This window comes from Oceanobacillus indicireducens (assembly GCF_014647195.1).
GTDB lineage: Bacteria > Bacillota > Bacilli > Bacillales > Amphibacillaceae > Oceanobacillus > Oceanobacillus indicireducens.
Genome location: NZ_BMOS01000002.1, coordinates 1 through 57,671, shown reverse-complemented (window position 1 = coordinate 57,671; position 57,671 = coordinate 1). Strand labels below are relative to the sequence as shown.

Below are 57,671 nucleotides of genomic sequence, written 5' to 3'. Positions count from 1 at the left end.
AGCAGACGAACAAATCACACAAACACCTAAGAAACGGAAAAAGAAAAAAGCAGACGAATTTGATGAAGAGGAAGAACTGGAATACGAAGGAGACCTTGTTGAGCTTGGCGAAGAAGAGGTTGACGAGGACGGAGAGATAGTGGGAATTGATGAATTCGATGAAGACTTTGACGAAGATCTAGACGAAGAAGACGAGGAAGAACTCGATGTAGAAATCGACCTTGACGACGAGGAAGAAGAATAAAAAATGAGGAAGCCCACTTGACTTTTTTTCATAGGATAAGTAGAATTTTATTTGGGCTCCTTAATCGACAAACAGGCGTTTTCCCAGAAAAAAATGGGAAGGCGCTTTTATTATTTTAGAGGGTGCTGCCAAATAAGTTATAAATGTTTGTCTTCGGGCAACATATAAATAGAATCTTAGGAAAGAAAGAGGGAAAGAGCAGTGACTAAATATATTTTTGTTACAGGTGGAGTTGTCTCTTCATTAGGAAAAGGTATTACAGCTGCCTCACTTGGTCGCTTATTGAAAAATCGTGGTTTGAAGGTGACCATTCAGAAATTCGATCCATATATCAACGTGGATCCGGGCACAATGAGTCCGTATCAGCACGGAGAGGTTTTCGTAACGAATGATGGTGCGGAAACGGATTTGGACCTTGGTCACTATGAACGGTTCATTGATATTAATCTGAACAAATACAGTAATATCACAACGGGTAAAGTGTATTCCACCGTTATTAAAAAAGAAAGACGCGGCGATTATCTCGGCGGTACCGTCCAAGTCATCCCACATATTACAAATGAAATTAAAGACCAAGTTTTCCGTGCAGGCAGCGCAACGAATGCGGATGTCGTCATTACTGAAATAGGCGGTACGGTCGGCGATATTGAGTCACTTCCTTTCCTTGAAGCTATTCGCCAGATTAAAAATGAAGTAGGAAGAAACAGTGTCATGTATATCCATTGTACACTTGTTCCTTACCTTGCAGCAGCCGGTGAACTTAAAACGAAACCGACACAGCACAGTGTGAAGGAATTACGTTCACTAGGGATTCAACCAGATATTATCGTGCTTCGTACTGAAGTGGAGGTTTCCAGAGAACAAAAAGAAAAAATTGCTTTATTCTGTGATATAGCAAAAGATGCGGTAATTGAAATGCCGGATGCGGATACCCTTTATCAAGTGCCGATTTCCCTTCAGGAACAACATTTGGATGACATCGTTTTGAAGCATTTCGGTTTGGAATACCCGCAAGCAAAAATGGATGACTGGTTCCAACTGCTTGAAAGGGTAAGAAACCTATCGAAAACAATTGACATCGGACTTGTTGGGAAGTATGTGGAACTGCAGGATGCTTACCTTTCTGTTGTAGAATCCTTGAAACATGCAGGTTACGACTATGATGCAGACATTAATATCCACTGGATTAATTCAGAGACACTAACAAAAGAAGCGATTGAAGAAGAAATATCTCATGTGGACGGAATTGTTGTACCAGGCGGCTTCGGTACTCGAGGCGTTGACGGGAAAATTGAGGCGATTCGCTATGCAAGGGAAAATAAAATTCCATTCTTTGGAATCTGCTTAGGAATGCAGCTTGCAACAGTCGAGTTTGCCCGTAATGTGATCGGCCTGGAAGATGCTCACTCTACAGAAATTGATCCGGAAACACCACATCCAGTTATCTCGCTTCGTCCAGAACAAGAGGACGTAGAAGACCTTGGCGGAACACTTCGTCTCGGTGCCTACCCATGTAAACTAGTGGCGGGAACGAAAGCGAAAGCGGCTTACGGCGAAAGTGATATGATTGAAGAACGTCACCGTCACCGCTATGAAGTTAACAATGCATATCGGAAACAGCTTGAGGAAAATGGGTTCATTATTTCAGGACTTAGCCCCGATGAAAGGTTAGTAGAGATTATTGAATTAAAAGACCACCCGTGGTTTGTCGCTTGTCAATTCCACCCAGAATTCACATCACGACCAACCCGCCCTCAACCACTGTTTAAAGGTTTTATTGAAAAAATTGTAAATGGAGACAAGAGCTGATGCTTTATGCATCGGCTTTTTTAATTGACCCTTGCTTATTGCTTTCATTCAGCGTAAGTATTTTGCGCATTCATTTTATTGGCGTTCTAATTACCGTTCAGTTGCCCGGCGGACGGATGCGCATCCTAAGGCACGGCCTCAGCCTCCTCGGAAGAAAACCGCTTCCTGCTCAGGTCTGGACTCGTGCTATTCCCGTAGGAGTCACCGTCCGCCGGGCAATTGAACTGATAGGAGCAATTATTATAAATGGAAACTATTCTCTTCAGATCAGCATTCTATTCCTAAATTGAAAAATAGTGCTCCAAATTTAGCCTTTCCTCGGAGCAGTCCAGACACCTCGAGACTCCTGCGGGAGGGTAGGCTTGGTGAGACCCCGCAGTGGGCTTGCCCACGAGGAGGCTCACCAGCCGCCCGCGGAAAGCGAGAGGTGTCTGGACTGCGAACCTCCAGAAGAAAGTTGCCGACACTTACGCTGAATGAAAGCAATCAACATTTGCGAAAATTGACTTAGGACCTTAAAAATATGTCTTTATCCAATATTTCCCTGTAAACAATTTGCATAATTCATTAAAAAAGCAGGATATTTTCTTTTTTTAGCGAACTTAAGAAATGGGGAGAATGAAAAAGGGGGCAAAAAATAATGACAAAGGAGTTATTGATTGTAGATGACCAACCAGGGATACGCCTACTGCTTACTGACATCTTAATGAACGCCGGCTATGAGATCACGACGGCATCTGATGGGAAGGAAGCTATTGACTTGCTTGGGGAGAAGCAATTTGATTTAGTAATGTTGGACTACAAGTTACCATTGGTCGACGGGATTGGAGTTCTGGAGAGAATAAGAGAAATGGAGCAATCGGTCCCAACAATTGTGATGAGTGGACTCGTGGAAAAAATTGAAATGGAACTGCAAGATTTTCCGCAGGTGAAGAAAATTTTGGCAAAACCGTTCAATATTGAAGACATTCCGGTTATCGTGGAAGATGCGATCGGTGATGTATTAATGGAGTAAACTCGAAAATTTTGTTACATTTTTCACAACCAAAAGGACGTCAATCGCCTGTAACAGCGCTACAATCGGCTTCTTGGGGGAAATAGGGGGATATTACATCTAAGAGACAAGTATGAGAATCAGTTGCACCAATGATTAGGAGTTGGTATTCTTATAGTATAAATGCCGATGCGGATTTTTTGCTCTAAAGACGAAAGATGTCGTTAGAAGGACGAATTCGAATTGGGCAGTTGCTTTTCATACATCAAAGGAGGAATTACCATGTCATTAGTATCAATGAAAGACATGCTCGAAAAAGCGAAAGAAAACGGGTATGCCGTTGGTCAGTTCAATATTAATAATTTAGAATATGCTCAAGCAATCCTACAAGCTGCAGAAGAGGAGCAATCTCCGGTTATTCTAGGAGTTTCCGCAGGTGCCGGTAAATATATGGGCGGTCTGAAAGTAGTTGTAGCAATGGTGAAATCGTTAATGGAATCATACGGAACAACCGTACCTGTTGCGATTCACTTAGACCATGGTACAAGCTTTGAGTTATGTGCAGAAGCAATTCATGCTGGCTTTACGTCCGTTATGATTGACGCATCACACTCACCAATTGAAGAAAATATCGCAACAACGAAAAAAGTAGTCGAACTCGCTCATATCCACGGAGTATCCGTTGAAGCGGAAGTAGGTACAGTAGGTGGGGAAGAAGACGGAGTCATTGGCGGAATCATGTATGCTGACAAAGATGAATGTAAAAAGCTCGTTGACGAAACAAATGTTGACTGTCTTGCACCAGCATTAGGTTCTGTTCACGGACCATATCAAGGAGAACCTAACCTTGGCTTTAAAGAAATGGAAGAAATCCTGAACCTCGTACAAATCCCACTTGTGCTTCACGGTGGAACAGGGATTCCACTGAAAGATATCCAAAGAGCGATTTCACTTGGAACTGCAAAAATTAACGTAAATACGGAGAACCAAATGGCACAGGCAGAAGCAGTGCGTAAAGTTCTTAACGAAAAACCAGATCTATATGATCCACGTAAATATTTAGGACCAGGTACAGAAGCAATTAAAGCAACAGTTAAAGAGAAAATGCGTGAATTTGGTTCTTCTCAACAAGCATAAAGTGAAACTCATTCAGTGGAGGTACCCTTACCCCTCCATTGAATGTTAGTTGAACAGAATCAGGGATTTACGTATCGACCGTTAATACGTGATAAAAAATCTTCACATGGAGGGATTACGATGAAATTTTTTATTGATACAGCGAATATAGAAGAAATCAAAGCGGCAAATGCCCTAGGGGTACTGGCTGGTGTAACAACCAACCCATCCCTTGTAGCGAAGGAAGGCGTATCTTTCCATGACAGGCTTCGTGAAATTACAACAGAAGTAACATCTGGCTCTGTCAGTGCAGAAGTAATCGCTGAAGACGCAGAAGGCATGATTGAAGAAGGTAAGGAGTTGGCGGCAATTGCACCGAACATTACGGTTAAAGTGCCAATGACTCTAGAAGGTTTAAAAGCTGTAAAAGCATTCAGCGACCTAAATATTAAAACTAACGTTACCCTGATCTTCAATGCGAATCAGGCGCTACTTGCAGCTCGGGCAGGTGCAACGTACGTATCACCGTTTTTAGGACGTCTTGACGATATCGGTCATAACGGAATGGAATTAATTGCGACAATTGCGGAAATCTTTGACCGTCATGAAGTCAAAACAGAAATCATCGCAGCATCCATCCGCCACCCGCTGCACGTAACAGAAGCAGCTTTAAACGGAGCACATATTTCAACGATCCCTTACAACGTTCTTGAGCAGCTTGTGAAACACCCACTCACAGACCAAGGTATCGAACGCTTCCTAGCCGACTGGAACAACGCAAACAAATAGTATAAAATCGAAGAACACAGGAAAGATAAAAAGAATGGGAATCTGTTCATTCGGAGTGACTTGAGGCCGAGACAACAAGTACCGGCCTCAAGAACAGATTTCAAATAGCCTCATTTAGGAGCGAATCAAGATATGCAGAAAATATTAATTGAAGGTGGACATCCGCTTAATGGAAAAATAAGAGTAAGTGGTGCAAAAAACAGTGCAGTGGCCTTACTTCCAGCATCGATTTTAGCCGATTCGGAAGTAACGATCGAAGGCTTGCCAAACATATCCGACGTACACACTTTAAGTGACCTCTTAGAAGAAATCGGTGGAACAACATCACGAAACGGGAACGACATTACAATCAACCCCGAAAACATGGTAGCTATGCCACTTCCAAACGGGAAAGTGAAAAAACTCCGTGCCTCTTATTATTTCATGGGAGCAATGCTCGGCAAGTTTAAAAAGGCCGTCATCGGCTTACCTGGTGGATGTTATCTTGGACCAAGACCGATTGATCAGCATATTAAAGGTTTTGAAGCACTGGGGGCAACCGTCACGAATGAACAGGGAGCCATTTACCTTCGTGCCGAAGAATTGCGCGGTGCAAGGATTTATCTGGACGTCGTCAGTGTCGGTGCAACGATTAATATTATGCTTGCAGCGGTAAGGGCAAAAGGGAAAACCGTAATTGAAAACGCGGCAAAAGAACCGGAAATCATTGATGTAGCAACCCTCTTGAGTAATATGGGAGCAAAAATTAAAGGAGTAGGAACCGATGTAATCCGAATTGAAGGGGTTCCGAGCCTAAAGGGGTGCACACATACGATTATCCCTGACCGGATTGAAGCTGGTACATACGTGATTGCAGCAGCAGCTCAAGGGGAGGAAGTCGTAATTGACAATGTCATCCCTCAGCATATCGAATCCCTTATCGCCAAGCTTCGGGAAATGGGTGTCACCATTGAAGAGAGCGATGAGCAACTTCTTATTAAACCGGGTAAAAAATTGCATAGTGTCGATATCAAAACGTTAGTATATCCTGGATTTCCAACCGACCTCCAGCAACCGTTTACATCATTGTTGACAAAAGCTAAAGATACCGGGGTCATTACAGACACAATTTATTCCGCCCGCTTAAAGCATATTGATGAATTAAGGCGTATGAATGCTGAAATCAAGGTAGAAGGCGGTTCAGTCATCGTCTCCGGGCCAGTTAAGTTGGAAGGGGCGAAGGTGAAAGCATCTGATTTAAGAGCAGGCGCTTCCCTCATTGTTGCCGGTCTTATGGCCAATGGAATCACAGAGATAACTGGTATAGATCATATCGATAGAGGCTATGAGCAGATCACAGAGAAACTTTCCGCTCTTGGTGCCAGTATTTGGCGTGAAGAAATGACAGAAGAAGAAATTATCCAATTGCAGAATTCGTAACTTTTGATGCCTGTTCTGTAGGTTCATACAATAAAATTTCCTTTTGGGATGAGGATATTTTATTGAAGAGGGTTCAAAAAGAGGATGGAAAGGACCAGGGTTGGTTAAATACGCCGTAACACCGATACTAGTACATTCTGAACGTCTAATTTCGAGGTGCGAGGAATCCGGCACCGAAATGTACGTCGGATTGGTACATGAGAAGCGGAAAATAAAACCAACGAGTTTCTCGCGTGTGTGGAGAGTTCTACGTTGTCTACAGACGTGGACGGGTTTTAGCAGAACGTCCTTTTTCACGAAATGTCCTTTTCACCGGACTTTTTGAACAACTTCTTGAAGGGGAGAGGACAACAGATGGAAAGAAGTTTATCAATGGAGTTAGTTCGAGTAACGGAAGCAGCAGCTTTATCATCCGCCCGCTGGATGGGGAGAGGCGAGAAGAACGATGCAGATGATGCCGCGACCTCAGCGATGCGGGATGTATTTGATACAATTCCGATGGAAGGGGTAGTCGTAATCGGAGAAGGGGAAATGGACGAGGCGCCAATGCTTTATATTGGTGAAGAACTTGGTACTGGAGAAGGTCCTAAGGTGGATGTCGCAGTTGATCCGCTGGAAGGTACATCCCTTGTCGCCCACGGATCCTGGAACGCCCTATCAGTTGTTGCAATTGCGGATAAAGATACGTTGCTCCACGCTCCGGATATGTATATGGATAAAATTGCAGTTGGTCCGGCGGCAGTTGGAAAAGTAGATATTAACGCACCCGTCATCGATAACCTCCGCAGTGTAGCCGAGGCAAAAAATAAAAAAATTGAAGACGTGCTTGTCACCGTACTCGATCGCCCGCGTCATGCCCAACTGATTCAAGAAATCCGTGAAGCAGGTGCCCGGATTAAAGTGATTGCAGATGGTGACGTAGCAGGCGCGATCAATACTGCTTTTGATTGGACAGGTGTTGATATTTTACTCGGCAGCGGTGGTGCACCTGAGGGTGTGCTCGCAGCTGCAGCATTAAAATGTCTTGGCGGGGAAATCCAAGGAAAACTACTGCCGAAAAATGATGAAGAACTTGCTCGTTGTAAAGCAATGGGAATAGAAGATATCAATAAAGTATTTAAAATGGAAGACTTCTGTAAAGGAGACGACGCCATCTTCGCAGCAACCGGCGTAACCGACGGAGAATTGCTGAAAGGTGTACAGTTCAAAGGGTCCAAAGCAACAACTGAAAGTGTCGTCATGCGCGCTAAAAGCGGCACCGTCCGCTTTATCCAAGGCGAACATAGTCTAATCAAAAAACCAAACTTAGTAATGAATGAAGCCGAATAGACTAAGAATAAGGAAGAGGTTGAGACTTTAAGTGGATGTCGCAACCTCTTTCCTCCTGATTTCCTCCAATAAGAAAATTTTCAGCAAAATATTACGTTAAATGGACGAGAAGATGTTGAATAATCCAGAGTAAACGTGTAATATAAGATATGTTTAGAACACGTGTTATTTGGTTATTCTATCAATAAAAGAATGAAAGCTAGCCAATCGCACACTTCCAATCTTACTTCCAATTTCTCTTCATTTCTTCCAGGAACACCATTCAACCATAGAAATGGACATAAAGTGAAACGCATTCACTAGGGGTATCCTTATCCTCTCAATGAATGTTAGTTAAACAGAATCAGGGATTTACGGACTTTTTATCCCCCAGCCTTCACATATTGGGTTTTCCCTCATGTTTAGAGGTAGGGGGTATTACAGACCGTTAATACGTGATAGCAAACCAAAGACAAAAGAATAGGCGTGATATATTTATGGCGGAATTAACAATTTCCCAATTGGAAACATTAACACTAAAAGAATTATATGCATTAGCAAAAGAGTACAAAATTTCCTACTATGCGAAATTAACGAAAAAGGAACTTATCTTTGCTATTTTAAAGAGCCAAGCAGAGAAAGACGGCTTCCTGTTCATGGATGGAGTTCTCGAAATCATCCCGTCGGAAGGATTCGGTTTCCTGCGCCCCATCAACTATTCACCGAGCGCAGAAGATATCTATATCTCAGCTTCCCAAATTCGTAGATTCGATCTCCGTAATGGAGATAAAATTTCTGGAAAAGTGCGACCACCTAAAGAAAATGAACGTTACTACGGCCTGCTCCATGTAGATGCTGTAAACAGTGAAGACCCGGACTCTTCAAAAGACCGAGTTCATTTCCCAGCACTGACCGCCCTTTATCCGGACCGGTTTATGAAACTGGAATCAGAATCTGATAAATTATCAACAAGAATCATAGATTTGATGACACCGGTTGGGTACGGCCAACGTGGGTTAATCGTTGCCCCACCAAAAGCTGGAAAAACAATGCTTATCAAAGAAATCGCAAACAGCATTTCCAAGAACCATCCTGAAGCAAAATTGATTATCCTTTTAGTGGACGAGCGTCCAGAAGAAGTTACCGATATTGAACGATCTGTCGCACCAGATGTCGATGTCGTAAGTTCAACATTCGATGAAGTACCGGAAAGTCATATCCGCGTCTCTGAGCTTGTTTTAGAGCGTGCGATGCGTCTTGTTGAGCATAAGCGCGATGTAATTGTGTTGATGGATAGTATTACACGACTAGCTCGGGCTTATAACCTTGTTATTCCGCCAAGTGGACGGACGTTATCCGGAGGGATCGACCCAGCAGCATTCCACCGTCCGAAACGCTTTTTTGGAGCGGCGCGTAATATTGAAGAAGGTGGCAGTTTCACTATTTTAGCAACCGCTTTAGTTGATACTGGCTCTCGTATGGATGACGTTATTTATGAAGAATTTAAAGGAACAGGGAATATGGAGCTTCATCTTGATCGTAATCTCGCGAACCGCCGTATTTTCCCAGCGATCGATATTCTGCGTTCCGGTACACGGAAAGAAGAATTACTCGTCGACAAAGATCACTTGGATAAAATGTGGACACTTCGCAGAACAATGCAAGATTCCAATGACTTCCTGGAACGTTTCCTGAAAAAACTCAAGAGCACAAAATCAAACGAAGAATTTCTATTTGAGATGGAAGAAGAAATGAAACGCAAAGGCATCAAGCGCACAGACAAATAAATCATGCTTTAGGTATTACTTTTTGGTATAAAAAATGATTGCAAACTTAAACTGATGCTGGTATAATTCTTTTATGTGAGTTTTGATAAGTTTTTTATCACTTATGACGGCTCTTACAATAACTCTGTCTCCGCAGGATTCAGGGCAAAAAGGAGTGGAATGAAATGAAAAAGGATATTCATCCAGAATACCGTAAAGTAGTTTTTCTTGATACAAGCTCAGATTTCAAATTCTTAAGCGGCTCTACAAAAGAGTCTAACGAAACGATTGAATGGGAAGACGGCAACACGTACCCACTAATCAAAGTTGAAATCAGCTCAGACTCCCACCCGTTCTACACAGGCAAACAAAAAGCCGATCGCGTAGGCGGACGAGTAGACCGATTCAAGAAGAAATATAATATGAAATAAAAAGGTGAGGCGACTGCTCAGAAGCTGAACGCTAGCAAGGGACCGAAAAGCGGGTGCACTTCCCGCTATTCGTGTCCCTTGTTTATGACGGCAGCTTCAAGGAGCCGAAGCTGAATAAAAGGGTGAAAGGGCTCGCCCAGCGACGAAAAGCATAAGCCGGAAGCTGTAGAGCGTCCGCTTTTGACGCTCGGAAGGTTACGGCTTATGTCTCGAGTCGCTAGCCCTTGAACCTAGATTGAATAACTAAAAAAGACAGGCAAAATGTCGAAAGCCAATTTGCCTGTCTTTTGTTTGTTTACATATCATCCTGTTACACTCAAAATTATTTTTAATATTTTTCTCGAACAGGGTTAAAATACACTGCAAATTGGTATACACTTGTATAAGCAATCTGTTAACGAAATAAAGGTGGAAGTGCCCATATAGGCTAAGTACGCGATTCGTTACGCGGGCGCCTGTACTAGCGCGTCCAGTAGTCGCAGCAGTGTACAAATTGAAGCATTCCGAGTTACTGAGCGCTAGAGCCGGACGTGGCTAGTACTAGCAACTAGTTATCCACAGCATTTTTATTTTATTGTTTGCTATGCAACAAGAAAAGAGGTCAACGCACATGTATATGATGAAGCAAAGTGGCTGGATCGAAGTAATTTGCGGCAGCATGTTTTCAGGAAAATCAGAAGAGCTTATTCGCCGGATTCGCCGCGCCAGCTATGCAAATATGCAGATTCGCGTGTTTAAGCCGGTAATCGACAACCGGTATGACGACGAGTCCGTCGTATCTCATAACGGAACGACAATTATGGCTCGCCCGATCAAACATGCAGAAGATATATTCAAGTACGTCGACGAAACGGTTGAAGTTGTCGGCGTCGATGAAGTGCAATTTTTTGATGAATCAATCATTGAGGTTATAGATGAACTCGCCAATCGCGGCATCCTTGTCATTGCTGCCGGACTCGACACCGATTTCCGCGGTGAACCATTCGGGCCGATGCCAAGATTAATGGCGATGAGTGAATACGTGACGAAACTTAATGCAATTTGCCCGATTTGCGGATCACCTGCAACGCGCACGCAACGATTAATCAACGGAAAACCAGCATCCTACGATGATCCGGTCATTCTCGTCGGTGCCTCCGAATCTTATGAACCAAGATGCAGACACCATCACGAAGTACCGAACAAACCTAGTAGAATAGGTTTCGTTAACAAGTTAACAAACAGCACAAAATAGAGCATTTTTAATCGATTGAGTTTAGTAGAGAGGTTTTAAACTTTCAAACGAGTCGGTAGAGCATTACTTCGATTGATTTAGGTGCTCTAACCGCTCGAACCGGCGGGCAACTGACGTCTTCGGCTTATTATGGGCTTTAATCGTTCGAAAAAACGTGCCGCTCACTACTTCGATTGATTACAAGTGCTCTAACCTCTCAAACAAGAATGCCACCCATTTACTCCAGCTTATAATCGCTGGAAAAACGAGATGATTCAACTTCCCGTCGTTTATAAGCAGTATAACTCAATCAACGACTTACCCCCGGTGTTTACCATCCCATGCATTTAAAAAAATTTTGACCAACTGTAGCGGCTATACTATAATTAGAGTGTTAATTCAAAAAGAGGTGTTCGTGATGTTAGATCGCTTACAAGCGTTGGAAGATCGTTATAATAAATTGAATGAATTATTAAGTGACCCGGAAGTGTCGAGTGATCCGAATAAATTACGCGAGTACGGAAAAGAACAATCTGATTTGGAAGATGTCGTTCAAGCATACCGCAAATATAAAGTTGTATCGAGCGAGCTTTCCGATGCGAAAGAAATGCTCGAGGATGAACTCGACGGTGATATGGAAGAAATGGTAAAAATGGAAATCAGTGAACTAGAGGAACAACTCGAGACATTAGAAGAAAATATGAAAGTCCTTCTGTTGCCAAAAGACCCAAACGATGGTAAAAACGTTATTGTGGAAATCCGCGGTGCGGCAGGAGGAGACGAAGCAGCGCTCTTTGCTGGTGATTTATACCGGATGTATTCCCGTTATGCCGAAGAAAAGGGCTGGAAAACAGATGTGATGGAAGCAAACACGACAGGTGTCGGCGGCTATAAAGAGATTATCTTCATGATTAATGGAAAAGATGTATATTCCCGCTTGAAGTACGAAAACGGTGCCCACCGTGTGCAGCGTGTACCAGAAACAGAATCTGGCGGACGTATCCATACATCGACCGCAACCGTTGCAGTACTTCCGGAAGCAGAAGAAGTGGAAATAGATATCCATGAAAAAGATATACGTGTTGATACCTTTGCCTCAAGCGGACCTGGCGGACAAAGTGTAAACACGACGATGTCAGCAGTTCGTTTGACCCATGAACCAACGGGAATTGTTGTCTCCATCCAGGATGAAAAATCACAAATTAAGAATAAAGAAAAAGCAATGAAAGTCCTGCGCGCAAGAATTTATGATAAATACCAGCAGGAAGCTCAGGCAGAATATGATGAAACGCGTAAGTCTGCGGTTGGTACAGGTGACCGTTCCGAACGTATCCGCACATATAATTTCCCGCAAAACCGTGTAACGGATCATCGTATCGGCCTTACGATCCAAAAGCTCGATCAAATTCTTGACGGGAAACTAGATGAATTCATTGAAGCCCTAGTTTTAGAAGAACAGACAGCGAAATTAGAGCAAATTGGTGAATAAAATGACGATAAAACAATATGAAGTCCTGAAACGGGCTTCTCTTTTTTTAGAAGAAAATAATCGTGAACCTCGTTTTGCCGAGTTACTCCTCCAACATCATCTCGGCCTCTCGCGATCAGCGTTTTTCCTAAATATGCGCGAGACGATTCCGGAAGAAGTATATCATGCTTTTCAAACGGATCTGGAAAAGCATGTAAACACGGGTATCCCATTACAGCATCTTACCGGATATGAGGAATTTTACGGGCGGCGTTTTCAGGTGAATGAATCAGTTCTCATTCCCCGTCCGGAAACGGAAGAACTCGTGCAGCATACGATTGCGGCTGTAAACTTTAGGGGAAATCAAAAGGTGAGAATTGTTGATGTAGGTACAGGTAGTGGAATTATTGCGATTACACTGGCCTTGGAACTCCCTGAAGCAGACGTTTTCGCAACCGATATTTCCCAGGCAGCACTCCACGTTGCGCGGGCGAATGCAGCGAGGCTTGGAGCTGAGGTTACTTTTTTTGAAGGTGATTTTTTACAACCACTCACAGAAAGACAACTACCTGTGGATATCCTCGTTTCAAATCCGCCTTATATTGCTGAAGCGGAACGGACAGAACTTCATGACACGGTGAAAAACTTCGATCCCGATCTGGCACTTTTTGCGGCAGACGATGGGCTTGCTGCTTATAAAAAAATCATGAAACATGCAACAAAGCTTATCAACCGAAACGGCTTGATTGCATTTGAAATCGGGCATATGCAAGGAGAAGCTGTAAAACGACTTGTAGAGGAAAGCTTCCCTGACAGCAATGTGGAAATCATTCAAGATATCAACGGAAAAGATCGTATCATTCTCGCAAAAATCGGATAAGTAAATAACTTTTTACTAGAATACTAGTTTAAATTTTCGTTTCTCTGGTCATACTGTGGATAATTCAGTTGAAAAAGGAGTACCGAAAATGAAAAAACTAGTATTCTTTATTTTTATAATAACTTTTATGTGGACAAGTCTTGCGGGATGGACTCCCGATGAACAGGCAGAAAACTTAGATTATCAAGTCATTCCTGACGAAGCGATTCGCCTGCGGATTTTAGCAAATAGTGATGAGGAAAAGGATCAGCAAATCAAGCATGAGGTAAGAGATGAAGTTAATAAAGTAGTAAGCAGATGGGTGGCGGATATTACAGATATTGAGGAAGCACGCGAACTCATTCAGGAGCGTCTGCCTGAAATTGACGAGCTTGTCGGAGAAGTTTTGCAAGAGTCGGATGAAAATAGGGAATACACAGTAGATTACGGCAAGAATATTACGTTTCCAATGAAGTTGTATGGGGACTATCTGTACCCGGCAGGTGAGTATGAAGCGATTTTAATTACACTTGGTGAAGGTGATGGCTCCAACTGGTGGTGTGTGTTATTCCCGCCCCTTTGCTTTCTTGATTTCTCATTCGGAACAACGGTAGAAGCGAAAGATGGCGAGTTAGACCAAGAACTAGAGGAAGAAGAGGAAACCGAGGTTAAATTTTTCCTTTTTGAATGGCTTGGTTGGTCATAGTTTTCTTCGATTTGCATAACATGTCAGAAAGGGAACAATCAAATCTAGTAGAGGTGAATCGAAATGAAAGTAATGCCCGTAAAACACGCGACCTATGAGCAGCTGGATGATTTCTTGACGAGGAATGACCGTATCGATAAACCGTTACTCTTTGATAAGGGATTTGTAGTAGAAATTGGAGGGCGAATTGAAGCGAGTTTTATTCTTGATGAACTGGATTCTGGTGGATATTGGTTGAAGCAGCTCTATATTACCCAGTCACATGCCGCGAAGTTACCTGTCTTGCTGGAAACGATACTGCAGATTGCCCGTAAACAAGAGGCAAAAATTGTATATGTCCACAGTCACCAACCGGTTGTGGATATCTTGCTTGAGTCGCTTGACTTCCAACAGGAAAAAAATAAACAAAATATCCCCGAGAAGTCAGTAACATCAGGGTGTTGGTGGAGTTATCACGTTTCATAAACAGCTATTTTATTTTCCACATTTTCCTGTGAATAACTTGTTGATAATTTACTTATAAATTTCAAAAATGTTTATATGCCCACTTATTTTGAATGAAGTCCTGTGGATAAATTGCCGCAGGATTTTTTGTGGATAAATCAGTGGATTGCACAATATAAAAATATCAACTAAACTGGTAACATAGTAGCGAAGGTTAACGAAAGAGAAACGAGGATTTAATGAATGGAAACGAAACGATGGAACATACAACGAGGAACGACGATAAATAAACAATTCATTAGCGAGGCAGCTGCTCTCCTAAAGGCTGGAGAGACCGTTGCTTTTCCGACTGAGACGGTGTATGGTCTTGGAGCTGATGCAACGAACAAGTCAGCCGTCGCGAAGATATTTGAGGCGAAGGGAAGACCTCAAGATAATCCGCTTATTGCTCATGTCGCAAATGTTGAACAATTGCAACAACTTGTGGATAACCTCCCCGAATATGTGGATGACTTAATTGCTGCTTTTTCTCCAGGTCCATTAACATACGTGCTCGAAAGTAATGGGGCTTGTGCAGAGAATGTAACTGCCGGACTATCCACAATCGGTGTGCGTATCCCTGATCATCCGGTTGCCTTGGAGCTGCTTCAAGCATGTAATTTCCCGGTCGCTGCCCCGAGTGCCAATCTATCGGGTAAGCCAAGTCCGACGACCGCAGACCATGTGGATGAGGACTTAAACGGGAAGATATCGGGGATTGTAGATGGTGGGCCGACTGGGGTCGGTGTGGAGTCTACTGTCATATCCTGTAGGGAACACGATGTTGTGATTCTTCGCCCGGGTGGCATTACGAAAGAACAAATTGAACAAATTGTTCCTGTTGCCGAGCCCGTGAATGAAACTGTGGATAAACCTGCCTCCCCGGGGATGAAATATAAACATTATTCACCGGATGTTCCCCTGTGGCTTGTGGATGGAGATGCGGAGAAAATCCAAAACGTAATTGCTGAGGAAACCGAGAAAGGGAGAAAGGTTGCTCTCCTTGCGCGGGATGCGATTCTCGAGCTTGTCGAAGCGGATTTGAAACTTAGCCTCGGCTCCAGCTTAGAAGATGTTGCAAACAAGCTGTATGATAACTTACGGAAGGTTAAAAGAACGGATGTGGATATAATCATTTCTGAAGTTTTTCCCGAATCGGGAATCGGACAAGCAATCATGAATCGTTTGAAAAAAGCGAAGACGGATTATATCCCTTAGTGAGTTTCACTTTATCACGTATTAACGGTCTGTAGTACCCCCACCTTCTTGACTAGAGGGAAAACCAAAGAGGCAACGTGGGGGGTATACAGTCCGTAAATTCCTGATTCTGTTCAACTAACATTCAGTGGGGAGGTAAAGAATTCCCCACTGAATGAAGTTTCACTTTATGGGTGCAGTTTTCGTCTTTATTAATTTTCCACATATCCCTTCTTGGACATGCATATAGTGTATAAGCATGTCCAAGGGGGGATTTTTGTTGGGCATTTCAACTGGCGAACTTGTCGCACTCATTTTTATGGCCCAGGCTCTTGCGCTGGACGCTTTTTCGGTGTGTCTGGGGCTCGGTATGCAGCAGATCCGATTAAAACGCATTCTGTGGATAAGTTTAATCATTGGGGCATTTCATATTATCATGCCGTTAATAGGAATTCTTATGGGGATAATGGTAGCAGGACCATTTGAAAGTTATGCCCAGCTGATCGGCGGAGCTTTACTTGTTTTCATCGGTTCCCAAATGTTTTTCAATGCTTTTACCGAAGAGAAAAAACTTATCATCCAGCCAGCTGGAATTGGTCTGATTATTCTTAGCTTTACCGTCAGCATGGATAGTTTCACAGTCGGTTTTGGTCTTGGGATTACAGGGGTCCATATTGCACTTGCCCTTATATTATTCGGTGCATCCAGTGCCTTGCTATCTTGTATCTCCTTATTAATCGGGCGCCGCGTCCAAGGATTTCTGGGAAGATACAGTGAACTCCTGGGCGGAAGCATCCTCTTCGGATTCGGCCTATACATCCTGCTCGCTTGAAAGGGACAGGGGGGTCAGAGCATTTGTCCCGCGAAATGGGACAAATGCTCTGACCCCCTTGTCCCGATTTTTCTGTCCGTGGGTGCTAGAGTGTGGTATATTTGTAGGTAGATAGTCAGTGTTATTTTGCTTGGGGGGTAAAAGAGATGAATATTTTATTTGTTTGTACGGGGAATACATGCCGCAGTCCGATGGCGGAAGCGATTTTACGTGATCGATATCCACAGGCCGCGGTCCAATCGGCAGGAGTTTTTGCTGTAGATGGAGTCCCTGCGAGTGGCAATACTTATAAAGCACTGGAGGAGTGTAATATTACGCTGGATCATCGTTCCCAACCAGCCACTGAAGAATTGCTCCAGTGGGCAGAGCTTGTCCTTACAATGACGAGTCAACATAAGCAGCTGCTTATGATGGAATATCCAGATTATGAAGCTAAAATTTACACACTGAAAGAGTACACAGATGAAGAAAGTCACGAGTATGATATTTCCGATCCATACGGTGGTGACTTGCACGTATACCGTTCCATTCGTGCAGAATTAGAAGAGCAAATCGACCGCCTAATTGAAAAAATAGAATCGGCAAAGGGGAAATAATAGTAAATGGAGAGAAAATATTCATTCAGTATCCGTAAGAAGCTTGTTTTATTCACCGTTTCATTAGCAATTATTACATATAGTACATCATTTGTTTTTATTTTTTTCCTATATGACTTTTTCCAGGATTACATACCGTTCAGTCTCGAATGGTTCACAATCATTACCTTTATTCTTGGAATCACGTGGTCGGGCATCCTAGCCTTCTTCTTCGCGAGCTTTATCACCAAATCGATTGAAAAACTGGAAAAAGTTGCAACGATTGCAGCGGAAGGAAACCTGAACCAGACTGTAGAAATCCCGAAATCGAATGACGAAATACGTGGTCTGGCCCTCTCATTCAACACCATGCTGACGAATTTAAATAGTATCGTGCAAAATATTGATGAAAACTTTGACAAGACGAATCAAGCGGTTGTACAAATGAAAGAAGCATCAACAACTGCCCATACTCATTCTCGAATGATCGGTACATCGATTGGGGAAATCTCTAATGGGGCCGAAGATTCCTCTGTAGCAATTCAAAATACAGCAGAATCTGTCGAAATTGCGTCCGATCTTGCCTTGAAGGTTCAAGACCGGGCAGGGGAGTCAAAGGGTAAATCCGATCAAATGCTTGATACATTGAATGCGACGAAGGAAGTCGTGAATAATCTTGTTCAAGGCATTGACCAGATAGCAAAAGAACAACAAGTGTCGTTAACTAGTGTTAATAATTTAAAACAAAATGCGATTCAAGTGGAATCCATTATCTCGATGGTTGGAGAAATCGCCGAACAGACGAATCTCCTTGCGTTAAATGCCTCTATTGAAGCAGCAAGGGCGGGGGAGCACGGGCAGGGATTTGCGGTTGTCGCAGAAGAAATTCGGAAACTCGCTGACCAAAGTGCCGGGGCTGTTCAGCAAATATCTCGGCTTATCGGTTCCATTCAAGATGACGTGAAAAATGTTGTCGAAAATATTAATCAAAATGTCGTTTTTGCAAATAATGAAGCAAAGAATGGAAAACAGTCGAATGAGACGTTTGCAGAAATGTCCAATTCTGTCATGGAAGTAGCATCCGAAATCGAAGCAATCTCCGGGCTTGTTGATAAGCAATTACAGTCTATTCAAGATACGAGCCGTGAATCCCAGGAAGTTGCAGCAATTGCGGAAGAAACTTCAGCTGGTGCGGAGGAAGTGAACGCGGCAATTCAAGAACAGGTGGCTAGCATTGAAGATGTGGACCGCCTCGCAACAGAAATTGAAGAACATGCGAATCAATTGAAAAAACAAATACAGCAATTCCAACTTTAAAAAGGAAAGGAAGAAACAACATGAAAGTTTTAATAACAGGCGACCATGCAGGCTTAACATTAAGGAATGAAGTGGCAGATTTAATGGATGAAATGGGAATTGAATACGAAGATGCTGGAGCGAGTTGTGCAACTTCTGTCGATTATCCAGACTACGCCCTCCCAGCAGCAGAACGGATTGCAAACGGAGAGTTTGACCGGGGAATTTTCATCTGTGGAACAGGAATTGGCATGTCGATTGCTGCGAATAAAGTAAAAGGAATCCGCTGTGCTTTAGTGCATGACGTATTCAGTGCCCGGGCAACGAGAGAGCATAACAACTCCAATGTCCTTGCGATGGGGGAGCGCGTTATCGGACCATCGTTAGGAAGAGAAATTGCCAAAGTTTGGCTTGAAACCGAGTTCCAAGGAGACCGTCATGCAAAAAGAATTGAAAAAATCCATTCCTATGAAGACAAATAAGTAGTATAGTAGAGGCATGGTTATTTTTCTGAAAAAAATGTTTAATGTTTAATGGAGGGAAGCCAAGTGACGTTAATCGAACAAGTAAAAGTGGATTTGGAGAAAATCGTCGATGAATGGCTTGCGACTGATTATTTACGCGAAGATGAACTTTTCGTAATCGGTTGTTCCACAAGCGAAGTGGCAGGGAAGAAAATCGGTACAGCAGGTACAGAGGATATTGCCGCCCATATTTTCAGAGAACTGAACCGTTTAAAGCAAGAAGCTAATATCCAGCTTGCTTTCCAGTGCTGTGAACATTTGAACCGTGCCCTCGTTGTCGAACAAAGCGCGGCAAAAACTTTCGGCCTTGATGAGGTAACAGTCATTCCTGTTCCGGAAGCTGGCGGATCGATGGCATCTTTCGCTTACAAGCATATGGAAAAACCGGTCGTCGTTGAATCACTCGGGGCAAAAGCTCACGCCGGGTTGGATATTGGAGAAACGATGATTGCGATGCATTTAAAACCGGTTGTAGTCCCTTTGCGTTTCAGCAAGAAATATATCGGGGAAGCCCGGATCGGCCTCGCTCGGACGAGACCGAAATTAATTGGCGGCGAACGAGCCGTTTACCAAGATACTCGCAGCAATTAAATAGAAGGATATATGTCCTTTTCATCATATTTAACAACTTTACAGGGGGGACTCTACAATGGAACAAGTGAAGCAAACTGGATTAGAGCAAACGGATCCGGAATTATATCAAGCAATTGAGAATGAAAAGAAACGTCAACAAGACAACATCGAACTGATTGCTTCCGAGAACTTCGTATCAGAAGCGGTGATGGAAGCGATGGGATCTGTCTTGACGAATAAATATGCGGAAGGTTACCCGGGAAAACGTTACTATGGTGGTTGTGCATACGTTGACGTGGCGGAAGATCTGGCGCGTAACCGTGTGAAACAGCTTTTTGGTGCGGATCATGCGAACGTCCAGCCACACTCTGGAGCCCAAGCGAACATGGCTGTTTATTCAGCTATTTTACAGCCGGGGGACACTGTACTTGGAATGAACTTAAACCATGGTGGGCACCTTACCCACGGAAGTCCCGTTAACTTCAGCGGTAAACTGTATAACTTTGAAGAGTATGGGGTAGACGAAAAAAATGAACAGCTCGATTATGATGCTGTTTTAGCAAAAGCAAAAGAAGTAAAACCGAAGCTGATTGTAGCTGGTGCAAGTGCTTATTCCCGGACGATTGATTTTAAGAAATTCCGTGAAATTGCGGATGCAGTCGATGCTTACTTGATGGTCGATATGGCTCATATTGCCGGCCTTGTTGCAGCAGGTGTTCATCCAAACCCAGTACCGCATGCTCATTTTGTAACGACGACAACTCATAAAACGTTACGCGGCCCACGTGGTGGTGTCATCCTCTGCGAACAAGAATTCGCGAAGAAAATCGACAGTTCTGTATTCCCTGGGATGCAAGGCGGTCCACTAATGCACGTTATCGCTGCAAAAGCTACTGCATTCAAAGAAGCACTATCTGATGACTTTAAAGCATATGCAAAGCAAGTTGTTAAAAACGCTGCAGTCTTTGCAGAAGAATTATCGAAAGCAGGCATCCGCATCGTTTCCGGTGGTACAGATAACCATCTCTTACTGCTTGACGTGAAGCCACTTGGACTTACTGGTAAGGATGCAGAAGAAGTGCTCGACAGTGTATTAATTACAACGAATAAAAACACGATTCCATTCGATACAGAAGGTCCGTTCATCACAAGCGGTGTCCGAATCGGCACAGCAGCTGTCACGACTCGCGGCTTTAAAGAAGAAGAAATCAAAGAAGTCGCAGAGATTATGGTTACTGCACTTAAGAATCACGAAAACAAAGGCGTTCTTGAAGAATTAAAACAACGCGTCCTCAATTTGAACGCACGTTTTCCATTATACGCGAAATAATGAATAATCGAGGTTGGATTTTATCCCAGCCTCTTTTTTTCGTGTAATTAGCTGAGAGTTGTCACCACTAAAAACGTAGTTCAACATTTTTCAAAAATATATAATCCTACTTGAATATCTTGTCGTTTTTCCGTATACTTTTAGGGATATGAAAATTTTAAAGGAGTGATCTGCAATTGAGTAGAGTATTCGTATTAGATCATCCGTTAATTCAACATAAATTAACGAAAATTCGTGATAAAAACACAGGCACCAAAGAATTCCGTGAACTAGTTGATGAAGTGGCCATGTTAATGGCATTCGAAATCACAAGAGATCTTCCTTTAATGGACGTGGAAACAGAAACCCCTGTAACAGTTGCGAAAACAAAAGAACTCGTTGGGAAAAAAATCGGCCTTATTCCAATCCTTCGTGCCGGACTTGGAATGGTTGAAGGGGTACGCAAATTAATCCCAGCTGCAAAAGTTGGACACGTCGGACTATATCGTGATCCAAAAACGCTTAAGCCAGTCGAATATTACATTAAGCTTCCATCTGATATCTCAGATCGAGAACTGATCGTAATCGACCCGATGCTTGCAACAGGTGGTTCAGCAAACGACGCCATCCACTCACTAAAAAAACGCGGCGCAAAAAATATCAAACTCATGTGCTTAGTTGCAGCTCCAGAAGGTGTGGACGTCATCAAAGAAGACCATCCGGATGTTGATATTTATCTAGGTGCAATCGATGATGGTTTAGATGAGAACGGCTATATAATACCAGGTCTTGGTGACGCTGGTGACCGTTTATTCGGTACAAAATAAATAGGAAGTATGCAGTCTCTTTGTTGGAGGGAATGCATACTTTTTTTCTTTGGCTGTTTATTCCTGTAATCATCCGAATCTGGTTGTTTGTCGTTTCCTTGTGTGATGAGAGGGCCTGTAATCATTCGAATCCGTTTATTTGTCGTTTCCTTGTGTGATAAGAGGGCCTGTAATCATTCGAATCCGGTTATATGTCGTTTCCTTGTGTGATAAGAGGGCTAGTAATCGCTCGAACTCGAGTTTTTCTCGTACCTTCATGTGATGAGGCGAGCTGTAATTCCTCGAACCGGAGCATCCCTGCGTTCTCTCGCATGATAAGACGTTGCAATTCTTCCCTGAACTCTACCTCCCCCTACTCACAAAAAAACATACATATATTTACACTTTTATTAAAAACTAACCCTATCATGACAAAAGGAGCGGCCAACATGAGAGGATTTATTTTTTTTCTGATCGCGAGCTTCATTTATTTTCCCGCCGTTCATGCGGAGGAAGTGGAGACGGTCATTATCGAAGTGGAGGGGGACGTGGAAGCGCATGCGGACTATATCAAAAATTATCATCCATTTATTGAAGTCGTCGCAACTTATTCGACTTTATTCAATGGTATCGCCTTACAAGGAAAGCCAGAACAACTCGAACGGCTGCACACAGCAGAATTCATAACTGGCATCCATGACGTCCAGACGTACAAAGCCGATCCGATACATTCATCGGGACAACCGAAAACCGAGCCGCGAGACGCCAGGCAAACCTATACTGGGAAAAATATCAAGGTCGGAGTAATCGATACTGGGATTGACTACACCCACCCCGATTTAAAAAGTAACTTTGCTGGCGGGTACGATGTTTTTGATCTTGATGAAGACCCGATGGAAACAATGCCGGAAGAAGGGATGCCGACGAGCCATGGCACTCATGTTGCGGGGATAATAGCGGCGAATGGAGAGTTGCAAGGAATTGCTCCTGAAGCCTCACTCTACGCTTATCGTGCGCTGGGACCGGGTGGTTTTGGCTCGACAGTCCATGTGCTTGCGGCCCTTGAACAAGCGGTAAAAGATAAAATGGATGTCATCAATCTTTCCCTCGGTAATGAAGTCAATGGTCCCGACTATCCGACGAGTATAGCGGTTGATAAAGCGGTTGAGCTCGGTATTCCCGTCGTTATTGCCAATGGAAATAGCGGACCTGAGCCTTGGACGGTCGGAAGTCCAGCTACTGCAAAAAATGCTTTAGCCGTAGGGGCAGTTCAAGCACCTACCGAGGTGCCATATCTTTACCACGCGCAGGATAATAAAAAAATTTCCCTTGCCGCAATGCAGGGAGCACCGGCCTGGGAGCTCACGAAGGATTATAAAATTGTAAATGCAGATGAAGACAGCACGAATCTTACCGGGAAAATTGCCCTGTTCGAGCGAGGGGAAGTAACCTTCCGAGACCTTGCACTACAAGCACAGGAAAAAGGTGCGGCAGCTGTTTTAATTTATAATAACGAACCTGGAGAACTCCATGGAGGCATCGAAAATGAAGAAGATGCGACAGTGGAAATCCCAGTTGCTGGAATTACAAAAGAGGACGGGAAGTGGCTTATTGAACAGAATGGAACGTATCTCGATACCGTTTATGAATCCCTCGATACAACAATTGCAGCCTTCAGTTCCCGCGGGCCTGTCACTGTCAATTGGCAGATCAAACCGAATGTAACGGCACCTGGAGCAATGATCAACAGTACCGTTCCCGGTGGATATGAGCATTTGAGCGGAACAAGTATGGCAGCTCCATATGTCGCAGGTGCCGTTGCTTTACTAAAAGAAGCCCACCCGGACTGGGGTGTGGATACGATTTATCATGCATTAGAAACAACAGCAGTACCGCTACAGACAGAGAATGGTGATTTTCACGCACCATCGATTCAAGGACATGGCCTTATCCAACCGGAACAAGCAATCGAAACTCCGACGATTATAAAAGACGGAACACTTGAAGCGGGGAAAATTACAGAACGGCATGAAGCAGAGGAGTTTACCGTACAACTCGAAAATCGCTCATCTGATACCCAATCCTTTTCCTTTGACATTCCAAAGAGTGAACGAGGCATCGAATGGGAGCTTCCCTTATCATTTGAAGTCGCGCCGCACGAGACAGAAGAAATAAGAATCAAACTGAACATTACAAGCGCGGAACTGGAAGAAGGGGTCCACGAAGGTTTCCTGACATTAAAGGAACAAACGAAAAATAAGACATATCACTTACCATATCTTTTCGTGAACCAATCGGCCGACCAGCCGAAAATCGCAGGGATCGAATTCAGTCTGAAACCATTTAGAGAAGATGTTTACAGCTATAGTCTGTATTCGACAGAGGAATTGCAGCTTGTGTCGATTGATTTATATGATCCCGACACCTTAACCTATCGTGGAAACTTACTGGAATTGGAAGAACCGACTGTCGGAATGAACGAAGGAGAAATCCCTAGTTACAAATTAACGCCAGGCAACTATCTCGGTATCATCACCGCTATCAACAAAGATGAAAGAATAGAAACAACAGAAATCCCTCTCCACATTGAATAAAAGCAGGGCTTGGGGTCGGAGGCAATACCTCAATGGGACAACGGCTCTGACCCCAACGTCCCACCCTCAATGGGACAACGCCTCCGACCCCAATGTCCCACCGAACATACGGGATGTTTGAAAAACCGTTCACAAAAACGTCATATTTATGGTGCTTGATTTCCTTTATAATAGTAGTGGATCAGAAGTGGTATGGTAGGTTTAACCTGTGATGAATTGATGGATAAAAGTGTTACGAAATGAATGTCATTTATCTATGGATTCTAATTGACAATGACCGTTCCAGTAAGGTACACTATCTTAGTGTGAGTATGGACATTTTTCGATAATTATTCGTTATTTATTCGAAAATTCGTCTAACTTTGTTAAAAAACATACAAATAGAGTAAACGATTCTGTTGGAGGTTTTTAGCAAGACTCATAAGTACATAAGTATAGGTCGCTGATTCTTGCAAGTTTCTGGCAACTGGAGGTACATCACCTTCTGCTATCGGGTAGAAGAACTGCGCCTCGCAAGTGGGAAGTTCATTACCTGCCTGCGAATGTTTCACAGTAGGAGCGTAGAATACAAATGAACGAATTTGAAAGTATGATAACGCGCCAACGTAAATGGATGCTCTATTTACTGGCACTTATAGTGCTCGGAGTCGGGTTTCTTCCTTATACAAGGATCCTTAATGGACTCCTGTTAGGTGGAGCAATCAGTTTCTACAACCTATGGCTGCTCCAGCACAAGACAAAGCAGCTTGGTGATAGAGTAGCAGAATCAGGTGAGGCACGTGGAGGTTTGGGAACGTTCTCTAGAATGGCGGCAGCAGTATTAGGTGTGCTTATCGCAATTCGCTTTGAGGAAAACTTTCATATTATTGCTGTAGTAATTGGTTTGATGCTTTCTTACATCATACTCGGTCTTGATGGAATGTTTCGCTTTGTAATCAACAAAAAGTCAAGATGAATTCTGCACTACATACTACCTGCAGCTGTAATATGTAGGTTTTAAGGTGGGTATCTAACATATCCACACAACCGCAATTTGACTGTTATTGTAGAAAAACAGTCAAATGTTCGAAAACCATCGATGTAAAGGGGTGATAATTTTGGATCATACAGCTCCAATAGTTGAAGATGTTTTTGGGATATCCTGGCTCGACTTTAACCTCGCAAACGTATTTATGATTGCAGTAATTTCCACACTTGTATTCATCGTCTGTGTATGGGCAAGTCGCAACCTCCAAATGAAGCCGACAGGAAAACAGAACGTCATGGAGTGGGCCATTGAATTTGTAAGAGGTATCATCAGCGACACGATGGACTGGAAGACAGGGAAACAATTCTTGCCACTCGGTCTCACACTCGCGCTCTACATTTTATTCAGTAACGTTGCAGGACTCGTCACCGTTGTTACAATTGGGGACGACCTCTGGTGGAAATCACCAACAGCTGACGCAACACTAACCTTAACATTGTCAACCATGGTTGTTGTGTTAACACACTATTACGGAATCAAACTACGCGGGACGAAACATTATCTCAAGACTTATGTCAGTCCAGTTCCTTTGATGCTACCGTTTAAGATTATTGAGGAATTTACCAACACCTTAACACTTGGTCTCCGTCTATTCGGTAACCTCTATGCAGGTGAAATTCTCTTAAGTCTACTTATTGGATTAACAGCTACAGGATTTGCAACTGGAATTGGTTCCGGGATCCTTAGTTTCGTACTATCAGCAGTTCCAACACTTGCCTGGATGGGCTTCAAGCTATTCATTGGTGCAATTCAGGTATACGTATTCGTTATGTTAACAATGGTGTACATGTCTCATAAAGTGAGCGTAGAAGACCATTAAATAAAAAAACAATAGCTTTAAGATAAAAAAGGAGGAAATTTTTAATGGGAGCTTTAGCAGCAGCAATCGCAATCGGACTTGCAGCATTAGGTGCGGGTCTAGGTAACGGAATGATCGTTAGTAAGGCACTGGAAGGTATTGCAAGACAGCCAGAACTCAAAGGTTCACTACAAGGTACAATGTTTATTGGGGTAGCACTAGTTGAGGCGATTCCAATCATCGCAGCGGTTATCGCATTCATGGCTATTTTCTTGTAAGAACACGTTCTTAAATAAGTTGAAAATGGCGAGGATCGATTTGTGGAATCTTCGCCATTCCTTTATTGCGGTGTAACTGGAGGCAGGACCTATATCAAGAATGGACGAAAAATGGAAGTTCTAAGTGGGATATCCTCGCGTCCAGTAACGGCCGATTGGTTTTACTAACATTTTTAGGGATGAAAAGAACACCCCTAAAATTAAGTTTTACTTTATGAAATGAAAAATCACTTGATTGTAGTATAAATGGAAGCGGGAAGCCGTTTCCGAAAGATCCGTGAAAGGAGTGAAAGCAGTGCATTCATACATTGACTTTATGTCTGTAGGTGCAGCTGTAGGAGGATTACGAGTGGGCGATATGCTTGTTCAATTAATCTTCTTCCTAATTCTACTTGCATTACTGAAAAAGTTCGCGTGGGGACCAGTCATGAACATGATGGAAAAGCGGGAAAACTATGTTGCTAATGAAATCGATGCAGCAGAAAAAAGCCGCGCGGAAGCTGAAAAGGCCGCAAAAGACGCAGCCGACCAGCTTAACAACGTAAGACAGGAAGCACAGAAAATTATTGAAGATGCAAAAACTGCCGGTGTAAGACAAGAGCAGGACATCATTGAATCTGCACGCGCGGAAGCTGAACGTATCAAAGAACAGGCGCAAGCGGATATCCAAAATGAAAAAGAACAGGCAATCCAAGCGCTTCAAGCACAAGTTGCTTCCCTATCTGTGTTAGTGGCAAGTAAAGTAATTGAGAAAGAAATCAATGAACAAGACCAAGCGGAATTCATTAATGACTACATTAAAGAGGTAGGAGAAGAGCGATGAGTGAAGTCGTAGTAGCCAAGCGTTATGCAGATGCTCTTTTTCAACTAGCTTTAGAAAAATCCACACTGGACCAATTTGTGGATGATTTAAAAGTCGTCCGTGACGTCTTTCAAACAAATGAAGATTTAAACGCATTCCTATTGCATCCAAGAGTGAATGGGGAACAAAAAGAACAGCTTGTAACAAAAAGCTTCAAAGGCTTACATACAGATGTCGTTAATACAGTAAAACTCCTTGTACAACGCCATCGTACAATGCTTATTCCATCCATTGTTGAAACGTTCATTAAACGGGTGAACGACGCAAAAGGAATTGAAGTTGCAACTGTTTATTCTGTTCGCGAACTGACCGCTGATGAGAAACATAATTTGAAGATATCTTTTGCCAAACGAATCGGTAAAACGACCCTCGAATTTGAGAATGTCATTGATCCGTCTCTTGTTGGCGGCATTAAAATTCGCGTCGGGAACACGATTTATGACGGTTCAGTCAGTGGGAAATTGCGCCGGATTGAGCGGAAAATTGCAGTAGCAAACAAATGATGATAGGGGTGAAATGGTATGAGCATTAATGCGGAAGAGATTAGTAAGCTGATAAAACAGCAAATCGAAAACTTTGAAACAGATATCGAAGTTTCGGATGTTGGAACAGTTATTGAAATCGGGGACGGGATTGCACGTGCACACGGCCTTGAGAATGCAATGGCTGGAGAACTACTCGAATTTGAAAATGGAGTCATGGGACTCGCACAGAACCTTGAAGAAAGTAACGTAGGTATCGTTATTCTTGGTGAGTTTACAGACATCAAAGAAGGCGATGAAGTTCGCCGTACAGGAAGAATCATGCAAGTACCAGTTGGAGAGGAGCTTCTGGGACGCGTTGTCAACACATTAGGTCAGCCGATTGATGGTCAGGGCCCAATTAACACAACGAAAACTCGTCCAATTGAAGCGGCTGCTCCAGGAGTAATGGACCGTCAATCGGTATTCGAACCATTACAGACAGGTATTAAAGCGATTGACGCGCTTGTACCAATTGGACGCGGACAGCGTGAATTAATCATCGGTGACCGTCAGACAGGTAAAACAACCGTAGCAATCGACACGATTATTAACCAAAAAGATCAAGATATGATCTGTATTTATGTTGCAATCGGACAAAAAGAATCCACTGTACGTTCTACAGTAGAAGTCCTTCGCCGTTACGGCGCATTAGACTATACAATTGTTGTATCTGCTGGTGCATCTGACCCGGCGCCATCCCTCTACCTTGCTCCATATGCAGGTGTAGCGATGGGTGAAGAATTCATGTACAACGGAAAACACGTACTCGTCGTTTATGATGACTTATCAAAACAAGCGACAGCATATCGTGAACTTTCCTTGCTATTACGCCGCCCGCCAGGACGTGAAGCTTTCCCAGGAGATGTATTCTACCTCCACTCACGTCTACTTGAGCGTGCAGCAAAACTGAGTGACGCAAAAGGCGGCGGATCTTTAACCGCACTGCCATTCGTTGAAACACAAGCAGGAGATATTTCTGCATATATTCCAACAAACGTAATCTCCATTACAGACGGACAAATTTTCTTACAGTCCGACCTCTTCTTCTCCGGCGTACGTCCGGCGATTAACCCAGGTCTATCTGTATCCCGTGTAGGTGGAGATGCACAAATTAAAGCGATGAAGAAAGTTGCAGGTACATTACGTCTTGACCTTGCTTCATTCCGTGAGCTTGAGGCCTTCTCCCAGTTCGGTTCCGACCTTGACGCAGCAACACAAGCCAAGCTGAACCGCGGGGAGCGAACAGTTGAAGTACTGAAACAAGGGCTGCATAAGCCACTCGCTGTAGAAAATCAAGTGATGATTATCTACGCACTTACGAAAGGCTTCCTCGATGATATTCCAGTGGAAGATATCGTCCGCTTTGAAGAGGAAATGAATATCTGGCTCGCTACAAACGAGAGCGAACTACTAGAAGAAATCCGCACAACCGGACAACTTCCAGATGCAGAGAAGATGGATGGAGCTGTAACAGCGTTTAAGAATACTTTCTTACCATCAAATGCGTAAAAATTAATTAAAAAACCCGAGGTCCGGTGTTCTTTTATACCGGTCCTCTCCCATATCACTGCGAAAGGGTGGTGAAATAGCTTGGCATCACTTAGAGATTTGAAAGCACGAATTGACTCTACAAAAAAGACGAAGCAAATTACTGGTGCGATGGAAATGGTATCTGCCTCTAAAATGGGAAGAGCAGAACGTAACGCAAAAGGTTTTGTCCCTTATAGCGACAAGATTCAGCAAGTTGTCGGCAGTATTGCTAACAGCCATACTGATGTCTCACACCCAATGCTGACAAAACGCAAGGTAAACAAGACTGGTTACCTCATTATCACATCAGATAAAGGACTTGTCGGAGCGTATAACAGTCATGTTTTGCGAGACCTTATGAAGACAATTGAAGAGCGTCATAACGACCCATCTGAATATACCCTCATCGTCATGGGATCAAAAGGCTTTGAGTATTGTAGAAGACGTAATTTACCAATTGCCAAAAGTATCCTTGGTGTAGCAGATCAACCGGAATATGCCGAAATTAGAGAACTGGCTTCCGAGACGGTGCAAATGTACACAGATGGAGAAATTGATGAATTAATCATTTTCCATAACCATTATGTCAGTGCAATTTCACAGGTCGTTACACAGAAGCAGTTACTACCGATAGAAGATATCGCAGATCTAGGAAATGCGAACAGTGAATACGAATATGAACCAAGTGAACAGAAAATTTTAGATGTATTGCTCCCACAATATGCTGAGAGTCTAATTTTCGGTGCATTATTAGACGCAAAAGCGAGTGAACATGCGGCGAGTATGACTGCAATGAAGAGCGCTACTGATAATGCGAATGAATTGATCGATGACCTTTCACTTGCATATAACCGTGCACGTCAAGCAGCAATCACGCAAGAAATCACCGAAATTGTTGGTGGAGCGGCTGCACTTGAATAGCAGATTGGAACAAAGGCGCAAGCGCCCGTTTAGCAACGTACAAACTGGAGCACTTCAGAATGAGATAAAGGAAACACGGCGAACGTAGAGAGCCGATGTTGACTTATCGATTGGAGAAGTGTGAAGTTTGCTAGTTGCTGGGCGCTGGAGCCGGACGTGGCTGTCGCTGGAAAATCAAGTTATCCACTGCATTATTATTTTAAAGTTTTTTATGTAGGAGATTATTGTTAGGAGGGAAATCCATGAGTAAGGGACATGTTACACAAATAATGGGTCCTGTTGTCGACGTTAAGTTCGAAGACGGCCAACTTCCTGATATTTACAACGCTCTTGTAGTAGATATCAACGTAAATGGAGTGGAAAGCAAGCTTACATTGGAAGTTGCACTTCACCTTGGTGACAACAGTGTCCGTACGATTGCAATGTCATCCACGGATGGCGTTCAACGCGGCGCGCCTGCTACAGACCTAGGCAGACCAATCTCCGTACCAGTAGGAGATGTGACATTAGGAAGAGTATTTAACGTATTAGGTGAAAACATTGACCTGGACGAGCCACTCGCTTCAGACGTTCGTTTAGATCCAATTCACCGAAATGCTCCTGAATTTGAAGAACTGTCAACAGAAACAGAAATCTTGGAAACAGGAATTAAAGTTGTTGACTTGCTCGCACCTTATATTAAAGGTGGTAAAATTGGATTGTTCGGTGGTGCGGGTGTAGGTAAAACCGTACTGATCCAGGAACTAATCAACAACATCGCTCAAGAACACGGTGGTATTTCCGTATTCGCCGGAGTTGGAGAGCGTACACGTGAAGGTAATGACCTTTACTTTGAAATGAAAGACTCTGGAGTTATTGCTAAAACGGCAATGGTATTCGGTCAGATGAACGAACCACCTGGAGCACGTATGCGTGTTGCCTTGACGGGTCTAACAATGGCTGAACATTTCCGTGATGAACAAGGCCAGGACGTTTTACTGTTCATCGACAACATTTTCCGTTTCACACAAGCAGGTTCCGAGGTTTCCGCGCTATTAGGCCGTATGCCTTCAGCGGTAGGTTACCAGCCGACGCTTGCGACTGAAATGGGACAGTTACAAGAACGAATTACATCAACGCAAAAAGGTTCCGTAACATCAATTCAAGCGATCTACGTACCTGCGGATGACTACACGGACCCGGCTCCGGCAACGACATTCGCACACCTTGACGCGACAACAAACCTTGACCGTAAACTTTCAGAGCAAGGTATCTACCCGGCGGTGGATCCACTAGCATCCACATCTCGTGCCCTTGACCCGGAAGTAGTAGGGGAAGAGCATTACCGCGTAGCAACGGAAGTACAACAAACACTTCAGAAATATCGTGAATTACAAGATATTATCGCAATTCTTGGTATGGATGAGTTGAGTGAAGAGGACAAACTGACGGTTTCTCGTGCACGTCGTATTCAGTTCTTCTTATCACAAAACTTCCACGTTGCTGAACAGTTCACTGGTCAGCCAGGTTCATATGTGCCTGTAAGCGAAACGGTAAAAGGATTTAAAGAAATTCTAGAAGGTAAATATGACGATCTTCCAGAGGATGCATTCCGTCTGGTAGGAAGCATTGAAGAAGTTGTGGAAAAAGCAAAACAATCACAATAAAAAATGGAAGAAGTGAGTAGAGATGAGGAATTTCTACTTGCTTCTTACCAATATTAGGAGGGGTTTATCCTGAAAACACTAAATGTGAGTGTTGTAACTCCTAGTGGTACAGTTCTGGAAGAGGATTATGAAATGATCGTCTGTATGACAGAAGATGGAGAATTAGGTATTCTGCCAGGTCATATCCCTTTAGTAGCTCCATTAGCGATAGGTGTCGCTCGTTTAAAGAAAAATGACGAAACCTATAAAGTCGCAATAAGTGGCGGTTTCATGGAAGTGCGACCGGATAAAGTAACTATCTTAGCGCAAACTGCCGAAAAAGCAAGCGACATTGACGTCGCCCGCGCAAAAGAGGCGAAAGAACGGGCAGAACGTCGCTTACAAGCGAAACAAGACGATACCGACTTCCGGAGAGCTGAATTAGCACTCAAACGCGCAATGAATCGCCTCAGCGCAGGCGGAAAATAAAAAACAAAATCTCTTATGACACCACAGGTTATAAGAGATTTTTTTCATTGGGACAGGGGGTCAGAGCATCTGTCCCACTAAAAGTGGGACAATCGCTCTGACCCCCTGTCCCGGTTTCCGGAAATCATTTCCCGGGAAATATCGACAATAATATTCCTTATGGGAGGTCGTTTTATGTTTTCAATTGGACAGTTTGCGCTAATTGGAATGATTTCGCATATATTTTTCATTTGGCTCACATGGAGAGTCATGCTCAAGTTGAATTTTGATCCGATTATTCGAAAAGACCATCCACAAGATGGCAGGATTTTCCTACTCTTCCTTGCCATCATGATTGGAACAGGAGTCAGCAGATTCGTCCTCGACATCTTACAATGGTCACAGGATCTGATCTATCTGTTTTAACGTTAACGAATGGAAAGGTTATTCAATGAAGGGGCGGAGCATATATACTAATATGGATTAAATCCGAACAAATTTTTCTTTTAGCTCCGGGAATATACGCTAGACTTCATTGGTCCGGCAAGTACAGTCACGTCCTGTGACCAGCACCGGCACGAGAGCTTCTTATTCATCGGGATTTAGATGGGAAGCCTAGGTGAGAAGCGACAGAATGCACTGTTCGTTGCGGCTCGCCAGTCGCCCACGGCTAAAGTGAAGTATTTTCAAGCTTTAATGCTCCATTTATAACTTGTTCGGATTTATTTCTCCACTCTTTACTTCAGAATCTTAGTCAATCTCTCATTCTACCAATCTATGAATAAATTTCTGCCTCCTGTCCATACTGGAAATAACCAAATGGAGAGGGGTAACGACTATGCAACAGTTCATTATATCTTTTCTAATCGCAACCTTTATAACGCTGACAGGATCAACTCCTGCACATACAGAAATAGACCCACTACACACGCTGACAGAAATTACAACTACGAACCAATTACCACTAACAGGCTGGGAAGTAACCCTGAAAGAAACAATCCACACAACTGACTTTGAACAAATTGTGAATGATAAAAAAAATAGTTATTTCGTATCTAGAACAGAAGATGAAAATAGTATAATATTTAACTTTGTTAGTGCCGATAAACCGGCATTAATTACAACCCAAAAACGAATGATTATAGCGAAGGAAAATCCAGGGCAAGTAGAACTAATTGCCGTCCTAAAAGGAGACTCATGGAACGAATCAGTCCAGCAGGAATATGACGAGACACGTAAAAATCTTCTGAATAAACTTTTCCACACAAATGTCAAATCATTTACTTGTATTGAAGTGATAGAAGATGATACAATAGGGAATAGGGCGATTATGGAGAATTTGACAGAATCGCTACAGCTGGTACATATAGAAGAACAGTATGATTCATACGAAATGTCCAAGCTTAAAAAGTTGATTTACGGGTATACACCACTATGGAATGACAAATTCATTCTGGAAGGTATACCTTATAACGTGCAAATTGCCACAGCCGAGAAGGAATCAGGAGAGCTTGTCTACACGATAGGAACACCTATCCTAATTACTGAATACTAATATCTAGAAATAAGGATTTGAAGGAGATTTATAAATATGGAAAAAATCATCGTAAGAGGTGGACAGCAACTACGCGGCACAGTAAAAGTAGAGGGTGCCAAAAATGCCGTATTGCCAGTTTTGGCTGCGAGTTTAATTGCCAGCGAAGGCAAGAGTGTCATAACAGACGTACCTGTTTTAGCTGATGTCTATACAATTAATGAAGTACTGAGAAATCTAAATGCCGATGTAGAATTTAATGCAAATACGAATACCGTGGAAATTGATGCTTCCAAGGAATTACTTACAGAAGCCCCATTTGAATATGTACGAAAAATGCGCGCATCTGTGCTTGTTCTGGGACCATTACTTGCCCGCTACGGCCATGCCAACGTCGCAATGCCGGGTGGATGTGCCATCGGATCCCGTCCCATCGACCTTCATCTGAAAGGCTTCGAAGCTATGGGAGCAGACATTCATGTCGGCAATGGGTTCGTTGAAGCACGAGTGGATGGTCGTCTTCAAGGTGCAAAAATTTATCTCGACATGCCAAGTGTTGGCGCAACCGAGAACATCATGATGGCAGCATCCCTTGCAGAAGGAACGACGATTATTGAAAATGCTGCGAAAGAACCTGAAATAGTTGATTTAGCCAATTATTTGAATAAAATGGGTGCTGATATCGTTGGAGCAGGTACAGAAACCATCCGTATTTACGGAGTGGAAAAGCTTTACGGCACAACGCATACGATTATTCCTGACCGGATTGAAGCAGGAACCTTCATGGCTGCAGCTGCAATTACAGGTGGAAATGTTTTAGTGGAAAATGTGGAAAGCGAACATCTCCGTTCCGTTATTTCCAAGATGGAAGAAATGGGTGTATCGATTGAAGAAGAAGGCACAGGACTCCGTGTGATCGGACCGGAAACCTTTACATCAACCGATGTCAAAACACTTCCATATCCCGGATTCCCTACCGATATGCAATCCCAGATGATGGCTTTGATGCTGAAAGCAAATGGCACAAGTGTCCTCACCGAGACGGTTTTTGAAAATCGCTTCATGCATGTAGAAGAGTTCAGAAGAATGAACGCTAAAATCAAAATTGAAGGTCGCAGTGTGATCGTAGAAGGGCTAAATGACCTGCAAGGTGCTGAAGTTGCAGCAACCGATCTACGCGCTGCTGCTGCGCTTATTTTGGCTGGTCTTGTAGCAGAAGGACATACCCGCGTCACTCAATTAAAGCATCTTGACCGCGGCTATGTGAATATTGTTGGAAAGCTTGCTGCATTAGGTGCTGACATTGTCCGTGTTGATGAGTTCGACAATGTGATTGAAACAATTACAGAAACAAACGAATTAAGCGGAGAAGCAATTGCAAAGTTATTATAAAAAATAAACCGTCGGGCAGTTCGGACGCCTGGATACAAAATTAAACACCCCTATTTCAGAAAAAACAATTCTGGTAGGGGTTATTTGTATTTATAGCCTTTAAACCGTTATATTTTTTCCTATAAACTGCAATTCACAGGTCTATTTCTAACTTTTTCGTATAAATATAATAGTAGATTGCAATACTAGGCTGTGCATAAGGGGAAGTGAAACTCCTCTTCACGGCAAATCAGCGACGAGGAGGGAATTTGTGAAAAGTCCGAAGAAAAACGCCCATATCCAGAAACTACTCAAGAAAAAGACACAATTGAAATCAGTATCCAGCAAGCCGAAGTTTAAAACAATGAAACGAAAGCCACCCCCTTTCATTAAACGTAAGGGTTCTGCTTATTTCCAACATCACCAGCTCTCTTACCGGCTGCCGCTCATCCTGCTGGTTGCTTCCCTGTTTATCCTTATTATTGCCATTCCGAGCCTGATCGTGCTGCCACAGAACAAAAATAATAAAGCAACAGAGCCGGCGGATGATTTTACAATTATGAATGAACAACAACAGGAAGCCATATCCGTCGCGGTCATGCGAACGAAAGCAGATGTCGTTGAAGATGTTTCTCTGGAGAATTATATTGTCGGTGTCGTTGCTGCGGAAATGCCTGTAACCTTCGAAATGGAGGCACTGAAGGCTCAAGCCATTGCAGCTCGGACGTATACAGTTAACCATCTCCTCACAAATGATGAGGATTCCTACGATATTACAGATACCGTGCAAGATCAGGTATATAAGAACAATGACGAATTAAAGCAGCTATGGGGCAGTGCCTATGAAGACAATATTAAAAAAATCAAAGCTGCGGTGGAATCGACGCGTGGAGAAATTTTAACGTATGAAGATGCTCCGATCATGCCTGCCTACTTTTCGATGAGTAATGGCTATACGGAAAACTCGGAGGACTATTGGGAAAAAGAGCTGCCCTATCTACGGAGCGTGCCAAGCCCATGGGATTTAGAAAACCCGAAGCTCGTTAATCAGGAAACATTTACGAAAGCCGAACTGGAAGAGCGTCTTGGTATTACGTTATCCAGTGATGCGGCTGATCATATTACGATTGCCCGCTCAGACAGTGGCCGCGTCAGTCAATTTACAATGGATGAAAACACATTCACAGGAAGGGAAATCCGCGATAAGCTTGAGCTCCGTTCCACGGATTTCTCCGTTAAACAAGCAAATGATCATTATATTTTCACGACGAAAGGAAATGGTCACGGCATCGGCATGAGTCAGTACGGTGCGGATAGTATGGCGAAGGAAGGAAAGAACTATGAAGATATCGTGAAGCATTACTATCAGGGAATAGATATAAGTACGCTTGATGAAGCAGCTCCGACCCTCGTCTCGAAATAGACGGGGGTTTTTCCTTGATTACTGATAATATTGGCAAGTAACAGCTTAATTTCCCCTTAACAACCAAAATAATACATGTTTATGAAAAATATTTCCTTGCAGATGTATAGATTTTCTATTTTCTGAACAGAATGGTTGTTGAGGTGATGAAGATGAATGAGGAAAACAAATTCGGTCCAAAAAAAAGTTGGACACGCATTTTCCGTAAAAAGTGGTTCTTCCCTAGTCTTTATTTGGTTCTAGCAGCTCTATTAATCTCAGCAGTTGTCTGGTACCAAAATAATGGAGACGATCAGGAAATTGTCGAGGAGCGGGAACAGTCCGAAGAGTATTCCCCGGTTCTAAATGAAGAGGAAGCAGAGCCTGTCATGGAACAACAAGAAGTCGTACAATTACCGATCGAAAACACTGAAGAAGCGCAGATTGTAACGAAATTTTTTGACTATAACGCAGACGAATCAGAGAAGGTAAATGCCCTAATCCATTACAACAATCGTTATTATCAAAGCACAGGTATTGATATTACAACAGAAGATGGGGAAGGCTTTGAAGTAGTCGCTGCGTTAAGTGGTACAGTCGCTGAAGTGAAAGAGGACCCGCTTTTAGGGAATGTTGTCGTAATCGATCATGGTGACGATGTGAAAACCTATTATGCGAGTCTTGGCGATGTGAAGGTTGAAGCAGATGCAAATGTAAAACAAGGAGAAGCAATTGGTACAGCCGGGAAAAATAAATTCGGAACAGAGCATGGCAACCATGTTCACTTCGAAGTCCGAAAAGGTGATACACCTGTGAACCCGGAAGCATTGCTGAACCAACCGCTTGCAAACATTGCTGAACTCATGGACTCAGCTGAATCAACTGAGGATGTAGCGGAGGATGCGGACGAATCAGAAGGTGTAACAGAAGAAGCGGAAGAAACAGAACCAACAGAAGAAACGGATGCAGTCGAGCAGCCAGAAGAAGCGGATGAACAGGATGAAGACGCTGATGCTGAACTAGATGAATCCGACGCTGACTTGGAAGTTGAAGATGAACAACCAGAAGAAACGGAAGACGACACAGAAGAATAAACACACAAGCAAACACCTTGGCATTTCAGGCCAAGGTGTTTTTGCGTGGTGGGACAAATGCTCTGACCCCTAGTCCCAAAAAGATTTATTCATATTCGGTTGGTGCTTGTAATAAAATGTTACAAACCAACCAAGATTTTAGTGCTGAGGTGAAGGAGCATAGTAGTGACTTTTTCCGTTCCCGCAATGATGCAAATTACATAGACTCACTTTTCGGTTCAGTTGACAGCATTAAATAATGAGCCCCGGTTGAAGAGATAAGAGATGACACCTCAGAACGATCAACTTAGGAGGCGAACGGTGTGCATGATTACATCAAAGAAAGAGCAATCCGTATTGGACAGCATGTGATTGAAACGAGAAAGACAGTCCGGAAAATTGCCAAAGAATTCGGGGTCTCCAAAAGTACTGTCCATAAAGATTTAACTGAACGTTTACCTGAGATCAATCCCGAACTTGCCGGACAGGTGAAAGAAGTGCTGGAATATCATAAAGCAATCAGACACCTGCGTGGCGGGGAAGCAACGAGACAGAAATATAAAAATGAAGGCCGCCTGAAGGTAAACCCCTCCCGGAATTAATACCCCCAAGCTACTAGTCGCCTCCCGGGATTAGTAGCCCATTTTTTTACAGAACTTCCCAGAATGAACCCGCATCCCTATCTGCCGTCAAGCACAACAAAAATTTCATAAAATAATTATCAATAAAAGAAGTTAAATGTGACAAACTGTGATAAAATATGTTAATAGTAGCATTGTGTCTAAATCACGATGTAAGACAAGTTAATTTGGGAGGACCTAGATAGAATGTTTTCTAGAGATATTGGAATAGACCTTGGAACCGCCAACGTTTTGATTCATGTAAAAGGAAAAGGAATTGTGTTGAATGAACCAGCTGTAGTAGCGATGGACCGAAATACTGGAAGAGTACTGGAAGTCGGAGAAGAAGCCCGTCGCATGGTTGGTCGGACACCTGGAAATATAGAAGCAATCCGCCCGTTGAAAGATGGGGTAATTGCTGATTTTGATGTGACTGAAGCGATGTTAAAGCATTTTATTAATAAAATCAATGTTAAAGGCCTGTTTACAAAACCGCGCATGCTCATTTGCTGCCCGACGAACATTACCAAAGTCGAGCAGAAAGCGATTAAAGAAGCGGCGGAAAAGTCAGGCGGAAAGAAAGTGTATCTGGAAGAAGAGCCCAAGGTCGCAGCAATCGGTGCTGGGATGGAAATTTACCAGCCGAGTGGAAACATGGTTGTCGATATCGGTGGAGGAACGACAGATGTAGCCGTTCTTTCTATGGGTGGCATTGTAACCTCTGAGTCCATTAAAATGGCAGGGGATAATTTTGATGCAGAAATTCTACAGTATATTAAGAAAAAATATAAGCTCCTAATCGGTGAACGGACTGCCGAAGAAATTAAAATCAATGTCGCAACCGTTTTTGAAGGTTCACGCGATGAATCCCTTGAGATTCGTGGTCGAGACATGGTGAGTGGCCTTCCGCAAACAATAACGGTAAACTCCAAGGAGATTGAAGAAGCGCTTCGTGAATATGTTTATGTAATTGTACAAGCTGCGAAAATGGTTCTTGAGCAGACTCCACCGGAACTATCTGCTGACATCATCGACCGTGGTGTCATTCTCACTGGCGGAGGGGCGCTCATCCACGGTATGGACCAATTGCTTGCTGAAGAGCTGAAGGTGCCTGTATTTGTGGCGGAAGAGCCAATGAGCTGTGTTGCTAAAGGAACCGGAATCATGCTTGAAAACATTGATAAGATCGAAGGTAAAAAGATTGGATAAGATTGAAAGGTGCTAAGCGACCCTTACAGTAAGTTGGGCGAATCGTTTCGCGGGCTTGGGACTGCTTTTACTTGTCCCACCGAAGAGCGTTTGTACCAGCACATAGCAGTAGTCGCGGCAACGCAACGTAGAAACTGTGTCTCCCAGGACGGGAAGCGGTTCTTCCGAGGTAGTTTTTTCACGGTAGAGAAACATTCGTTGCAAAGTCGCAAGAAGCTTACTTAAGAAGAGAATTCATCTTGTTTGTGCTAGGTGCAGTACGGAAAAGGTTATTGCTAGCAACTTTCAGTTCATAATCCACAGATTTTTATTAGTAATTCAATAATTTTTCAAAATATCCTGAACGCTAAAAAGGAGGAAATCGCGTGTTACGAGGATTCTACACTGCTGCAAGTGGCATGATGACCCAGCAGCGTCATCAGGAAGCATTAGGGAATAATCTGGCAAATATAAATACACCAGGATACAAGGCGGATCAAGCAACAATCCGGTCATTTCCTGAAATGCTGATTCAAGCCCAAGGGAAGAAACAGTTACCGGTGAATCGGAACGTGCATCTCCCAATAAGTGAGACAATCGGTTCGCTTAATACCGGAGTCTATGTCCAGGAATTCGTACCTAATTTTGCGCAGGGCGGCATCCGCGAGACGAATATCGGAACAGATCTTGCTATAACGCAAGATGCAGTACCGGACGAGACAGGTGGCATCTTTTTCCGTGTACAAAATGAAGCAGGGGAAGAACGCCTCACTCGCAACGGAAATTTCACCATTGACGGGAACAGCTTTCTTGTGACGAATCAGGGCTATTACGTGTTAAATAACGCTGGTACACCGATTGAGACAGGTGGCAGAGATTTTACCGTGACGGATACGGGAATGCTTCAGACCGATACGGAAACGATTCCGCTAGGACTAGCCTACGTAAACGATGTGAATGAACTAACAAAAGAAGGCGATAACCTGTACGACGGCGAATCAATTGCGGTACCGGCTGATGCTGAATTTACTGTTTTGCAAGGCTTTCTAGAGCAGTCGAATGTGGACGCGCAGGCGACGATGACAGACCAGTTGAATGCTTACCGGATGTTTGAACTGAATCAGCGCGTGTTACGGGCTTATGATGAAAGTTTAGGAAAAGCAGTGTCAGATATCGGCCGCCTCGGTTAAACAGGATTTAGATTGGAGGTTTTTAGATGTCGCGGACGATGATTCAGGCAGCTGTGACGATGAATCAGCTGCAACAGAAATTAGACTTGATTGGACATAATATGGCGAACAGCCAAACACCCGGCTATAAAACACGAAACTCGGAATTTTCCTCCCTTTTAACCCAGCAAATCAATAATCTAAACACCCCGGAAAATGCGGTGAATCGACTAACGCCAGAAGGAATTCGTGTTGGGTCTGGAGCAAAGCTTGGAGCAATTAATAATGATTTTTCTATCGGATCTCTACAGACGACAAACCGGGCACTCGATCTTGCCCTTCGCAATGAAAGGCATTTTTTCCAGATTCAAACGGGGGAACCGGGAGCACTCGAGACGAATTACACACGCGATGGAAGTTTTTATTTACAGCCGACGAGTGCAGGGGCGGATGCAGTGATGCTGACAAATGGCGATGGCGAACCCGTCCTTGGGCAAAATGGTGAGCGAATTATAATTGCAAGTGGCTTCGAGGGAATCGAGGTTCGCGATAATGGGCAAATCGTCGTTGAACGGAATGGTGAGCTGCAGGTAGTTGGTGCAATTGGCATTGTCGAAATTACGCGGCCACATTTACTGGAAGCAGCTGGTGGCAATCTTTTCCGTCTGCCTGATGCTGGTGAGTTGGGCTATGTGATGGATGAAGTTGTGGAGCAAATCGGAGTTACCAATTTATTAGTTGAAAGTGGGATGTTGGAGCAGGCGAATGTTGATTTGGCAACTCAGATGTCAGAATTAATGGTGGCTCAGCGTGCCTACCAGTTTAATTCCCGGACGATTTCAACGACCGATCAGATGATGGGACTCATCAATCAACTGAGAAGTTAAGATTAAGGAGAACAAACGATGTCAACAAAGCAATTAAGACTAGCTGGAATAGGAAAGAAACAAGAAAAATCCAGCGAAGCAGAGGATAAAAAGCTAAATAAACGTGCAAAAAAAGCGGAACTTGCCGCCGAGAAAAAACAATCGAAGGCAAAAAGTCCTGAAACAAAAGAGCAGCAAAGGCGAAGTGAACAGCGGGACAAGCAATCGAGAGTACGGATTTTCCCGATTTGGCTGCGCATTATTATTGTTGCGATTCTCGCCGTATTTGCCCTTGTAGCAGGGCTTATGATCGGTTACGGAATCATTGGCGACGGAACCCCGACAGACGCACTTAAGGTGGAAACCTGGCAACATATCATCGACATCGTTACAAAAGAATAAAGTGGCACTTCTTCTCGTATAAGAGCCACACGTACAAGTTATATTGTGGTAAATGATAAAGGACATAGGTGGAAATCCTATGTCCTTTTTGTGAGTGTATTAGCTTTCGTTAGGCTGCAATTTTTAATTAAAAGTTAATCGACCCGTCCTCCAGTTATTAAACGGAAAATAAGCACGATTAAGGCGATAACTAAAAGTATGTGGACAAGACCGCCGCCAACATCAAATGAAAAGCCTAATAGCCATAATACGAGCAATAGAACAATAATTGACCAGAGCATTTTGTTTTCCTCCTAACTACTTCTAAGGTTGATTTTTGAGAAATGCACTTGCCTTTCTTTTTCCGTTTTCGATTGGAGTCAAACATGCAAACTTGATATAATCAAAACTAGCAAGCAAAAGGATATGGAAGCATCATTTTAAATATCCCTGCTTTATCATGGTGAAAAGAGGAGATTAAAACATGAATACGGAAGAAATTAAAGCAATTATCCCGCACCGTTATCCATTTTTATTAGTCGATAAAATTGTAGAGATGGACGAAGCGAAACGCGTGGTAGGCATTAAAAATGTAACAATCAATGAACCGTTTTTCCAAGGACATTTTCCCGAATATCCGGTCATGCCAGGCGTGCTGATTGTTGAGGCAATGGCCCAAGTTGGTGCAATTGCAGTGCTGAATAAGGAAGAGAATAAAGGGAAAATCGGCTTCCTCGCAGGACTGGATAAATGTCGTTTTAAACGTCAAGTAAAACCAGGAGACCAACTGCGACTTGAAGTGGAAATTACACGGATGAAAGGGCCGATCGGGAAAGGGAAAGGCCGGGCAACCGTTGATGGTGAGCTAGCTTGTGAAGCGGAGATTACATTTGCGATTCAGTAGGGAGTGTGTTAGGAGGAGCGATATCGTCTTTTATGTGTATAATGTATGACTTTCGGGTAAAGTGGTTATGCTAAATTCGAGCAACTACTTTAAGGAAAAGGAGGCATACACAGATGATGAATAAATGGCTTCTCCGTATTGGTTCACTTGCATTAGCACTTACATTGATCACAGGGTGTGCGACAAATAACGACAACAATGACAATAATGATAACGAACCAATTGACGAAACACCACGTGACCAAAATGATGACAACCAAGGTAACATCGACGACGGAACCAATGGTAATAATGGCGACAACAACGACAACGAAGACATAATCGAAAGAGACGACACAGAAAGAGAAAAAGAACTCGACAGAGACGACACCCGCCAGAGATAATGAGCGCGGCGGGACATGGGGTCAGAGCAACTGTCCCAGATAGAACGCAGATGGCGGGACATTGGGGTCAGTGTAATTGTCCCACTTAATAAGAGTCCCATCGTCACCGCATATATAATAAAAAAATGGGTCATTCAAGATGATTTCTTGAATGACCCATTTTTGTAGTTCCGGGACAAAAGCTCTGACCCCGCGTCTCGCTAAATCTGGGACAGGAGCTCTGACCCCGCGTCCCGCTCCAACCCCGTGTCCCGCTAAATCTGGGACAAGGTCTCTGACCCCGTGTCCCAGCTAAACTTCCCACCAGTGGTTGCCGTCTTGGTTGAGGAGTTCGTCTGATTTTTTCGGTCCCATCGAGCCGGATTCATAGTTCGGGAAGTTCGGCTGTTCATCTTCCCAAACTTTTAAGATCGGGTCGATGTATTGCCAGGACAACGCAACTTCATCCCAATGTGTAAAGTTTGTCGCGTCACCAATCATGCAATCATATAGAAGTTTTTCATACGCTTCTGGCGTGTTTATTGCTGGCATCGCGCCTTGTTTATAACTAAGCTCAATCGGCTCCGCAAGTGCCTCAGAACCAGATTTTTTCGCATTCAGATAAAGGGCGATTCCTTCATCCGGCTGAATATTAATGACAAGCAAGTTCGGATGATGTTCCCGCTCGCTCTTAAAATACAGGTTCATCGGTATATCTTTAAATTCAATGACAATCTTCGTCCGCTTTTCTGGCATTCGCTTTCCAGTTCGAATATAGAACGGAACCCCAGCCCAGCGGTAATTATCGATTAAAATTTTCCCAGCCACGAACGTCTCTGTATTGGAAAAGATGAGATCCTCCGATTCTTTTCGATAACCGGCGACCTCTTTATCATTTACAACACCGTGTCCATACTGCCCGCGGACATAATACTCATGAACCTGATCTAAGTCAAGTTCCCGAAGCGCACGCATTACTTTAATTTTCTCCGAACGAACTTCATCCGTTGTCAGACTGATCGGCGGTTCCATCGCAAGCAGCGCAACCATTTGCAGCATATGGTTCTGCACCATATCCCGGATCGCCCCTGAATCATCGTAATAGCGCGACCTGTCCTCCACCCCGAGCGTTTCACTCGACGTAATTTGGATATTGGAAATAAATCGGTTGTTCCACAAGTGTTCAAAAATTCCATTCGCAAACCGGATAACTTCAATGTTTTGTACCATCTGTTTTCCAAGATAATGGTCAATCCGATAGATTTGCTCCTCATCAAACGCTGCCCGAATTTGGTTATTCAACTCTTTTGCCGAATCCAAATCATGACCGAACGGCTTTTCAATAATCAAGCGTGTCCAGCCCGGCGTTTCTTTCAAGCCGTATTCCTGCAGGCTATTTGCAATCTGTCCGAAAAATTCCGGCGCCATAGCCAAATAGAATAACCGATTTCCTTCTGTGTCGTATTGTGATTCAAGCTGTTCCACTAATTCTTTCATGCGGTCGTAAGCTGTCTTATCCGTCACATCAAAGGATTGATAGTGGAAATGTGACGCGAAATCATCCAACTCCTCGCACTCACCAAATGCTTGTTCAACCGATTCCTTTACATTATCGCGGAACACCTCATTGGACCATCCTCTACGTGCAAGTCCAATTACGGCAAAATCTTTACTAATCGTATTATTCCGCAAAAGGCGGTATATGGAAGGGTATAGCTTACGTTTAGCTAAGTCACCTGTTGCTCCAAATATTGTAATTAAAACTTTTGGCTTTATTTGTTCACTCATCAAACTTCCCTCACTTTATTGGAATAAAAATTATCGCAGTGTAACTGGCTGTAAGACTCCTACTTCAAACTTTAAAGTGGGAGATCCGCCCTTCCAGTAACGGCTCGATTATTTTATTAAACATTCCGTTAGGTTAAAAAGTAAACCCCGCAGAATGAAGTTTTATTTTATTGTAATGGAGTTTAGAAATTTAGCAATAGATACGAACTGAAAGTCAGTGAATTGTTTAAAAGAAAAAATATTCAGAAGTGTGTACTGTTTCAAGCTGAAGTTATTTATCTTATTTATGAACCGACAGTTTCACGACAACTTGCCGGATGACCTCTGAAAACATTAATCCAATCGCAATTCCACCAGCAAGCAATGCAACCTCAACCGATAGCTCAATTGCTGTCGTATAATCATTTTCGACAAAATGACGCATCGCATTATATGCAAGCCCACCTGGCACGAGCGGGATGATTCCGGAAATATTGAAAATGATAATCGGCACTTTAAACAGGCGGGCACAGAAATAACTGAGCACCGATACAAGCATCGCTGCAAAAATCGTCGCTGGAACATTATTCATAACCGCTGGTGTCAGAAAATAATAAAGCATCCAGCCGGACATCCCAACGAATCCGCATTGAATGAGGGCTCTTTTCGGGGCGCTGAATAAAATTCCGAATCCGCTTGATGCAATGAAGCTTGTAATAAGTTGTGCAAGTATCGTCAAAAGAACCCCCTCCTAGACAAAAGCGAATAGCAGCGACACACCAGCACCGATCGAGAACGCGGTCAATGTCGCTTCGACACCTTTAGATATTCCAGAAAGCAGATGTCCCGCTACCATATCGCGAATGGCATTCGTAATATGGAGCCCAGGAACGAGCGGCATCACTGCTCCAATAATCACTTTATCGAGTTCCAAAGCAAATCCATAATGAATCAACAGATAAGAACTGATTCCAATGACGAAAGCACCGAAGAACTCCGCCAAATAACGGATTTCAAGAAGACGGTCCATCCCAGCCATTACCGCAAAGCCAAGCCCACCGGCAATACAGGCTGGAAGGAAATCAGTCCAGGTCCCCTGAAACATTATGACAAAACAGCCGCTCACGAGCGCAGCAATTATAATCTGCAGCCAAACCGTATAAACAGGAGGGGCCGCTTCAATTTTTAGCAGTTTGCGGTATGCCTTTTCCGGGCTTAATTCCCCGGCGATGATTTTCCGGGAAATACTATTCACTTCGGCTATTTTATGCAAATCAGTCGGGCGCTTTAAAATCCGCACAAAGTTATTCACTTCGGTCATCCCAGCTGAGAAATTAATCCCAGTAGGTGTAGCATGACTCTGCGCACTCTCGACGCCAAAGGCATGCGCCATCCGATTCATCGTATCCTCCACCCGATGCGTCTCCGCCCCGCTCATCAACATAATCTTCCCAGCTATCATACAAACCTTCACAATACTATCCCGATCAACCCAAACCAACCACCAAACCAACCCCCTCAAAAAAAACACCTACCCAAATCATACACCGGGACACAGGGTCAGGGCAACTGTCCCAGTTTGAGCGGGACATTGGGGTCAGAGGCACTGTCCCAGGGGAGATGCCTTTTTGGGGTCAGTGCTGTTGTCCCAAACTTCAGTGGGACACTGGGGGCAGGGCATCTGTCCCGCACAGAACAAAAAAGACACTCATCGGAACGAGTGTCTCCTTATGTAGCTATCTATTCCACACATTATCCTTGCACCGACAAAAATAAAAACACAAGCGCAATAATAGGAATGGCATTCGACATCATGATCGCAATCATCGAAAAGCTAGTTACAACCTGCTTGCTGTCCTCATCAGTACCTACAGCTCGTTGCAAGAAGACAAAGAAGACCGAGAACGCAATTAACATAATAACAATAATAACAGGTAGATAAATCTGATCGACCGGGACCGGTTCGACATTGACGAATCCTAGGATAAGTAAAACAATCGGTAATGCTTCAATGAGTGCCGTACTAATGAAGAAATTTTTATGTACTTCAGCAACTTGACTCGGATTTTCCTTGAGTCGTTCTACATTTTTCTTATACATCATTAAAATACCAAATACTGCAATAGCGGCTGCTATTACAAAAATATACAGTCCCATAGAAATCCCCCCTATTCTTATGTATCGTTGTCTCCCATCCTTATTCTAACAAAGCGATTGCCCCAATAATAGTCCCCAAATTATTCAAAATTCAATTGAACTGGGTGATATACCGGGACAAGAGCTCTGACCCCATGTCCCGCTCCAAATCGGGACAACGCCTCCGTCCCCATGTCCCGGTATCCTCACGGTTAAATTTGCCCAATCAACCTTTCTTTCGTTATAATTTAATCGATACGTGTAAATTGTTTGTTGAATATGTTAATTAGGAGAATATTATGTTTAACTTTGTCGATCTAGCTATTGCTTTTACGATAGCACTTTTTTCGAGCTTCCTGCTTACTTACGCGGTAAAGAAGTTTGCCGTGAAGGTCGGAGCTGTGGACTTTCCGAACTATCGTAAAATCCATAAAGAAGTCAAACCCAGATTAGGGGGCATTGCCATATTTTTAGGTGCACTGCTTGGTATGGTATATTTACAGCCTCAGCATGAGCACCTGCCGGAAATATTCGCCGGAGCTCTCACTATCATTATAACTGGCGCACTAGACGACCGTTTCAGCATTAAACCAGTAGCAAAATTAACCGGCCAACTCATCGCCGCATCTTTTATCGTCTCATCCGGTCTTATTATCGAGCGGGTTACAATCCCCGGTATCGGAATGATCGATCTTGGCTTTTTCAGCGTTCTCATCACCGTCCTCTGGATTGTTGGGATTACGAACGCCATTAACCTCATTGACGGACTGGACGGGCTCGCAACCGGTGTAACGACGATTGCCTTAATCAGTATCTTTATTATGGCTGTCACGGATGCTCAGGTGATGGCAGCTTATCTTGCTATCGTACTGATCGGTGCGAACCTCGGATTCCTTTATCATAACTTTTACCCGGCGAAAATATATATGGGGGACACAGGCTCAAATTTTCTCGGTTTTATGATTGCCGTCGTCTCGATGCTTGGTCTATTTAAAAACATCGCATTCTTTAGTTTCATCGTACCAATCATCGTACTTGCTATACCAATATTCGACACACTCGTCGCCATCATCCGCCGTGCCTATAATAAGGAAAGCATCATGGCAGCCGATAACAAGCACATCCATTATCAGCTAATCAATGCCGGCTACAGTCACCGGAAAACTGTAATAATCATCTATTTGTTCAGCGCTGTATTTGGCGGCCTTGCGATTTTGTTTTCGGAAGCTAGTCTAAAATTTGCTCTCCTTATCAGCGTCTTCGTATTTTTTTTCTTGCATATCTTTGCCGAACTTGCAGGGATTGTTATGGGAGGAAAGCGTCCAGTAGTTGACCGTTTAAGGAAAATTCGCTGGAAATATAAAAAGCCAAAAGTAAAAACGAATAAAAAGAATGATAAGCAAGGTTATCAGGACAATTGACATGTTCAATTGTCCTTTTTAAATAGAAAAAAATGATAGTTAAAAACTCGCCGCGCGATGTAATAGTCCTGCCAATTAATAGTTCCAATTACTTGCATATATATAATATGAGCTAAAGGAATCGTAACGGAGTGATATTCCAACAAAAAAGGAGGAAGTTAAGCTTGCAAAAAGAAAACAACAAATAGCATTCATTGCAATTATTTTAGCAGCGACGGTACCGACCGTTATAAAACGAATATCTCCCATGCAGATCACTTCAATGTAAATAATAAACATCTCTATGGTGCAACAGGAACAGGCTTTGCTGATGCACGATCAGGAGCAGTTCTTACAGCGAATAACGACAGTGCGATTGTCGTCGTGCCCCACCGTGTGCCAGATGTGGTTCCCAACTACATCAAGAAAAATAAACACGAGGAAATCTCCATTATCGGTGGAACAGGTGCAGTCAGTGATTTAATCGTCAAAAATCTAAACAAAATAATAAAATAAAACTCCAATACAAAAAGGGAGACCCTTATGGATAAATTCATAAAGCCTCTTTTTTTACTTTGTAATCTATAATAATAGCATTATATTAAATGTTTTTAACAAAACCTTCCATCAAATGTAACACTCGTTTCGTATAGTAATAGTAGAGTTAAAAAGTTGAGGAGGAGAATGCATAATGTCTTTTAAAAGAAAAATGGTAGCAGGATTATCCGCAGCAGCAATCGTTGCTTCGGGAACAATGTCACTCAATGTGCTCGCAGACCCAATCCAACCCGAGCAACCCCGAGCCGAGGCCCAATATAAGGCAGAAATTATCGAACGAATTTACGGAGCTGATCGTTACCGCACCTCCATTGAAATTAGCCAAGCAGGCTGGGCAGATGGTTCAGCTGAAAAAGTGATTATCGCAAACGGTTTGGAATTTGCTGATGCACTTGCAGGTGTGCCACTTGCTTATGCTTGGGATGCACCGATTCTATTAACACCGAATGATTCTTTTCTAAATGACACTTTAGAAGAATTAGAGCGCTTAGGAGCCTCTGAAGTACATATTCTCGGAGGAAAAACAGCAGTAAGCGACGAAGCGGCTGAGGTAATCGAAAAAGCTGGATACAACGTTACCCGGATTGCTGGAGATACAAGATATGAAACCGCAGCTCAAATTGCAGCAGAACTGACTGACGGTAAAGCGGAAAAGGCAGTAGTCGCAAGCGGCCAGTCTTTTGCGGATGCATTGTCGATTGCTGGTATTGCAGCGCAAGAAGGAATCCCAGTTCTCCTAAGCCTTTCAGACCGTCTACCTGAAGCAACAAATGTAGAGTTGGAAAAACTTGGTGTTAACGAAACAATTATCATTGGTGGAGAAAATGTTATATCTAAAGATGTTGCAAACGAGCTTCCAAGACCAGAGAGAATTCGAGGAAAAGACCGTTATGAAATAAACATTGCCTTACTTGAAGCATTTAATGTAAACCCAGAAAATGTCTATGTTGCATCTGGTAAAGATTATGCCGATGCTCTCACTGGTGGAGTGCTTACAGCGAAAGAAGGCGCAGCATTAACACTGGTTCATGACCGGCTACCAGCATCCCTTGCAACTTATTTGGAAGAAAACGAACCAGAAGAAGTTTCTATCTTCGGTGGGCAAAGTGCAGTCAACTCATCTATCTACGAACAATTGCAAGGATACGTGAAACCAGAAGAAGAGAATTTCAACTTAACGATCATGCATACGAACGACACCCATGCTAATCTAGATGAAGTCGCAAAACGGGCAACTGCTGTAAATAATGTGCGGGCCGAAAATCCCGAAGCATTACTCCTTGATGCAGGAGATGTTTTCACAGGTACATTGTACTTTAATGAATTTCTTGGACAAGCAGACTTGGAATTCATGAATTATATGGAGTATGATGCGATGACATTCGGAAACCATGAGTTCGATCTTGGCTCATCACCAGAAGGTCACCAAGCGCTTGTTGACTTTGTAAAAGGTGCGATGTTCCCATTTGTCAGCAGTAATGTCGATTTCAGTAAGGATGAGAAATTCACTGGTCTTTTTAGTGATCTCCTGTCCTCTGATCCAGCCAACGGGAAAATTTACAATGGAATCATTAAAGAGGTTGAAGGAGAACAAGTTGGAATCTTCGGCTTGACAACTGTCGATACAGTCGGTATTTCAAGTCCAGTAGATATCGAATTTGAAGATTATCTGGAAGAGGCGGAAAAAGCGGTACAAGCATTTGAAGATCAAGGTGTCAATAAAATTGTTGCGATTACTCATATCGGTTTCGATGATAACCCTGCAGTGGACAATGATTTAGAATTAGCAAAGCAGATTGACGGCGTCGATGTCATCGTTGGTGGGCATAGCCACACCGTACTAGAGGAACCAGTCATCGTGGATACAGATGAATCTGGGGCAGCGAAAGACCCCACCATTATCGTACAGACAGGGAACGGCAATGCGAATCTTGGATTGCTTGACGTTGAATTTGACGAAAATGGGGTAGTCGTTACACAAACAGGTAAATTAATCCCAGTCAGCGAACAAGAAGAAGATCCGGAAGCAGCGCTCTTGCTTGAAAAATATAAAGAGCAAGTAGAAGAAGTTGCTCAGGAAGAAATTGGTGTAACTTTAGAAGAACCGCTAACAAACCCACGAACTGGGGACAAAGGCAGTGAAACAGGTGAAAGTGTACGTAAAAACGAAACGATTCTTGGAAACGTTATTACCGATGGCATGCTGCAAGCTGCAAAGGTTTATGATGAAAATGTAATAATGGCATTGCAAAATGGTGGCGGAATTCGAGCGCCAATCGATGCCGGTCCAGTTACAGTAGGGGAAGTCATCGCAGTTCTTCCATTTGGTAACACACTGGCAGTCATGGATGTAACAGGTGCTGAATTGAAGGAGGCCTTTGAAATAAGTGTAGGTAACTACCCAAGCGAGAATGGCGGGTTCCTGCATGTCGCCGGTGGTAAAGTTGAATTTGACGCATCTGAGCCAGCTGGAAGCCGCGTCATATCTCTCAAGTATGAAACAGCAGATGGCAGTTTCCTGGAAGTGGAAGATAAAGAAACCTACACGATTGCTACAAATGCATTCACTGCAAAAGGCGGAGACGGGTTCACTGTTTTTGAAGAGGCCTATGCGGAAGGCCGTGTAACGGACCTTGGACAATCGGATTGGGAAAATTTCAGAGACCAACTCGTACGCCTTGGCAGTGATAACATTCCAACTGAAAAGGAAGGAAGAATTACCGTAGTGTCGGAACAAGAATAAATGGAAAAACGGAAAAAAACTGATGGTAATGAAAAATGCCCTAGAAGAAGGGGAGAAATCACGCTCATAGAAAAAATCACCATCGAACTTATGAAGTAATAAAAATGGACCCCGAAATAAAAAGAGATGATCCAGTAGCATTCTGAATCATCTCTTTTCAATTCGTGAAAACCTCAAAAATACCTATCTTTTCCCTCTCATTAAATATATTTAAATCACATTTCGTGATATAATTTAAGTCAATATATAAGGTGAGGGATTGCTATGATGCTGTTTATCGAAAAGATTAAAAACAAACTGAAGAAACCAGAGTCGATACACATCGATTTTCTTCCGACCAAGTTATTTGACAGTAAAAATTGGTTCCATCAACCGTCACTCATCAATCTTTCTATTGAAAATCATACAATACATCTACAATCAAAAACAACAGAAAGTGCATATGTAAACTTTTGGGAATCAAGTTCCAGTTATTCCAGGCTGGGAGAACGTCATAATAAAATCATCCTTCATTCCCAAAACTCAATCTTCATCGAAGGTCATACGACAAACTCGCTCAACTATCAGATCTACCTAATTGAATACGATGAAGAAAATCAGCAGACGAAGAAACATACGATTCAGTTAAATCAATTACATCAAATTATTCCAAGCCCGTCAACAAAGGCTGCCCGTTTAGCCATACGTATCAATGGGGAAGGAGAAATGGAGATACACAATCTTTTCACGTCACCATTTTTACCGGTAGAGCGAACAGAGAAGACTTCTATTCGTCACTTGAATAATTTGAAATTCGCAGGCGCCCTGCCGCAAAGTGCTGTAACAAGCCTAAATGCTGTTACTCAAGTAACCCGCTTGTACGCACATAATTGGGGAAAAACACTCGCAAAAGCTGTCCCTGATTTTCTTTTAATGGAAGCAGGCGAACTGCATGAAGCTAAATGGGGCGACATACAAGACCGGACATCGCCAATCGGCAGGCTTATACTTTGGTGCCAGACGTCTGATATCCCGATGATTCTTTGGCACAAACAAACTGAGGCACCATGCGACAAACTACTGACGCGGCTTGCTGATTTCAAGTTCGTACTGACTCACGATCCCGTAGTCTTTAACATGTACAAACAAGCACCCGGAGAAACACCAGTATATCTCATCCCGTACACAACCGGTGTACCGTCCATCGATGTTTTTAAAAAACATCCCTCAGTAACGGTGCTAAGCGAGACTACAGCAGAAGCAAACGCAGAATCCAAAACGGAAACAGAAGCGCAACGAATACAGCAAAAGCCACCGAACAAGCAGCCAATCACCATTGAAACCATCCAAGCTGCAAATAATACGGAAAAACAAATCGAGGAGCTGCTTGCAGAAGGACATCTCGTAATCTGTGAAAAACTTGCCTTGGACGGTAGTATTTACCAGAGTTTAGTCCGAATCTATGAAACAGAATCAGAGCTCGAGCAAGTGATCCAAGCCTATCAAAACAATCCGGATCAAGCTGCGGACGATTACCGGTCGATTAGCCGCACGATTTATTGGAAGCATAACTATCGTGATTTCATGCATTTTATTACGAAAAGTCTCCATATTGAACATGCGACAAGGCTGCCGTCCGCTACAATTGTTTTCTCAATACGTACGGAACAAGAGTACCAAAATGTCATCCGCACAATTGAAAAACAGACAGCGAGTCGTGTTAACTGGATCGTATTCATTACACCGTACCCTTGCTTCGAGCAAGCAATGAACGCTCTCCTTGCCCGGGACAATATCCAGGTTTATATCGCTAGTTTTGCAGCTAAGAATTATGCGCTTGACCAGCTGACGAAAAGCACGTACGTTGGAGTTGTGGACAGCAGTAGGGAATACGACGCTTTTTACATCGAAGACTGCATCAACACGATGTATTATTTCCGAATGACTTCTTTTGTTGACCGTTCCATTACGAATAACAAACCTGTTATTGCCAGATTCTTTTTAACGACAAAATATAATCATCATTCGCTCGTCAGCTTGATGGAAGCTTTCATTCCAAAGGAGAAGGTTATGTGAAACGATTAAATATTCTAATCTATATCGCTGAAAGCATGCATACAGGCCATCACGATGCATTTCTTTCACTTTTGCAAATAACTTCCAATGATACAAGAATAAAAATCAACGTTCTGACCGAAACAACCGAGCTCTATGACGTGATCAAGGCATCGATTTCTAAAAATCAAGAAGTTAAACTATTTGCAGTGGAAAAACTTATGGAAGAAAAATCAGCCGCCATCAACACGAATGAAAAAGCGATCACTTACTTAAAAATCACCGAAAAATTCGATACGCTAATTTGGATGGGACCACTTGAGGAATTGGATAAGCTTACGAAACTACCGGCAGCAAGAGTCATCCCATTTCTGCCAGTCGAATCGAATCTGGTGCAAGACAGCCTGAAAGCTTATCCGTTCATCCTTACTGATTCGATGCAACAAAAGGAAAATATAAGACGCATCGAATCATTACAGGAAAAAATAATCTACCTTCCACCGTGGAAGGAGAAAGTCTCAGCCCAGATTCCTGTCATCGTCAACAGACGCGGAATTACAGAGGTTTACCCGAATTCAATTACAGAAGCGGACGACACGCTCACGGAAATCATGGAAACAATCAAACGTGAAACTCCGAGCTTCGATTGGCGTTACAAGGACAATGAAACGGATTATTATAGTTTAGACACAGAAACTGATATTGCAGTAGTATTGGAAGCGGATTTCCGTTCCTACCTCCACTATGCAAAAGCAGGAAAGCCGGTTATCTTGCCGGAAAATGAGCAATTCAGCGATCTGCTTGGAAGGGATTACCCATTATTCATCCAACAACCAGATGATTTAATAACTCTCCTTCCAGAACTACTCGCGAACGAGGAGATGTACTACACAGCAGCGAAAAAATGCTATGTCTTAGCGAGGGAATTTGATTACGAAAAAAACGAACAGCAATTGCTTGATGCACTAAGATCATTTAACGCCAAACAAGAAACAATTTTATTTGCCGGTCATGATTTCAAATTTCTTTACCCGTTCATCGAGCGTTGTGCGCGGACCGGGAAAAAAGTATTGCTTGATAACTGGAAGGGGCATACAAAGCATAATAAAGAAAAAAGCCTGAAGCTATTGCAAAAAGCAGATATTATATTCTGTGAGTGGGGACTCGGCAACTCAGCTTTCTATCAAAATTATGTAAAGCAAGGTCAGAAGCTGTTCATTCGTGTTCATCGTCAGGAATTGCAGACGAAGTTTTTGAAAAAGGTGGACTTTAAAAAGGTTAAGAGCGTCATCACGATCAGCCCGCAAATGCTCGAGGAATTCCACCGAGTTCACCGGATACCGCGCAAAAAGCTGAAGTTAATCCCAAATATGGTTGATACAAGAGCGTTCCAACACCCGAAGAAGGAGCATGCCAAATTTCATCTCGGAATCATTGGAATTATTCCGAAGTTAAAGCGAATTGACCGCGCAGTCGAAATTTTTGAGAAACTATGGCAAGAGGACGAACGTTACGAGCTCCACATTAAAGGGAAAATGCCACAAGACTTTCCGTGGCTGCAGGATAGGAAAAAGGAAATCACCTATTTCGAAGGGGTATTTGAAAAAATTAATAATGCACCATGGAAAGAAAATGTCGTCTTTTCCCAATTTGGCTCCGATATCCCGGAATGGCTGACAAACATTGGAGTCATTCTTTCCACGAGTGATCTCGAGGCATTTCACCTTGCACCAATGGAAGGAATGGCAAGCGGAGCAACGCCGATTGTGTTCAATTGGGAAGGGGCAGATCTTATCTATCCACATGAATTCATCGTCTCAAGCGTTGATGAGGCGGTGGAAAAAATTAAAAACCTGGAAAAGAGTGGGCAGCTATCAGAGTATCAACACATCTATGAACGCTATGACACCGGGAAAATCACAACTGAACTCATGCGACTCGTTTTCGATTAAAAAAGAGTGTATGTAGCCTAGTGTGGCTACATACACTCTTTCTTTATGCAAAATTCACCTAAGACCACGCAAGATATATAATTACACCAATATTAAGTAACGTGATAATGAGCGCTATACTAGGAATCAATTTCTTTTCCCGCTTCGAGACAAACGTAACAATGCTCATCACAATAGACACGATTAGTCCAACAATAATAAAAACTGCGATGATATCTGTCACCGTTTCACTCGTAGATTGCGCAACCGGACCAAGCAAGATCATGGACAAACTTGTTACGATGCTCGCAATCAGGAAAATATAACTTTTCCATGAAGTAACTTTACTATCCCACACCGTCACTTCCTCCTCTACTAGAATCTCCTTTTATTTTATACCGTTTTTCTTCTCCATTTACAAACATTTATTCTCCAATTCATCCAAAATTAACATTCCCTGGGTATAATCAAAAGTAATGATGCATAGAATCGATATGTAGCCCAATCGAGAGGAGAATTTAATGAAAATACAGGCTGTTGCGGAGCGCGGTTATCCAATAAAATTTCCCGAGAATACATTGTCTTCTTTTCAGGCAGCAATCGATTTGAACTTTACCCATACAAAATTTGAGGTGCATCTGACGAAAGATGGTATCCCCGTCGTCATGCGTGATACGACCATCGACCGTGTAACGAGCGGTCGTGGTGAAATCAATCAATTCACCTATGCGGAATTGCTTGCTTTCCCGATCAATCATGACGAACGAATTCCCACCCTCGCAGAAGTCATCCATTTAACAAAAGGCAAAATAAAAACTGCCATCGAAATTAAACAGAGCGGTTTCTATTACGGTCTGGAGGAGAATGTGTATGATATCATCCGCCAGCACCAAGCAATGGAAGATGTTTTCATTATTTCGGAAAATCATCATTCACTCGCTAGACTGCGCATATTATCGAAGCAGATCAAACTCGGCTTACTTAGGGAAAATCCAGGAATTCATGATTTCTTCTTACTGAAAGAACTCATGGCATCTTATTATATGCTTAAGTTCGATTTTCAAACGGTTCAACAGCTCGATCTCGCTGTTCTTAAACGAATGGGCATCCAGCCGATTGTCGGTACCGTCCAAACGATTGAAGAAATGAAATTCATGCAAAACTATCCAGAAATCCTCATATCCACAACCGAACTGGAGAAATACCAAACAATCGCCCACCCCAAAACAATCACTATTTAATCGGGACATCGGGGTCAGAGCACTTGTCCCAGCTTGGTGGGACATTGGGGTCGGAGGCATTGTTCCAGTTTGGTGGGACAGAGGGGTCAGAGGCATTGTCCCAGGTTAGATTTTATAGAGGAAGGGCGGGCTCCTATGTTTCTAGAAGAGATAATTCGTCGTGAAGGAAACCTTGTGCCTTAGAACAACTACCATTTACAGTGAAGGCCATTCTATCTTCCATTTGCCGTGTTCGTTCGCTATAAAAGGACTGATCCACCCGCTCTCCGCCCTGCAATAACATTCAGCCGCTAGAAAGTGCTCTGACAACTCCATCTTCCCGAATGCACTACCATCATATAAAATTGGAACTGCCTCCCGTTTGAATCCCCAATAATCTGAATTTTAACTAATAAATAGAAATCCTCCCTGAAATCATTGCCCTCTATTTGAAATGGAATGGAACGAATTGTGAAAAAATGGGACAGGTACACTGACCCTAATGTCCCAACTGGGACACTTGCTCTGACCCCGATGTCCCGCTCACCAACTGGCGCAGTTGCCTGACCCTCTGTCCTACGATTGTTTATCGTGGGCGATATTGATATAATATGCTTGGAATCTACATTATTAATCTCATCATTATATCCTCGGAGGAAGTGAAGAA

Annotated in this window: 56 protein-coding genes (1 of these 56 running past the window's edge); 50 read left to right on the top strand and 6 right to left on the bottom strand. The window is 43.1% G+C overall.

The window, feature by feature from the left end; all coding sequences use genetic code 11:
* From rpoE to IEX94_RS01625, 42 genes are all read left to right on the top strand, one after another.
* A protein-coding gene (gene rpoE / locus IEX94_RS01830; protein WP_229782526.1) for a DNA-directed RNA polymerase subunit delta crosses the window boundary here: on the top strand, positions 1 to 244 show its 3' end. It extends 254 nt beyond the left edge of the window; only the last 244 of its 498 coding nucleotides appear in the window; its start codon lies off the left edge, out of view; the stop codon is at positions 242 to 244.
* A 201-nt stretch (positions 245 to 445) separates the two neighbouring features.
* The gene (gene pyrG / locus IEX94_RS01825) at positions 446 to 2,053 is read left to right on the top strand and encodes a CTP synthase (RefSeq protein ID WP_188855798.1); all 1,608 of its coding nucleotides are present in this window, start codon (positions 446 to 448) and stop codon (positions 2,051 to 2,053) included.
* A gap of 640 nt (positions 2,054 to 2,693) precedes the next feature.
* On the top strand, positions 2,694 to 3,068 hold the full coding sequence (locus tag IEX94_RS01820) for a response regulator (protein WP_156854219.1): 375 nt from the start codon (positions 2,694 to 2,696) through the stop codon (positions 3,066 to 3,068).
* A gap of 261 nt (positions 3,069 to 3,329) precedes the next feature.
* Positions 3,330 to 4,184, top strand: coding sequence for a class II fructose-1,6-bisphosphate aldolase (gene fba, locus IEX94_RS01815; RefSeq protein ID WP_156854221.1), 855 nt, complete (start codon positions 3,330 to 3,332; stop codon positions 4,182 to 4,184).
* 120 nt (positions 4,185 to 4,304) lie between these two features.
* Positions 4,305 to 4,952, top strand: coding sequence for a fructose-6-phosphate aldolase (gene fsa / locus IEX94_RS01810; protein ID WP_188855797.1), 648 nt, complete (start codon positions 4,305 to 4,307; stop codon positions 4,950 to 4,952).
* Positions 4,953 to 5,084: 132 nt separating this feature from the next.
* Positions 5,085 to 6,371, top strand: a complete 1,287-nt coding sequence (gene murA / locus IEX94_RS01805) for a UDP-N-acetylglucosamine 1-carboxyvinyltransferase (protein WP_188855796.1) — start codon at positions 5,085 to 5,087, stop codon at positions 6,369 to 6,371.
* Between the two features lie 354 nt (positions 6,372 to 6,725).
* Entirely contained in the window at positions 6,726 to 7,700 is a 975-nt protein-coding gene (gene glpX, locus IEX94_RS01800; protein ID WP_188855795.1) for a class II fructose-bisphosphatase, read from the top strand.
* A 476-nt stretch (positions 7,701 to 8,176) separates the two neighbouring features.
* Positions 8,177 to 9,466 carry a transcription termination factor Rho gene (gene rho / locus IEX94_RS01795; RefSeq protein ID WP_188855794.1) on the top strand — a complete coding sequence of 430 codons (1,290 nt, stop codon included), beginning with the start codon at positions 8,177 to 8,179 and terminating at the stop codon, positions 9,464 to 9,466.
* Between the two features lie 164 nt (positions 9,467 to 9,630).
* Positions 9,631 to 9,876 carry a type B 50S ribosomal protein L31 gene (locus tag IEX94_RS01790; RefSeq protein WP_188855793.1) on the top strand — a complete coding sequence of 82 codons (246 nt, stop codon included), beginning with the start codon at positions 9,631 to 9,633 and terminating at the stop codon, positions 9,874 to 9,876.
* 610 nt (positions 9,877 to 10,486) lie between these two features.
* Positions 10,487 to 11,110, top strand: coding sequence for a thymidine kinase (locus IEX94_RS01785; protein ID WP_188855792.1), 624 nt, complete (start codon positions 10,487 to 10,489; stop codon positions 11,108 to 11,110).
* Between the two features lie 397 nt (positions 11,111 to 11,507).
* The gene (gene prfA / locus IEX94_RS01780) at positions 11,508 to 12,578 is read left to right on the top strand and encodes a peptide chain release factor 1 (RefSeq protein WP_188855791.1); all 1,071 of its coding nucleotides are present in this window, start codon (positions 11,508 to 11,510) and stop codon (positions 12,576 to 12,578) included.
* 1 nt (position 12,579) lies between these two features.
* A complete protein-coding gene (prmC, locus tag IEX94_RS01775; protein ID WP_188855916.1) occupies positions 12,580 to 13,437 on the top strand; it encodes a peptide chain release factor N(5)-glutamine methyltransferase in 858 nt (285 codons plus the stop codon).
* An 88-nt stretch (positions 13,438 to 13,525) separates the two neighbouring features.
* On the top strand, positions 13,526 to 14,122 hold the full coding sequence (gene spoIIR / locus IEX94_RS01770) for a stage II sporulation protein R (RefSeq protein ID WP_188855790.1): 597 nt from the start codon (positions 13,526 to 13,528) through the stop codon (positions 14,120 to 14,122).
* A 63-nt stretch (positions 14,123 to 14,185) separates the two neighbouring features.
* Positions 14,186 to 14,587 carry a GNAT family N-acetyltransferase gene (locus tag IEX94_RS01765; protein WP_188855789.1) on the top strand — a complete coding sequence of 134 codons (402 nt, stop codon included), beginning with the start codon at positions 14,186 to 14,188 and terminating at the stop codon, positions 14,585 to 14,587.
* Between the two features lie 222 nt (positions 14,588 to 14,809).
* A complete protein-coding gene (locus IEX94_RS01760; protein WP_188855788.1) occupies positions 14,810 to 15,823 on the top strand; it encodes an L-threonylcarbamoyladenylate synthase in 1,014 nt (337 codons plus the stop codon).
* Between the two features lie 259 nt (positions 15,824 to 16,082).
* The gene (locus IEX94_RS01755; RefSeq protein WP_229782525.1) at positions 16,083 to 16,634 is read left to right on the top strand and encodes a manganese efflux pump MntP; all 552 of its coding nucleotides are present in this window, start codon (positions 16,083 to 16,085) and stop codon (positions 16,632 to 16,634) included.
* A 146-nt stretch (positions 16,635 to 16,780) separates the two neighbouring features.
* On the top strand, positions 16,781 to 17,230 hold the full coding sequence (locus tag IEX94_RS01750; protein ID WP_188855786.1) for a low molecular weight protein arginine phosphatase: 450 nt from the start codon (positions 16,781 to 16,783) through the stop codon (positions 17,228 to 17,230).
* Between the two features lie 6 nt (positions 17,231 to 17,236).
* Entirely contained in the window at positions 17,237 to 18,526 is a 1,290-nt protein-coding gene (locus tag IEX94_RS01745) for a methyl-accepting chemotaxis protein (protein WP_188855785.1), read from the top strand.
* Between the two features lie 20 nt (positions 18,527 to 18,546).
* The gene (rpiB, locus tag IEX94_RS01740; protein ID WP_156854251.1) at positions 18,547 to 18,987 is read left to right on the top strand and encodes a ribose 5-phosphate isomerase B; all 441 of its coding nucleotides are present in this window, start codon (positions 18,547 to 18,549) and stop codon (positions 18,985 to 18,987) included.
* Between the two features lie 66 nt (positions 18,988 to 19,053).
* Complete coding sequence (locus IEX94_RS01735; RefSeq protein WP_229782524.1) at positions 19,054 to 19,620, top strand: TIGR01440 family protein; 567 nt, start codon at positions 19,054 to 19,056, stop codon at positions 19,618 to 19,620.
* Between the two features lie 58 nt (positions 19,621 to 19,678).
* On the top strand, positions 19,679 to 20,932 hold the full coding sequence (glyA, locus tag IEX94_RS01730; protein ID WP_188855783.1) for a serine hydroxymethyltransferase: 1,254 nt from the start codon (positions 19,679 to 19,681) through the stop codon (positions 20,930 to 20,932).
* A gap of 176 nt (positions 20,933 to 21,108) precedes the next feature.
* Positions 21,109 to 21,738: a uracil phosphoribosyltransferase gene (gene upp / locus IEX94_RS01725; RefSeq protein ID WP_188855782.1), complete on the top strand. Its 630-nt coding sequence runs from the start codon at positions 21,109 to 21,111 to the stop codon at positions 21,736 to 21,738.
* Positions 21,739 to 22,166: 428 nt separating this feature from the next.
* Positions 22,167 to 24,311 (top strand): S8 family serine peptidase, encoded by a 2,145-nt coding sequence (locus tag IEX94_RS01720; protein ID WP_188855781.1) that lies wholly within the window; start codon positions 22,167 to 22,169, stop codon positions 24,309 to 24,311.
* 571 nt (positions 24,312 to 24,882) lie between these two features.
* A complete protein-coding gene (locus tag IEX94_RS01715) occupies positions 24,883 to 25,266 on the top strand; it encodes an ATP synthase subunit I (RefSeq protein WP_156854261.1) in 384 nt (127 codons plus the stop codon).
* Between the two features lie 142 nt (positions 25,267 to 25,408).
* Complete coding sequence (gene atpB, locus IEX94_RS01710; RefSeq protein WP_156854263.1) at positions 25,409 to 26,158, top strand: F0F1 ATP synthase subunit A; 750 nt, start codon at positions 25,409 to 25,411, stop codon at positions 26,156 to 26,158.
* A 44-nt stretch (positions 26,159 to 26,202) separates the two neighbouring features.
* On the top strand, positions 26,203 to 26,415 hold the full coding sequence (gene atpE, locus IEX94_RS01705) for a F0F1 ATP synthase subunit C (protein WP_188855780.1): 213 nt from the start codon (positions 26,203 to 26,205) through the stop codon (positions 26,413 to 26,415).
* A 295-nt stretch (positions 26,416 to 26,710) separates the two neighbouring features.
* Positions 26,711 to 27,238, top strand: coding sequence for a F0F1 ATP synthase subunit B (gene atpF / locus IEX94_RS01700; protein ID WP_156854267.1), 528 nt, complete (start codon positions 26,711 to 26,713; stop codon positions 27,236 to 27,238).
* Positions 27,235 to 27,780: a F0F1 ATP synthase subunit delta gene (locus IEX94_RS01695; protein WP_156854269.1), complete on the top strand. Its 546-nt coding sequence runs from the start codon at positions 27,235 to 27,237 to the stop codon at positions 27,778 to 27,780. The genes atpF and IEX94_RS01695 overlap by 4 nt, the downstream gene beginning before the upstream one ends.
* Positions 27,781 to 27,798: 18 nt before the next feature.
* On the top strand, positions 27,799 to 29,310 hold the full coding sequence (gene atpA / locus IEX94_RS01690; RefSeq protein ID WP_156854271.1) for a F0F1 ATP synthase subunit alpha: 1,512 nt from the start codon (positions 27,799 to 27,801) through the stop codon (positions 29,308 to 29,310).
* An 81-nt stretch (positions 29,311 to 29,391) separates the two neighbouring features.
* Entirely contained in the window at positions 29,392 to 30,252 is an 861-nt protein-coding gene (gene atpG / locus IEX94_RS01685) for an ATP synthase F1 subunit gamma (protein WP_188855779.1), read from the top strand.
* 242 nt (positions 30,253 to 30,494) lie between these two features.
* On the top strand, positions 30,495 to 31,898 hold the full coding sequence (gene atpD, locus IEX94_RS01680; RefSeq protein ID WP_156854274.1) for a F0F1 ATP synthase subunit beta: 1,404 nt from the start codon (positions 30,495 to 30,497) through the stop codon (positions 31,896 to 31,898).
* A 69-nt stretch (positions 31,899 to 31,967) separates the two neighbouring features.
* Entirely contained in the window at positions 31,968 to 32,366 is a 399-nt protein-coding gene (locus tag IEX94_RS01675; RefSeq protein ID WP_156854276.1) for a F0F1 ATP synthase subunit epsilon, read from the top strand.
* 174 nt (positions 32,367 to 32,540) lie between these two features.
* Complete coding sequence (locus IEX94_RS01670; RefSeq protein WP_188855778.1) at positions 32,541 to 32,771, top strand: DUF1146 family protein; 231 nt, start codon at positions 32,541 to 32,543, stop codon at positions 32,769 to 32,771.
* A gap of 412 nt (positions 32,772 to 33,183) precedes the next feature.
* Positions 33,184 to 33,900, top strand: coding sequence for a YwmB family TATA-box binding protein (locus IEX94_RS01665; RefSeq protein ID WP_188855777.1), 717 nt, complete (start codon positions 33,184 to 33,186; stop codon positions 33,898 to 33,900).
* Between the two features lie 36 nt (positions 33,901 to 33,936).
* Positions 33,937 to 35,271, top strand: coding sequence for a UDP-N-acetylglucosamine 1-carboxyvinyltransferase (murA, locus tag IEX94_RS01660; RefSeq protein ID WP_188855776.1), 1,335 nt, complete (start codon positions 33,937 to 33,939; stop codon positions 35,269 to 35,271).
* A 250-nt stretch (positions 35,272 to 35,521) separates the two neighbouring features.
* The gene (gene spoIID, locus IEX94_RS01655) at positions 35,522 to 36,673 is read left to right on the top strand and encodes a stage II sporulation protein D (RefSeq protein WP_229782523.1); all 1,152 of its coding nucleotides are present in this window, start codon (positions 35,522 to 35,524) and stop codon (positions 36,671 to 36,673) included.
* 152 nt (positions 36,674 to 36,825) lie between these two features.
* Entirely contained in the window at positions 36,826 to 37,746 is a 921-nt protein-coding gene (spoIIQ, locus tag IEX94_RS01650) for a stage II sporulation protein SpoIIQ (RefSeq protein ID WP_188855914.1), read from the top strand.
* Between the two features lie 302 nt (positions 37,747 to 38,048).
* A complete protein-coding gene (gene spoIIID / locus IEX94_RS01645) occupies positions 38,049 to 38,327 on the top strand; it encodes a sporulation transcriptional regulator SpoIIID (RefSeq protein WP_156854285.1) in 279 nt (92 codons plus the stop codon).
* A gap of 225 nt (positions 38,328 to 38,552) precedes the next feature.
* Entirely contained in the window at positions 38,553 to 39,554 is a 1,002-nt protein-coding gene (locus tag IEX94_RS01640) for a rod shape-determining protein (RefSeq protein ID WP_156854287.1), read from the top strand.
* A gap of 365 nt (positions 39,555 to 39,919) precedes the next feature.
* On the top strand, positions 39,920 to 40,723 hold the full coding sequence (locus IEX94_RS01635) for a flagellar hook-basal body protein (protein WP_188855775.1): 804 nt from the start codon (positions 39,920 to 39,922) through the stop codon (positions 40,721 to 40,723).
* Between the two features lie 26 nt (positions 40,724 to 40,749).
* The gene (locus IEX94_RS01630) at positions 40,750 to 41,589 is read left to right on the top strand and encodes a flagellar hook-basal body protein (protein ID WP_156854291.1); all 840 of its coding nucleotides are present in this window, start codon (positions 40,750 to 40,752) and stop codon (positions 41,587 to 41,589) included.
* Positions 41,590 to 41,607: 18 nt separating this feature from the next.
* Positions 41,608 to 41,970, top strand: coding sequence for a DNA-directed RNA polymerase subunit beta (locus IEX94_RS01625; protein WP_156854293.1), 363 nt, complete (start codon positions 41,608 to 41,610; stop codon positions 41,968 to 41,970).
* 134 nt (positions 41,971 to 42,104) lie between these two features.
* On the opposite strand, the gene IEX94_RS01620 is transcribed toward IEX94_RS01625, so the two are convergent.
* On the bottom strand, positions 42,105 to 42,251 hold the full coding sequence (locus IEX94_RS01620) for a lmo0937 family membrane protein (protein ID WP_188855774.1): 147 nt from the start codon (positions 42,249 to 42,251) through the stop codon (positions 42,105 to 42,107).
* A gap of 182 nt (positions 42,252 to 42,433) precedes the next feature.
* Here IEX94_RS01620 and fabZ point away from each other — a divergent pair, with 182 nt between their 5' ends.
* The gene (gene fabZ / locus IEX94_RS01615; protein ID WP_156854297.1) at positions 42,434 to 42,853 is read left to right on the top strand and encodes a 3-hydroxyacyl-ACP dehydratase FabZ; all 420 of its coding nucleotides are present in this window, start codon (positions 42,434 to 42,436) and stop codon (positions 42,851 to 42,853) included.
* 113 nt (positions 42,854 to 42,966) lie between these two features.
* Positions 42,967 to 43,236, top strand: coding sequence for a hypothetical protein (locus IEX94_RS01610; RefSeq protein WP_188855773.1), 270 nt, complete (start codon positions 42,967 to 42,969; stop codon positions 43,234 to 43,236).
* A 291-nt stretch (positions 43,237 to 43,527) separates the two neighbouring features.
* Here IEX94_RS01610 and zwf read toward each other — a convergent pair whose 3' ends face one another.
* The 4 genes from zwf to IEX94_RS01590 all read right to left on the bottom strand — a co-directional run bounded on the left by zwf (position 43,528) and on the right by IEX94_RS01590 (position 47,139).
* Entirely contained in the window at positions 43,528 to 45,003 is a 1,476-nt protein-coding gene (gene zwf / locus IEX94_RS01605; protein WP_156854301.1) for a glucose-6-phosphate dehydrogenase, read from the bottom strand.
* A 280-nt stretch (positions 45,004 to 45,283) separates the two neighbouring features.
* A complete protein-coding gene (locus IEX94_RS01600; protein WP_156854303.1) occupies positions 45,284 to 45,721 on the bottom strand; it encodes a threonine/serine exporter family protein in 438 nt (145 codons plus the stop codon).
* 12 nt (positions 45,722 to 45,733) lie between these two features.
* Entirely contained in the window at positions 45,734 to 46,495 is a 762-nt protein-coding gene (locus IEX94_RS01595; protein WP_308425563.1) for a threonine/serine exporter family protein, read from the bottom strand.
* Between the two features lie 239 nt (positions 46,496 to 46,734).
* Complete coding sequence (locus tag IEX94_RS01590) at positions 46,735 to 47,139, bottom strand: hypothetical protein (protein ID WP_156854305.1); 405 nt, start codon at positions 47,137 to 47,139, stop codon at positions 46,735 to 46,737.
* Between the two features lie 278 nt (positions 47,140 to 47,417).
* Here IEX94_RS01590 and IEX94_RS01585 point away from each other — a divergent pair, with 278 nt between their 5' ends.
* From IEX94_RS01585 to IEX94_RS01565, 5 genes are all read left to right on the top strand, one after another.
* A complete protein-coding gene (locus IEX94_RS01585; RefSeq protein WP_156854307.1) occupies positions 47,418 to 48,539 on the top strand; it encodes a glycosyltransferase family 4 protein in 1,122 nt (373 codons plus the stop codon).
* A gap of 189 nt (positions 48,540 to 48,728) precedes the next feature.
* Positions 48,729 to 49,034 carry a cell wall-binding repeat-containing protein gene (locus IEX94_RS20210; RefSeq protein WP_156854531.1) on the top strand — a complete coding sequence of 102 codons (306 nt, stop codon included), beginning with the start codon at positions 48,729 to 48,731 and terminating at the stop codon, positions 49,032 to 49,034.
* 175 nt (positions 49,035 to 49,209) lie between these two features.
* Entirely contained in the window at positions 49,210 to 51,819 is a 2,610-nt protein-coding gene (locus IEX94_RS01575) for a cell wall-binding repeat-containing protein (protein WP_188855772.1), read from the top strand.
* 264 nt (positions 51,820 to 52,083) lie between these two features.
* Positions 52,084 to 53,874 (top strand): hypothetical protein, encoded by a 1,791-nt coding sequence (locus tag IEX94_RS01570; RefSeq protein ID WP_156854311.1) that lies wholly within the window; start codon positions 52,084 to 52,086, stop codon positions 53,872 to 53,874.
* The gene (locus IEX94_RS01565; protein WP_156854313.1) at positions 53,871 to 55,805 is read left to right on the top strand and encodes a glycosyltransferase family 4 protein; all 1,935 of its coding nucleotides are present in this window, start codon (positions 53,871 to 53,873) and stop codon (positions 55,803 to 55,805) included. The genes IEX94_RS01570 and IEX94_RS01565 overlap by 4 nt, the downstream gene beginning before the upstream one ends.
* Positions 55,806 to 55,863: 58 nt before the next feature.
* Here the strand turns inward: IEX94_RS01565 and IEX94_RS01560 are convergent, their stop codons facing one another.
* Positions 55,864 to 56,142 (bottom strand): hypothetical protein, encoded by a 279-nt coding sequence (locus IEX94_RS01560; protein WP_156854315.1) that lies wholly within the window; start codon positions 56,140 to 56,142, stop codon positions 55,864 to 55,866.
* A 163-nt stretch (positions 56,143 to 56,305) separates the two neighbouring features.
* Here IEX94_RS01560 and IEX94_RS01555 point away from each other — a divergent pair, with 163 nt between their 5' ends.
* On the top strand, positions 56,306 to 57,025 hold the full coding sequence (locus IEX94_RS01555; RefSeq protein ID WP_156854317.1) for a glycerophosphodiester phosphodiesterase: 720 nt from the start codon (positions 56,306 to 56,308) through the stop codon (positions 57,023 to 57,025).
* Positions 57,026 to 57,671: the final 646 nt, after the last annotated feature.

Coding starts and splice junctions, on each gene's coding strand:
- glyA (WP_188855783.1), top strand. CDS start 19,679: ATGGAACAAGTGAAGCAAACTGGATTAGAGCAAACGGATCCGGAATTA.
- IEX94_RS01570 (WP_156854311.1), top strand. CDS start 52,084: ATGATGCTGTTTATCGAAAAGATTAAAAACAAACTGAAGAAACCAGAG.
- atpE (WP_188855780.1), top strand. CDS start 26,203: ATGGGAGCTTTAGCAGCAGCAATCGCAATCGGACTTGCAGCATTAGGT.
- IEX94_RS01720 (WP_188855781.1), top strand. CDS start 22,167: ATGAGAGGATTTATTTTTTTTCTGATCGCGAGCTTCATTTATTTTCCC.
- atpA (WP_156854271.1), top strand. CDS start 27,799: ATGAGCATTAATGCGGAAGAGATTAGTAAGCTGATAAAACAGCAAATC.
- IEX94_RS01640 (WP_156854287.1), top strand. CDS start 38,553: ATGTTTTCTAGAGATATTGGAATAGACCTTGGAACCGCCAACGTTTTG.
- murA (WP_188855776.1), top strand. CDS start 33,937: ATGGAAAAAATCATCGTAAGAGGTGGACAGCAACTACGCGGCACAGTA.
- IEX94_RS01820 (WP_156854219.1), top strand. CDS start 2,694: ATGACAAAGGAGTTATTGATTGTAGATGACCAACCAGGGATACGCCTA.
- IEX94_RS01790 (WP_188855793.1), top strand. CDS start 9,631: ATGAAAAAGGATATTCATCCAGAATACCGTAAAGTAGTTTTTCTTGAT.
- prmC (WP_188855916.1), top strand. CDS start 12,580: ATGACGATAAAACAATATGAAGTCCTGAAACGGGCTTCTCTTTTTTTA.
- IEX94_RS01575 (WP_188855772.1), top strand. CDS start 49,210: ATGTCTTTTAAAAGAAAAATGGTAGCAGGATTATCCGCAGCAGCAATC.
- spoIIR (WP_188855790.1), top strand. CDS start 13,526: ATGAAAAAACTAGTATTCTTTATTTTTATAATAACTTTTATGTGGACA.
- IEX94_RS01630 (WP_156854291.1), top strand. CDS start 40,750: ATGTCGCGGACGATGATTCAGGCAGCTGTGACGATGAATCAGCTGCAA.
- IEX94_RS01610 (WP_188855773.1), top strand. CDS start 42,967: ATGATGAATAAATGGCTTCTCCGTATTGGTTCACTTGCATTAGCACTT.
- IEX94_RS01760 (WP_188855788.1), top strand. CDS start 14,810: ATGGAAACGAAACGATGGAACATACAACGAGGAACGACGATAAATAAA.
- rho (WP_188855794.1), top strand. CDS start 8,177: ATGGCGGAATTAACAATTTCCCAATTGGAAACATTAACACTAAAAGAA.
- rpiB (WP_156854251.1), top strand. CDS start 18,547: ATGAAAGTTTTAATAACAGGCGACCATGCAGGCTTAACATTAAGGAAT.
- fba (WP_156854221.1), top strand. CDS start 3,330: ATGTCATTAGTATCAATGAAAGACATGCTCGAAAAAGCGAAAGAAAAC.
- prfA (WP_188855791.1), top strand. CDS start 11,508: ATGTTAGATCGCTTACAAGCGTTGGAAGATCGTTATAATAAATTGAAT.
- IEX94_RS01785 (WP_188855792.1), top strand. CDS start 10,487: ATGTATATGATGAAGCAAAGTGGCTGGATCGAAGTAATTTGCGGCAGC.
- fsa (WP_188855797.1), top strand. CDS start 4,305: ATGAAATTTTTTATTGATACAGCGAATATAGAAGAAATCAAAGCGGCA.
- IEX94_RS01670 (WP_188855778.1), top strand. CDS start 32,541: ATGTTTTCAATTGGACAGTTTGCGCTAATTGGAATGATTTCGCATATA.
- IEX94_RS01620 (WP_188855774.1), bottom strand. CDS start 42,251: ATGCTCTGGTCAATTATTGTTCTATTGCTCGTATTATGGCTATTAGGC.
- IEX94_RS01695 (WP_156854269.1), top strand. CDS start 27,235: ATGAGTGAAGTCGTAGTAGCCAAGCGTTATGCAGATGCTCTTTTTCAA.
- IEX94_RS01665 (WP_188855777.1), top strand. CDS start 33,184: ATGCAACAGTTCATTATATCTTTTCTAATCGCAACCTTTATAACGCTG.
- IEX94_RS01590 (WP_156854305.1), bottom strand. CDS start 47,139: ATGGGACTGTATATTTTTGTAATAGCAGCCGCTATTGCAGTATTTGGT.
- fabZ (WP_156854297.1), top strand. CDS start 42,434: ATGAATACGGAAGAAATTAAAGCAATTATCCCGCACCGTTATCCATTT.
- spoIIQ (WP_188855914.1), top strand. CDS start 36,826: ATGAATGAGGAAAACAAATTCGGTCCAAAAAAAAGTTGGACACGCATT.
- IEX94_RS01555 (WP_156854317.1), top strand. CDS start 56,306: ATGAAAATACAGGCTGTTGCGGAGCGCGGTTATCCAATAAAATTTCCC.
- IEX94_RS01745 (WP_188855785.1), top strand. CDS start 17,237: ATGGAGAGAAAATATTCATTCAGTATCCGTAAGAAGCTTGTTTTATTC.
- murA (WP_188855796.1), top strand. CDS start 5,085: ATGCAGAAAATATTAATTGAAGGTGGACATCCGCTTAATGGAAAAATA.
- IEX94_RS01765 (WP_188855789.1), top strand. CDS start 14,186: ATGAAAGTAATGCCCGTAAAACACGCGACCTATGAGCAGCTGGATGAT.
- atpD (WP_156854274.1), top strand. CDS start 30,495: ATGAGTAAGGGACATGTTACACAAATAATGGGTCCTGTTGTCGACGTT.
- IEX94_RS01715 (WP_156854261.1), top strand. CDS start 24,883: ATGAACGAATTTGAAAGTATGATAACGCGCCAACGTAAATGGATGCTC.
- IEX94_RS01750 (WP_188855786.1), top strand. CDS start 16,781: ATGAATATTTTATTTGTTTGTACGGGGAATACATGCCGCAGTCCGATG.
- IEX94_RS01585 (WP_156854307.1), top strand. CDS start 47,418: ATGTTTAACTTTGTCGATCTAGCTATTGCTTTTACGATAGCACTTTTT.
- glpX (WP_188855795.1), top strand. CDS start 6,726: ATGGAAAGAAGTTTATCAATGGAGTTAGTTCGAGTAACGGAAGCAGCA.
- zwf (WP_156854301.1), bottom strand. CDS start 45,003: ATGAGTGAACAAATAAAGCCAAAAGTTTTAATTACAATATTTGGAGCA.
- IEX94_RS01625 (WP_156854293.1), top strand. CDS start 41,608: ATGTCAACAAAGCAATTAAGACTAGCTGGAATAGGAAAGAAACAAGAA.